Origin of the sequence: Ochrobactrum sp. P6BSIII, from assembly GCF_014138065.1 — a bacterium.
Taxonomy (GTDB): domain Bacteria; phylum Pseudomonadota; class Alphaproteobacteria; order Rhizobiales; family Rhizobiaceae; genus Brucella.
The window spans coordinates 1-42,639 of record NZ_JACGXB010000013.1; the positions used below are offsets into that span (position 1 = coordinate 1).

Consider the following 42,639-nt stretch of genomic DNA (forward strand, 5'->3'; position numbering starts at 1 on the left):
CCCCCGCAACCAAATCTTCTCACAACCATTCCATAAAGCCCGCTAACAAAGCGGGCTTTCGGCGTTTAAAGAGCGCGAAAAGACGCAGAGGGCTCTCAATGTAGCGTCCCCACACAAAACAATCCCCAGACTTGGAAATAAGCCAGAACACAACAAATACAGAAAAGCCACAGCGCATGAAAACTGGGGCTGGTGGAGTCTACTGTTGGCGATGACAGAGGAGGGCCCCACCCAGTGGTCAGGTCCCAGCCTCACGCCATACAGAATGCCCGTCGCCAAGCTCCATGTGCTCAAGATGCGGTGCCACATAATCAAGCGGCTTCACCGGGCTTGGAAGCTCGCCCTCATTCGCCACAAACAAACGACGCTCACGATCCGGATCTGCTATAGGAACTGCTGACATCAAACGACGCGTATAGTCATGCTGCGGGTTCTCAAACACCTGCGCACGCGTGCCAGTCTCAACAAAACGGCCTGCATACATCACCGCAACACGGTGGCTGATCTGCTCAACAACCGCCATGTCGTGGCTGATGAAGAGATACGACACGCCCGTCTCGTTCTGGATGTCCTGCAAAAGATCCAGAACCTGAGCCTGTATCGAAACGTCCAAAGCCGCTACGCTCTCGTCAGCAACAATCAGCTTCGGGGACAATGACAAGGCGCGCGCAATGCAGATACGTTGGCGCTGGCCGCCGGAGAACTCGTGCGGATAGCGCTTCATCTGATCCGCAGACATACCGACCCGGCGGAAGAGATACTCGACACGGTCTTTCAGTTCACTGCCCGATGCCAGACCATGGATCGTCAGTGGTTCGCCCACAAGGTCGCCAACCCGCATGCGCGGATCGAGCGAAGCATAGGGATCCTGAAAGATCATCTGAATGTCACGCAGCACCGGTCGCATGGTTGAACGGCTCAGACCCTTCGTGCTCTTGCCGTCGATGCGGATATCGCCGCTCCATGGAACCAGATTGAGCAGAGCTTTGCCGGTGGTGGACTTACCGCAGCCAGATTCACCGACAAGGGACAGTGTCTCACCGCGATTGACAGTAAAGGATACGCCCTCCACAGCATGAACGCGCCGGACAGGGCGCTGCAAGATACCGCCCTTTATGTCAAAACGAACAACCAGATTCTCGACTTCGAGAATGGGGCTGGATGGTGCAGGCGTTGGCTCGGCCTTTGGTTCGGCCGGCGCGCGCTTCGGCTTATCGGTGCCAGTCATTTCGCCCAGCCGCGGTACGGCAGCGAGCAATCGCTGCGTATATTCGTCACGGGGGTGATGGAAGACATCGCGAAGCGGGCCTTGCTCGACTTGTGTGCCCTTGTTCATCACGAGAACATGGTCTGCCATTTCGGCGACAACGCCCATATCATGGGTGATAAGAATAACCGAGATTCCGTTCTCTGCCTGCAGCTTGCGAATGAGCGCAAGTATCTGCGACTGGACAGTCACGTCGAGCGCGGTCGTCGGCTCGTCGGCGATGAGGATTTCTGGCTTCTGGGCAAGCGCCATGGCGATCATGACACGCTGGCGCATGCCGCCGGAGAGTTCGTATGGGTATTGCAGCAGACGGCGGCTGGAGTCGGAGATTTGCACCTGATCGAGCAAGTCCTTGCAGCGCTGTTTCAGCGCCGCACCGGACAGGCCGCCATTCGGGCCAGCTTCATTGGCGACTGCTTCCGCCAGTTGTCGCCCAACGGTCAGAACCGGGTTCAGCGAGGTCATGGGTTCCTGAAAGATCATCCCGATATGACGCCCGCGCACACTGCGCATCTGGTTTTCGTTGAGCTTGAGAATGTCGCGACCGTTCATCACGGCGGTGCCGCCGGTCACGCGTGCCAAGGACTTTGGCAAAAGCTGCATCAGCGAGAGCACGGTCATGGATTTGCCGGAACCGCTTTCGCCGGCAATGCATAAGGTCTCCCCGGATTGCAGATCAAAGGAAAGTCGGTCGACGACAGTGCGTGCACCGTCGGGTGTCGCAACCTGCGTCACCAGATCTCTTACCTGCAGAAGCGGAGAAGACGTGTTCATGTTTGTGCTCGCTGAGTGATGGAAGAGGGCGACCGGAGCCGCCCCCTTATGCCTTATTCGAAAACGGAACGCGGGAAGTAGAACGATACGACCCAGTTCGGCTGATCGACGATTTCGCTGATGCGCAGATCACCGCAGGCCGAGCAGAGCATATAGGCATCCACCGGATTGAGGTTCTGCGTCTGGCAAAGAAGATCGATCATGTTGGAGAGGGCGGCTTTCGCGCCTTCCCACAGATCGGACCCGATACCGGTGGTGACTTCGTAACCCTTGGTATCGAGGTGCCGCGTCACTGGCCCCGGCGTGGTGAACCGGGGCATCTTCAGTGGCGTATCCTTGATGAGATCCAGCGTCAGAGCGACATTCATCGCGCTTTCGATGGCGGTGCCGCAGACTTCGCCGTCGCCCTGTGCCGCATGGGTATCACCAATGGAGAACAGAGCACCTTCGACTTCGATCGGCAGATAAAGCGTGGTTCCGGCTGCAAGATCGCGAATGTCGAGATTGCCGCCGACACGACGCGGCGGCACGACCGAATGCAGGCCCATTTCCGCCGGTGCGACGCCGATGGTTCCGGCGAACGGCTTCAGCGGCACGCGCGCATGCTCTCCGAAAAGTGCTGGCTCCAGCGTTGTGGGATTGTAGTTCCACAAGGCCAGCGCCGGTTCCTTGAAGTCGTCGGCGAGAAGACCGAAGCCCGGAATATTTGCCGTCCAGCCGAAACCTGAAGGCTCGAACTGGTGGATGGTGATTTTCAGTACATCGCCCGGCTGGGCACCATCGACGAAAATGGGGCCAGTAACCGGATTGACCTTGGAAAAGTCCATCGTTGACACATCGGCGACTGTGCTGCCGCGATGATAATGCCCCGCGCCGCTGTCCAGACATTCGAATTTCAGGGTCGAGCCGGGCGCAACCGTTTCAGCTGGCTGGAACGAGTTGTCCCAGCCGAAATGATGATGCCGACCATGAATGGTGTAATGGCAATTATTGCACATCTTTTGCATAAACCTCGTCGTAATTGACCGGGATGTGGACAGGATCGACGAAGATCGCGTCGGGACCGCCCAGACGTTCGGAGCGCACCGAGAAGCGCTCCTCGTTGAAGATCGGTGCCCATGGCGCGTCGTCCATGATCTTCAGATAAATATCGCGCCACATGGCTTCGCGCTCTTCCTTGCGGGCCGGGTCAACGATGGCGTCAGCTTCCTGCGCCTTCTTGTCCAGCTCTGCATTGCAGTACCACGACCAGTTCCAGCCGCCCTGTACCGCACCGCTGCAGCCCAGGATCGGGCCGTAGAAGTTGGACGGATCCGGGAAGTCGGCAATCCAGCCCATGCCGCCGGACCAGACCATCGGCGCGCCGTCTGGCTCGCCGCCTGCTGCGATAACATTGGCCTGCGCCAGCGACTTGATGGAAGCCTTGATGCCAATGGCGGCCAGATCCTGCTGGATGGCCTGTGCAATGCGCGGCTGCGGATCGGTATTGGCGACGAACAACTCGGTTTCGAAACCATCTGCCACACCGGCTTCGGCAAGCAGCGCCTTTGCCTTTTCAGGGTCGTAAGGATAGCCCTTATAGTCCTTGGCATAGCCCGGCATCGACGGCGGCAGCGGCTGATTGGCCGGAACGGCGCGACCGTTGATGATGCGGACGATACGGTCCTTGTTGATGGCCATGTTGACGGCCTGACGCACCTTCACATTGTCGAAAGGCTTGATCTTGACGTTCATGGTCACATAGCCGGTGTGCAGCTGACCGCCCTGAATGATCAGGTCCTTGAACTTCGGATCTTTGGTGACTTCGATGAATTTCGCAGGCGGAATGCCGTCACCCGGAATGTCGACTTCACCGTTCTGCAAACGCAGAAGGGCAACGACCGGCTCCTGACCGACCTCGAAGGTGATCTGGTCGAGCTTCGGCAGCGACGGATTGTAATAATCCTTGAAACGCTCGAAGACGATGCGCTGGCCGAGCGTCCATTCGGTCATCTTGAAAGCGCCGGAACCGACCGGATGCTTGCCGAAATCTGCGCCGTATTTCTCGACTTCTTCCTTGGGCACGATATGGGCGAAATTCAGCGCCAGCACATGCAGGAAGGTTGCGTCCGGACGGCTCAGTTCGAACTTGATGGTGTAGGGATCAACCACGGTGATGCCGGAAAGCGCCTCGGCCTTGCCTGCGGATGCATCCTCAAAGCCGACGATGGAGCCGAAGAAGCCAGCGCCGGGGCTCTGGGTCTTCGGATTGACGACGCGTTCGATGGAATATTTGACGTCATCGGCGTTCAGTTCGCGACCGTTGTGGAACTTCACGCCCTTGCGCAGTTTGAAGGTGAAGGTCTTGCCGTCGTCGGAGATTGTGTAATCTTCCGCAATTTCCTTGCGCAGATTGGTGGTGCCCGGCTCGTAGTCCATCAGGCCGTCGAACAGCGACTTGATCATCGACCAGTTCTGCCAGTCGTAGCCGATGGCAGGATCGAGCGTCGAGACGTCATCCTTATAGGTGACGATCATCGAGCCACCCTGCTTGATGTCGGCGGCCTGCGCGCCGAATGAGATGGCGAGGCCGAGCGCCAGCGCCGATATGCCGGATAGAAAAGTCTTTTTCATTGGTGTCCCTTTCTCTGGAGTCTTTTGGTTTCACCGCAGCTTGATGCGCGGATCGATCAGTGGAGTGATGAGGTCGGCGATGAGATTGCCGAGAACAATGGCGAAAGCCGAAACGATCGTGACGCCCATGATGATGGGAATATCGACGCGCTGGATTGCCTGCCAGGCAAGCTGACCGATGCCGGGCCAGCCAAACACGCTTTCAACGACGACGATGCCCGACATGAACAGGCCGATGTCGATGCCGATCATCGCGATGATTGGCAGGATGGCGTTGGGCATGGCGTGACGCAGCAGGATCTTCCAGCGTGCCAGTCCCTTGGCGCGGGCGGTGCGGATATAATCCTGACGGAGAACATCGAGTAGCGAGGAACGCATCATGCGCGAATACCAGCCTGCGCCCAGAAGACCCAGCGTCAGGGAAGGCAGCACAAGATGCATGAACGTTCCGTAGCCGCCAATCGGGAACCAGCCGAGCTTAACCGCAAACACGTAGAGCATCAGAATGCCGATAACGAATTGCGGGGCCGAAACGCCGACGAATGAAAAGATCATCAAGGCATTGTCGGTGCGGCTGCCGCGCCGGGTGGCCGCGATGACGCCCATGGTGAGACCGATGGCGAGTTCCGAGAAGATGGCTCCGGCCATCAGCAGCAGGCTTGCGGGCAGGCGTGACCAGATCAGCGACGCCACTTCGGTTTTCTGAAGATAGGAGCGTCCGAGGTCGCCCTGAACAAGCCCCTTCAGATAGCGCAGATACTGCTCATAGAATGGCAGGTTGAGGCCAAGCTGTTCGCGAATATTCTCGACCGTTTGTGCTGTCGCGCTGCGCCCGGCAATCTGGCGTGCCGGATCGGCTGGCACCAGATAAAGCAGGATGAAGGTCACAAAGCTGATGCCGATCAGGATCATCACAGTCTGGATGAGGCGGCGGGCAATATAGGCGAGCATCAGTGGTGTCCCTGCTGGGTTGGGTCGAGCACATCGCGCAAGGCATCACCGACGAGGTTGAAGGCCAGCGCTAGCAACAGGATTGCCGCGCCCGGAATGAAGACGAGCCAGGGTGCGCTCGTGAAATAGGTCTGGTTTTCGAAGATGATATTGCCCCAGGAGGCCGTTGGCGGTTGCACGCCAATGCCGAGGAAGGACAGCGTCGCCTCCAGAAGAACGGTGGTGGCGATGCCAAGCGTGGCCCAGACGATCATCGTGGAAAAGAGATGCGGCAGGATATGCTTGAGGATAATGCGGGGTGCACCCGCACCCATCGCGCGCTCGGCCTCGATGAAGTCGCGTTCCGAGAGAGACCGGGTTTCCGTATAGAGCACGCGCGCAATCTGAACCCAGTTGACCATGGCGATCACCATCGCGACGATCCAGAGGCTCGGCTTGAAGATTGCGGCGAGCACAATGGCCAGCAGCAAAGCGGGGAAGGCCATCATCAGATCGGTAAACCGCATCAGCACGGTTTCCACCCAGCCACGGAAATATCCGGCGCAAATGCCGACAGTCGAGCCGATGAGCACCGCAATACCGTTGGCCACCACGCCGATGATCAGCGATGTCTGCGCGCCATAGATCAGGCGGGAGAACAGATCGCGCCCGACGAGATCGGTGCCGAACCAGAATTTCAGGTTGGGCGCGAGCGGTGCGCCTTCCAGCGTCAGGCCGTCGAAGAACTGTTCGTTGGGATCGAAGGGGACGATCCACGGCGCGAAGAGCGCGGCTGCGACAGTGACGACGATGACCACAAGGCCGAATGCGGCCAACGGTCGGCGGATGATGCGGCCAAGAACGCCGCGTTCGGCTTTTTTCTGGCCGACCGGAAGAGTGTCAAGCGCGCTCACGATCGTTCCCTGTCTGCTTTTCGTTCAGAAAGCGTCGGGCAAAGGCCTCGACACTGATGCGCTCCGCCATCGCGGCAAGGCGTAGTTTCTGATAGGCTTGTCTGGCGGAAATATTGTCTGCGAACATCAGGATCGCGGTTGCCTGTGCAATGGCTTCGCGCCCGGCAAGGCTTTCGCGCAGTTCGCCGATTTCAGTTGCCAGCGCGTGGCGACGCTGGAAATTATGCATGGCGATGACCAGAGCGCTATAAACGCCCGCATTGCCGATTGGCTTCAAAAGCTGTGCGTCCGCACCCTGATTGAGCGCCCAGCCGATCCGGCCCGGCGCTTCCGAGCCGATCAGGGCGACTGTGGGCACGGGGGCCTGCTGCGGTGGCCACGGAAACTGCTCGTCATATCCCATATCGACATCGAAGAAGACGACGTTGAACCGGGAGATGTCGGCGTGCTCAGGCAGGTCCGGCCAGCATTCCACGGCGTCAACGCCGATGCGGCGCAACTGCTGCACAATTGCATCGACATTGGTGTGGCGGCGATGGACGATCAGCGCGGTCCAGTTTTCGAATGCGCCCCAACTGGCGACGGTGAAGGCCGGGTCTGTCATGGTCATTTGACGAGCCTCAGAAAGCCGGGCTGCTGGCCCGGATTGGCGGATGTTTGAAGATGCGTTCGCGCCATGAACGGGTCCGGCTGAATGGCGACCTCGGCTTCATGCACGATTTCAAAGCTGCAATCTTGTCTGGCCCGTCCGATATGGGCGGGCAGGGCGATATGGTTTGTCCGCGGTTCGACCAGCACATCGCCGAGTGGCGTGCTGGTGGTGTGCGTCTGGACTGCGGCAAGCACTTTTTCGACATCGTCGGTGCCCGCCCGTTCGATACCGGCGGCGATCATCAGAACACTGGAATAGGCTTGGGCGAATATGGCCGAAAGGCTGCCGTCGAAGCCATTACTTCTGACGGCTTCCAGAAAGGCGCGATTGGTTTCGCCCGGCAGGGTGCGGAAATAGCAGCTTACGCTGTAATTCCCCTCGGCGGCATTACCGACATGCTCCAACTCGCTTTCATAGAGATTGCAGCTTAGAACGGGCCTGACATTGGTGCGGAAATCGCTGTTTCTGCGGCCCAGTTCCGCATAGGCGCGCAGGAACGTATAGGACGATTCACCGATCAGATTGTTGAGGATGAAGTCGGGCTTCTTGCTTTCGATTTCCCGGATGAGATGGTCGATATCCGTGTCGCCGATGGCAATGGCGCGCTCACCGAGAACTTCGCCGCCAGCTGCATTCAGCATTTCGCGGGCGAGTCGGTTGGTTTCCCAGCCCCAGATATAGTTCGAACCGAGCAATATGGCGCGATTACCAAAGCGGGGCACAATGAAGTCGATCAGCGGTACAAGATGCTGGTTGGCGCAGGCCGCCGCATAAACGACGCGGTCGCTCGCTTCGAAGCCTTCATAAACGCAGGGATACCAGAGCAGTGCATCGCGCTTTTCGACGACGGGAATAACTTCCTTGCGGCTCCAGGATGTGGTGCAACCGACGATGTGTTTAACGCCCTGTTGCGAAATCAGCTCTTCGCTCAGCGGCGCATAACGGTCGGGGTTGCCGCTCGGGTCGGCAATCAGCGGAACGAGATTGAACGGAAGGTCCCGATCATTGACGGCCTTGATCGCAGCCATAGCGCCGCAATAGCCCTCGTAGCCCAGTTTTTGATAGGGACCGGAGTGCGAAAACAGGACGCCGACAGGAATGTCTTTTTTGTTGCTTTGAGACATACGAAAAGCCAAACACAAAAACCCCTCCGGAATTTTCAGATTCCGAGAAGGGCCCAAATGCCAAATACGAATTTAGCCCGGAAATTACTGAATTCCGGGCATTTCCGTCAAGCTATTTCTTTTTGCTGTTATTTTGAGCAATATTATTATTTTTTATGCAAATGCATATGAAGGAATATTGTTTCTCGCAGGTTCATCCACCCGGTTCTCAGGCAAGGCTCTCACACACGCAGTTTTGCCTTGTTCGACCGGGGTGAACCGCGATAAGCCGCTAACAGATAAATAGCACCGTTTGACGGGACAGATACCATGACGACGCAGACCACCAACCAAGGCCTCAATGACCTTTCCTCACTCGTTCAGCAGCTCTCGGACAAGGTGGAACCGGATCTGATCGAGATCCGCCGTGATATTCATGCCCATCCTGAAACCGGCTTCGATGTGGAGCGGACGGCTGGCGTGGTGGCGCGCGAGCTGGATCGTCTCGGCATCGAGAATCAGACCGGCATTGGTCGCACCGGTGTTGTGGGGCTGATCAAGGGCGGGCGTCCGGGGCCGACGCTGGTTATCCGCGCTGACATGGACGCGCTGCCCATCGAGGAGCAGACCGGCCTGCCTTTTGCCAGCCTCCATCAGGGCAAGATGCATGCCTGCGGTCACGATCTCCACACGGCGACGCTGATCGGTATTGGCAGCGTGCTCAAGGAAATCGCACCGCGCCTGAGCGGCAATGTGAAGCTGATGTTTCAGCCCGCCGAGGAAACGCTGGAAAGCGGCGCTCGCGCCATGATTGCGGACGGTATTCTGGACGGTGTGGACTATGCGCTCGGCTTTCATAACCAGCCTGAAGAACCGACCGGCACTTTCACCTTTGTGGAAGGTGTTGCCAATGGTTCGTCGGACGAGTTCGACATCACCGTTCATGCGGCTTCCGGCCATGCGGCCCGTCCGCATCAGGCTGTTGATCCGATTGTCGCGACGGCGCAGTTGATCAACCAGTTGCAGACAGTTGTATCGCGCGAGGTCGACCCGATGCATACGGCCGTGCTCACCATCGGTTCGATCCATGGCGGTCACACCCATAATATCATCCCGGATGCGGTGACGCTGATGGGCACCGTCCGTTGTCAGGATGCGGCAACGCGCGATGTGGTCGAAGCTGCGGTGCGTCGCATCTGTGCCGGGCTTGAAGCGTCCATGCGGGTGCGCTGCGAAATCAATTATGTGCGCGGCGTGCCGTCAATGGTGTCCGATCCCTATCTGATCGAAACAACGGGTGCGGCCATTCGCGAGCACTACGGCGATGTCTATTTCAAGCGCGGCGGCAGCCTTGGCTCGGAAGACTTTGCTCTGGTGGCCGAGAAGGTGCCATCGTTCCAGCTGGGCGTCGGCGCATCGCAGGAAGGCCGCAACGACAAGCTGCACAATTCCGACTATCAGCCGGACGAACGCTCGATTGCAAATGGTGTCGTTGCGCTGTCGCTGGCGGCGATCCGCATTCTTTCCTGATATAAAAAGGCGGCTGAAAAGCCGCCTTTTTCTTTTGAACCTAGAGCATTTCCAGCAAAAGTGCGTAGCGGTTTTGCGTAGGGTAATGCGTAAAAACAAATAAATAGAGCGGTTCCACGATTCCGTTTTAACCGGAACCGCTCTAGACGCGAACTCATGCGCAGAGATATTTGCTCGACAATGCGTGGATGTGGTTGGTGCCGATGCCGCAGCAACCGCCGATAATGCCTGCGCCATTCTTCACCCAGCGCTGCGCCCAGACGCCATAGGCATCCGGATCGAGATCGGCGCGTACTTCCGTCACCGTGGCATTGGCTTCCTCGTCGCCCTGCTGCGACGGGAAGGCATTGGCATAAACGCCGACCGGAATATCCTTGCCAAGTTCGTTGAAAACTTTTTTGGCAGCCAGAATGGCGGCGTCCATGACCTCCGGCATGGCGCAATTGAACAGCAGCGCTTCCGCGCCGATTTCTGCGGCCAGACGTGCACCTTCGGCAACGGTTTCACCCGAACGAAGCTGGGCCTCGCCCATATCTTCCGGCGCAACATCGTCACGCAGCGTATAGGAAACCCATAGCGGCTTGCCGGTGCTGCGGGTGGCCTCATGGGCAGCTTTCACTTCGGCGAGGCTGCTTTGGGTTTCGGCCAGCCAGAGATCAACCGAAGGCGCAAGACCGTCAACCAGAACGCCGAGCAATTCGCCCGCACGGGCCGGATCGAACAGGTCTGGCTGGTAGGAACCGAAGACCGGCGGCAGCGAACCAGCGACCTTCACGTCGCGGTCGGACGCATCGGCGGCTTCGCGGGCAATGGTGCCGGAAAGGGCCGCAAGCTTGTGACCATCCGCGGCGAAGCGCTCTTCACCGATATGGAATGGCACGACCGCATAGCTGTTGGTGGTGATGACATCGGCACCGGCGGCAATATAGCCGTCATGCACTTCGCGCACGAATTGCGGGCCTTCCATCAGGGCAAGCGCCGACCATTCCGGCTGGCGGAACGGTGCGCCGACGCGCTCCAGTTCGCGGCCCATGCCGCCGTCGAGAATGATTGCCCCGGTGCGCGCGTTGTTGGTCATGAGGTCTTGTCCTTTCAGATATTGTCCTGTGCCGTGCTGGCGCGTGCGGCAATGATACCGTCGAGCCAGCCGGGTTCCATTTGCGGAACAGAAGCCAGAAGTTTGGCCGTATAGTCGTCGAAGGGCGGCGTCAGCACGCTGGCCTTTGGGCCATAGCGAACCACACGCCCGCGATGCATGACCGCGATACTGTCGGCGATGGCGCGCACAATGGCTAGATCGTGCGTCACAAAGAGATAGGATGTCCCGGTCTCGTTTTGCACCCTGCGCAGGAGATCGAGAATGCCTTCGGCCACCAGCGGATCGAGCGCCGAGGTGGGCTCGTCGCAAAGCAGCAGCTTTGGCCGTGCGGCAAGCGCACGCGCAATGCAGACGCGCTGCTTCTGGCCGCCGGAAAGTTCAGCCGGATAGCGCTCCAGCACGGTTTGCGGCAGCTCGATGCGATCCATCAGTTCGGCCACGGCCTTGCGCCGGTCTGCGCGACCCATGCCGAAATAGAACTGCAACGGGCGTCCGACGATATCGGCAATGGTGCGGCGGGGATTGAGCGCCAGATCGGGCAGCTGGCTGATCATCTGGATATTGCGCAGCGTTTCCTTCGACCGGCCTTCAAGGCGCGGCGACAGGTCGGCTCCGTCGAAGCGAATTTCACCGGTGGTCGGCGGCAAAAGCCCGCAAACCACGCGGGCCAGCGTCGATTTGCCGGAACCGGACTCGCCGACAATGGCAAGGGTGCGGCCCTTTTCCAGTTCAAGCGAAATGTCGCTCAGCACCGGATTGGCAGGGTCGTAAGCAGCGCTGATCTTGCTGACGGTCAGGAGCGGTTCGGCATCTTGTGGCTTACCTTCCACTTCCTTCTGGCGCACGGCAACGAGCTGGCGCGTATAATCTTCGCGCGGCGCATCGAATATCTGGCGAACGGGCCCCTGTTCGACCATGCGACCATGACGCAGCACCATGATGTCGTCGGCAATCTGGGCGACGACCGCGAGGTCGTGCGAGATATAAAGCGCTGCCGTGCCGGTGGTTTCGATGGCCTTCTTGATGGCGATCAGCACTTCGATTTGGGTGGTCACGTCAAGCGCGGTGGTCGGTTCGTCGAAGACCACGAGATCGGGCTTCGGGCACAGCGCCATGGCGGTCATGGCGCGCTGCAACTGACCGCCCGATACCTGATGCGGATAACGTTCGCCGAAATGCTCCGGATCCGGCAAGCCGAGCATGGCAAAGAGTTCTATCGCGCGCTTTTTGGCTTCCGCGCGCTTCATCAAACCGTGCCAGACGGTGGCTTCGATAACCTGATCGATCAGGCGATGGGCGGGGTTGAAGGCAGCCGCTGCGGATTGCGCCACATAGGCGACATGGCTGCCACGCATTGCCTGCATGTCCTTGCGCGACAGCGACAGGATGTTGTTGCCATCGAGCGTCACGGTCCCGCCGGTAATCTGCAAGCCGCCGCGTGCATGCCCAAGGGCTGCAAGACCGATGGTCGATTTGCCTGCGCCGGATTCGCCGATGAGGCCAAGCACACGACCTTTGGCAAGCGTCAGATCGACCTTGTCGACGACAATGCCGTCGTCGGAACGGATTTCCAGACCGGTGATTTTCAGCAAAGGGTCAGCCCCAGTCTCAACCATTGTCCTGCGCACCCCGCTTCAGGCTCGACGTGCGCTGCAAGACCCAATCGACGACGAAATTGACGCTGATCGCCAGAGCCGCAATGGTGCCGCCGGGAATAAGCGCGGCAAAGACGCCGAACATCAGCCCGTCCTTGTTGTCTTTCACCAGACTGCCCCAATCGGCCACTGGCGGCTGTACGCCAAGCCCGAGGAAAGACAGGGTGGAGAGAAACAGGATTGCAAAGACGAAGCGCAGTCCGAATTCGGCCAGCAGCGGCGACAATGCGTTGGGCAGGATTTCGTTGAAGATGATCCAGCCTTTGCTCTCGCCACGCAGGCGGGCGATCTCCACATAGTCCAGCACCACCACATCAGAAGCGATGGCGCGGCTGACGCGGAAAACGCGGGTTGCTTCCAGCACGGCCATGACGGCGATGAGCACGAACACGCTTTTCGGCAGAACGGCGAGCACAACCAGCGCGAAGATCAGCGTCGGAATCGCCATGAGCAGGTCATTGGTGCGCGACAAAAGCTGGTCCGGCCAGCCTTTAGAGAGCGCAGCAAGAAAGCCAAGCGGCACGCCAATTGCAAAAGCGGCGATGGTGGAGGCAGCGGCAATCGACAGCGTCAGCCGTGTGCCCCAGATGACGCGGGACAGAAGATCGCGACCGATATTGTCTGTGCCGAGAAGGGCTTGCGGCGAGGGGCCTTGCCACACGGCGCCCACCACTTCCGAAATCGGATGCGCCGCCAGAAAATCTGCGAAAATGGCAACAAACAGGAAGAAGGCGATACCGCCGAAACCGATGATCGCCAGCAGGGCTGAAGATTGCTTGCGCTTTTTCATCGCGGGTGCCTCAGCCGTGGATTGGTCAGGATCACAATGACATCGGCGATGATGTTGAGGCCGATATAGACGGCGGCAAAGATCAGCCCGCAAGCCTGCACCACTGGCACGTCACGCTTGGCGACGTGATCGACCATATATTGCCCCATGCCGGGATAAACGAAGATCACCTCAACCACCACGACGCCGACCACCAGATAGGCAAGATTCAGCGCAATCACATTGATGACCGGCGACAGCGCATTAGGCAAAGCGTGTTTCAAAAGGATGCGCCAGCGCGGCAGGCCTTTCAGCTGTGCAGTCTCGATATAGGGCGACGACATCACCGAAAGCAGCGAGGCGCGCGTCATCCGCACCATATGGCCGGTCACGGCGATCACCAGCGTCATGCAGGGCAGGGCGACAGCCGTCAGGCGCTGCCAGCCGCTCATTGACGACGTGACGAGCGCGCTCGATGGCAGTAGGCCGAGCGAAATCGCCAGATAGGCGATCAGAATATAGGCTACGAAGAATTCCGGCAGCGATATGGTGGCGAGCGTTGCCACGGCTATGCCCCGGTCTATCACCGTGCCGGCATAAAGAACGGAAATGATACCGAGCACAAGCGCCAGCGGTATGGCGAACAGCGCCGACATGGCGGCAAGATAGAGCGTGTTCGACAGGCGCGGCGCAATGCTTTTGGCGATGTCCTGCCGGTTGGAATAGCTGCGGCCAAGATCGCCTTGTACGGCATTGACCAGCCATTCGGAATAGCGCTGGATTGCCGGTCGCTCAAGGCCGAGTTCCTTGCGGATGCTTTCGACGGCCTGCGGGGTCGCCTGCTGGCCGAGCATGGCGGTTGCCACGTCGCCGGGCAAGATTTGTGTGCCTGCAAAAATGACCACTGATATCGCCCAGAGCAACACAATGCCAAGCAGAATGCGGCGCACGATCAACCCGAGAAGCGAGTTGCCGCGCAGAAAACCACGGGATCGTTTGCGTGAGGAAGGCCTATAGGCTCCCGCGACGGCGGCTTGCGCGTCGAAATCGGGTCGCTCTGTCGGCATGTCTGTCATTCGTGGCTCAGTGTTGGGGCGTCGATCTGCCCCGGAGAAAACCTTGCGGCAAAAGGGTTGCCCGGTTTGGGACCTGCAACGTGTTAATGGTTCGCCGCGCCGCTGCCAAGCCCTGTTTGGACCTCACATCGATTTTCTATAAGTTTGCTTCCAGTTCGGAATGCGTCTCAACGACGAGCAGGGAGATAAAAAGCAAAAATCCCGGACAGAGCCGGGATTTTGAAAAGGCCTGCTGGAAACTGGAGCGGGCGAAGGGATTCGAACCCTCGACCCCAACCTTGGCAAGGTTGTGCTCTACCCCTGAGCTACACCCGCTCGCGCCAGTTTCGACCTGAAAACGTTTCCGAAGGAAGTCGTTTCCGTCAGGCAGGCGGTATATGAACCAACGCATTGCAGATTGCAACAGGCAAAACGAGCCTTTCGATGGAAAATTTTTCATCGCTGTGGATGAACGAAATCATGCTCCCACACGACCGGCGCTGAGGCGTGAAAAGCTGATTACCGATGCAAACAGCGCAAAGCCCGAAGCGATGAAGAGTATATAGGGCGTGCCTTCCACGCCCCATTGCGACAGCAGGAAAGCCACAAAGGCTGCACCCAGCGACTGGCCGAGCAGGCGGGCCGTGCCGAGCATACCGCTTGCAGCGCCAGAACGGGCACGCGGTGTCGATGTGATCATCATGCGGTTGTTCGGCGCCTGAAACAGGCCGAAGCCAATGCCGCAAATGGCCATGCGCCAGCAAATATCGCCAATTGTTGGATGGGCGGGCAACATGCCGACCAGTGCCAGTCCGGCGGCAAAGGTGATGAGGCCGAGCAGGCCCAAAATCGCCGGGGAATGTTTGTCCGAAAGCTTGCCGGACAAAGGTGCAACCAATGCCAGCGCAATCGGCCATGGCATCATGAGAAATCCGACCTCGATCGGTTTGAAACCGAACACGGTCTGAAACAGGAATGGCAGCGAGATGAAGGCCATCATCTGCGCCAGGAACGACATGATCGACGTGCAGATCGAGAGCGTGAATACCGGAATGCGCAACAGATCGAGCGGCAAGAGCGGGTCTGAGGTGCGCAGCGAGCGTCGCGTCAGCAGGATGCCCGCTACGAGACAGGCCACGGCCTGAAGCACGACGACAGTTTTGCTGATTTCGTTGCCTGCACTGTCGATGGTCGTGATCAGAAGGCCGATGGTCAAAGCGCTGAGGATGGCGCTGACGACATCGAACTTGCGCGCCGAGCGCTCGTTCTCCGGCAGGGTCCGGATGCCCATCGCAACCGCTGCGATACCGAGCGGGATATTGATGACGAAGAGCCATGGCCAGGTCAGCGAGGACAGGATGACACCTGCAAGCGTCGGTCCGATGGTCGAGGAAACCGCGACAAAGAGGGCATTGAGGCCGATGGCCGTGCCGAATTTCGCCTGTGGAACAGTATAGCGTAACAGCGCAGTGTTGACGCTCATCAGCCCTGCCGCGCCCAATCCTTGCACGATACGCGCAAGGGTCAGCGTTTCGAGCGAGCGCGCGAAGACGCAAGCCACCGATGCGACGGTGAACAGCGAAACGCCCGCCAGATAGATGCGGCGATAGCCGTAGATTTCGCCAAGCGCTGCCAGCGGCAACAGGCTGATGACGATGGCGAGCTGGTAACCGTTGACGATCCAGATCGACGCGGCGGGACCGGCGGAAAAATCGGCGGCGATTGTCGGCAAGGCGACATTGGCAATGGTGCCGTCGATGACGGCAAGCGTCAAACCGACCATCAAGGTAGCCCATGCCCAATAGATTCTCGGCTTGGGCAATCCGTCCGGTGCGACGGACGTGCCTTGCTTGATGACGGTTTCGTGCTTCATGTCATTGACCAGTCTGAGGGATGGCGGCAACCTTAACCCGATTGGGAAGGTGAGCAAGCTATCTAACCCAAAAATGCCCGCCGAACAGCGTTTTTGCCCGATAAATTGATCGGGTAACGCTATTGTGTGCCGTTTGCGGGCGAAACGGGCAGGTTCATCACCCGGGCATAGTGGCGGGGATTGAAACTGAGATAGAGCGGACAGATCGCTGCGACCAGTCCGAGGTGCATGATCCAGCCCGCAGCAAAGCCGCCGGTGATGTTATGGAGCAGCGCGGTTGCGACAGGTCCAAGTGCTGCAATCAAAAAGCCGCCGCCCTGCATCATGGCGGCCAGCGCGCCTGCTTCATCGGGTTTCGGCAAATGATCGAGCGAGGTGATCATGGCCAGCGCGAAACTGCCGCCGAGACCGGCACCGCAGATCGCCGACCACAGAACGGGCGAGATATCGGGCGCGAAGGCAAGCCCGGCAAATCCGACAGCCTGCATCAACAGGCTGAACAGCAGCCACGGGCGGCGGTCGACGCTGCGTCTTGCGAGCATGGGCAGCGCAAAGGCGCTCAACGCCTGCGCAATCGCCATGGTGGCGACAAGGCTGCCCGTCGCCGAGGCCTCAAGCCTGAGCGTCTGATAATAAGGCGCAAGCCATGCGACCATTGAGGAATAACCGGCATTCACAAGGCCGAATGCGGCCATCAGCGCCCATGTGCGCGGACGCCGCAGCAGCGTGGCTGTGATGCCCGACTTTTGACGTGCTGCTTTCGTTGCGCTCGGGCCGTCTTTCAGGATCGGCACGGCGGCGATCAGCGCGAGCACGGCAGGAATAGCCAGCAAAGAGAGAGCGTAGCGCCAGTTATGGGCGGCACCGGCAAACCATGGCGCCAGCCGTGCGCCGAGCGCGCCGCCGCCCATGATGGTTGCGGAATAAAGTCCGGTGATCGTCGCGATGGACGACGGAAATCTGGCCTTGATGAGACCGGGCATAAGCGCCTGTATCATGGCAACGCCAGCGCCGCAGAGAATGGCCGTGATGATCAGCGACAGGCCGTCCGGCACGATGCCGCGCAGCGCCGATCCGGCCGCGAGGATTGCGAGTGCTGCGAACATGCTGCGGCGTGTGCCGAAGAGAGACTGGATACGCGGTGCAACAAATGCGCCAAGCCCCATCAGCAGCATTGGCAGAAAGGTCAGCAGCGAAAGCGCACCGAAACCCATGTCAGTATCGGCGGCAATATCTGACAGAACCGGTCCCGGTCCCGTCAGGAAAGACCGCAAATTGAGGCCGATCAGGGCGACGAGCGCGACAAGAGCAATGGGCGCGGTCTGGTTACCGCCGGTGGTGGCATGGTTGTTCTGCATGATGAGACTTTATTATGTGCCGCTGCGATCCTGCCATGTGCGAAGGAGGCGCTCGCCTTCTTCCGATGGACAATGTTCAAAGCGGATACCGGTCTGCGCGCTGACGGGCTTGACCAGTTCAGCGGCGATTTTGGCGGTGGACAGGCCGTAGGGTTCGGCCTGTTCGTTGGAATTGGCAAACAGGATCTTGTCGACACCCGCCATACGCATGGCGGCGAAGCACATGGGGCAGGGCTGGCCGCTGGCATAGACGGCGCAACCGTCGAGACGCGGCGATTGCAGGGCCTTGCCTGCTGCGCGCAGCGCCAGCAATTCGGCATGGGCGGTCGGGTCGCATTCGGCCTGCATGCGGTTGGCGCCGGTGGCAATGACGTCTCCGTCCTTGACCACCACAGCGCCGAACGGACGCCCGCCCTGTTCGATGTTGTCGAAGGCAAGCGCTACGGCCTGATCGAGAAAGGCGCGGTCGGTGCTCATTTCGCGCCTGCCTTTTCAAGAAGGGCGATCATGGGCGCAAAGCCGCGCTGGCGCGCATGCTGCAATGGCGTCACGCCGTCCTTGTCGGCAAGGTTCACATCGGCACCGGCATCGATCAACTGCCTGACGATTTCGACATGGCGTTCGCCGCCATCGCCCAGAATGACGGCTTCCAGCAAGGCGGTCCAGTGAAGCTTGTTGACGTGATCGACATTCACGCCCGCTGCAATCAGCGTGCGCACGGTCTCGACATGACCGCGCTCGGAAGCCGGGATCAGCGCCGTTCCGCCATAACGGTTGGTGCTTTTCAGGTCCGCGCCGTGGGACAGCGTCAGTTTCAGGATTTCGAGATGGCCGCGCGCACCCGCATAAAGATAGGGGCTGTCATTGATCGCGTCCTTGGCATTCACATTCGCGCCCGCCTCGATCAAGGCGCGTGCAACATCGATCTGATTGGCGTGGGTCGCGGCGAGCAGGGCCGTTTCGCCGTTCTTGCCGCGTGCTTCAAGATCGGCTCCGGCCTTGATGGCGGCATTCACGGCGGCGAGGTTACCGCTGCTGGCTGCTTCGATAAGGCCGGTTTCGGTTTGTGCGATGGCCTGATGGCCGGGCAAGGTGGGTTCGCTCATGACAATCGCTCCTGCAATCAATGCCAAGGCACTCAAGCTGAATAGTGTTCGGCGCATTGCGGCTCTCCTTGGTTGACCGTTTTCATACAGCCTGGCGGTTATATTTGAAAATTAAATGTTGAACTGATATTCAGTGGATTTATGAATACTATGTTCAATCTCGATTTGATGCGGGCCTTCGTCACGGTCGTCGACAGCCGAAGCTTCACGGTTGCGGCGCAGCAATTGCATTCGACGCAATCGACCATCAGCCAGAAAATATTGCGGCTGGAAGAGGCGGCAGGACAGGCCTTGCTGGAGCGGGCGCGCCGCGATGTGCGACCCACCGATGCAGGGGAAAAGCTGCTTGGCTATGCGCGGCGCATGCTGCACCTGCATGACGAGGCCGCTGCCGCCATGACTGGCAGCGCGCTTGCGACGGTGTTTCGTCTGGGGCTGCCGGAAGATTTCGCATCGCGGCTGGTCACACCTGCCTTGGCTGCATTCATGCGGGAACATCCGAATATCAAGCTGGAAGTGACAAGCGGTCTCAGCCGCGACTTGCAGAAAGGGTTCGAGACAGGTGATTTCGATCTCGTCATGGTCAAGCAGAAGCGCGGCGAGACGGTCGGCAAGATGCGTTGGCCGGAGCCTTTGACCTGGCTTGAGAGTGCGGATTTTCCGGTGTCGTCAATGTCGCGGCTTGAACCACTGCCGCTGGTCGCCTTTCCGCCGAACGGGCTTTATCGCAGCGACATGATGGAGGCGCTCGACCGGATCGGCAGGCCTTGGCATGTGGTGTTCACCAGTTCCAGTCTGGTGAGCATTCAAAGTGCCGTGGCGGAGGGTCTTGGCGTCAGCCTGTTGCCGACGCGCGTTATTTTGCCCGCCCACTGCGCCGTGCCGGAGCTTGCGGGCCTGCCTGCGGTCGAGCCGATGGAAATCGTCATCCGGCACATGGATCATGGCCCCGAACAGATCAGGCAATTGGCCGGGATACTGGCTGAAACAGTAGAAAATTAAGTGCCTGTTCCAAAAGTCACCATGCCGGTCTGCAAATGGCAATTTGAGATTTGTATGCGCGCAATCTGATCCGAAAAGTCTGCAACTTTTCAGGATTGTGCAAGGCTTCCCGTGCTTACGTACCCAAAAGTACGGCTCAAGCTCCGGTTCTCGAAATCGCCATTTTCGCCACGGCCTGCCGCCTTTTCGATTCAGACACGAAGCGTCCACCCATGTTTGGTGTGACTCTTTGCTTTGCAGGCGTGACTCCGCTTGACTCTTCGGAAGGCCGGGTGTTTTTGCCGGAAGTGCTTTATCGCTACAGAAATGCCGACAGGATAGCCTCACGCCATTACAATAAAGTCTCTTTCGCCCGCTGCGACAGCCAAGCGGCATGGCTTTTGCTTTAAGCAGACGGGAGATACTTTACGGGAATAAGACAATGTCCAACTCAACCACCATCCACAACGACGGAAATACACTGTTTCCGATCGTTCTTTCCATCGTTGCCGCTGCGGCAACCGGCGTTCTCTGGGCTTATGCCAATCCGATCCAGCTGGTTCCGGGCGTGATCCAGTGGCGCATTTTTGCTTTTCTGCCGCCGCTGGTCGGTATTCTGCTGGGCCGCAAGAGCGGTTTCATCTGCGGCTATCTCGGCACCATCATCTGGTCTCTGCTCGCTGGCACCTTCATTCCTGCGCATTCGCTGCTCATCGACGGCATCATGGTTGGCCTGACCGGCCTGATCCCCGGCATCCTGTTCGATCCGAAGACCACGACTTTCAATCGCGCCACGCTGATTAAAATTGCAGCGACCTGCCTGATTGTTGGCCTCTTGATGGTTGCCGCCGTTTCGGCAAGCCTTGCCTATCTCGGCATTTTCCCATTCTGGTGGGCTGTCATGTATCTCGGTCTTTCCGATATCGTTCCGATGCTGATCGGCACCCCGCTGTTGGTGGTTCCGGCCCTGAAGATTCTCAAGGGCGCGCATCCGTCCGGTTTCACGCGTTTCTGAGAGCGGGCCCGGAAAAGTGCTCCAACTGCAGAATGTTAAAGTGGGCTTTGGCGATTCCGTTCTGGCAATCGCCGAGGCCAGCCTCGATATCCGTGACGGCGAACGCCTTCTGGTCTGCGGCGCGGGCGGCAGTGGCAAGACCACGCTGCTCAACGCCGCATCCGGCATTGTGCCGCGTCTGATCACCCCGCTGGTTTTCGGCGGCGATGTGACGCTGAACGGCAAGTCCATCTCTTCCATGTCGAAGGATGAGCTGTTCAGCACGGTCGGTGTGGTTTCGCAGAATGTGGAAGACCAGCTCTGGGATCTCAGCGTCGAAGACCTGATTGCCTTTCCGCTGGAAAATCGCGGCCTTGCCAAAGACGCCGTCCGCACGCGGATTGACGATCTTCTCAACGAGCTTGAACTGAACACCTTGCGTGGCCGCCGCGTGCTGACCCTTTCGGGCGGCGAGCGGCGCATGGTGGCCATGGCCGCCGCACTGGCTGCCGAGCCGAAGCTCCTGATCCTCGACGAGCCGACCACGGGTCTTGATCCGGCGGCGCGCCAGCGTCTTGTGCGGGTTCTCAAAAAGCTCGGTGCGGAAATTCCGGCCCTGCTGATTGCCGAACAGGATCCTGCCTCCTTGCAGGCCGTCGTCACCGATGTCGGTCTGGTGAAGGAAGGCAAGCTTGCGCCCGTCGTGCCGCTTGCTTCCATCATCAATGATGCGGGAGCCTGGGAAGATGCGGGTGTTCTGCCGCCTGTGGCGGTGCGCAAGCGCCTTGCCGGTGGCAAAGCCGATGGTCAGGTGCTCGTTTCCGTGTCGGGCATCAAGACGCAGCTTCAGCGCCGCGACGGCAAGCCGGTTCTTGAAAACGTGAATTTCCAGATACGGGCGGGCGAGGTTGTCGGTCTGATTGGCAAGAACGGTGCGGGCAAGACCACGCTGTTCCAGTCCATTCTGGGCCTTCAGAAAATTGCGGCCGGTTCAATCACCATTGGCGGCGAGAATGCCGACAAATGGACTGCCGCAAAGCGCGCCCGTTCGGTTGCCTATCTGCCGCAGAACATGCGCCGGATTTTGTTCAACATGACGGTGCTGGAAGAGGTGGTCTTCGCCATCACAGCGGCAACCCGCGCGCCGAAGGATGACGCCATCACCGCCCGCGCAACGGCTTGCCTGCACAAATACGGTCTGGGCGGTCACGAGGAAACCAACCCGTTTGCGCTTTCCTCGCGGCAGCAGGCCTTGCTTGGTCTCGCCTGTGCGGAAGCGGCGGGCGCTTCGGTTGCCATTCTCGATGAGCCGCTTCTGGCGCGCGATCTCAACGGTCGCCGTATGCTGGAACTGTTCCTCGAAACCGCACTCAGCGAAAACCGTGCCGTGATGCTGATCTCGCACGATCTGGAACTGGTGGACGATGTGTCGTCCCGTGTCATGATCCTCGATAACGGCCATGTCACTTTCGATGGCGATGTGGATGCGTCCTGGGCTTCCGATGCCTATGGCGCACTGGGCTGGCCCAAGCCGCGTGTCGTTGAGACGGGAGAAGCCGCATGAAAATCTTCTACGATTTGAACTTCTTCGTGAAGCTCGTCGCGGCTTTTCTGGTCATGCTCGCAGCCTGGCTGGTGCCCGGCTGGCATTATGGCGTGCCGCTGGCGCTGGCGACGGTCGGCTTTCTGGTGCTGGTCAAAGTGCCGGGCCTGCGCGGCTATCTCAAGGGTGCGATGCTGTTGACGCTGCTCGTCATGGCGAGCTGGATTCTCAATCTTGTGCTGCAAGGCATGGCCTTCGTGGATACGCTGCCGATTGCCGCCGGTATGGCGGCGCGACTGGTGACGACTACGGCGGCCTTCTATTTTGTGATGGAAACCAGCACGCCGGGTTCCATTCTGGCAGCGGCAAGCGCTGCGCGTCTGCCGCCTATGGTAACGCTGGTGCTGTCGCTGACCTTCGGCATCATCCCGATGCTGCGCGAGGATTTCGAACGTATCGCGGATGCCCAGCGCGCCCGCGGCATGGAAATCGATGACGTATCCTTCCCGATGCGCCTGCGTTTTGCGCTGGCGCGCGGTGTTCCGCTTCTGGTGCAGGCAATCCGCATGGCGCATGCCATTTCGCTTTCGCTCGCCATTTATGGCTTCGACACCAAGCGCAAGCGCACCACTTGGCGCAATGTCGGCCTGCTGGTCGAATCACGGCTCAATACCAAGGACGTAAAACGATGACTGAAGACAGCACGAAACTATCCGGCAACGGACAGGTCTGGACCGTCGATGTGGCAGGCCGCAAGGTCGATCTGCCGATTGTGCCGATCAATCCGAACTTCGCCATTTCCCTGATGATGGTCATCGATCTGGGTGTTCGCTTTGGTGAACATGTGGGCAAGGCGCTGGCCGAAAAGCTGGCGCCGCTGAAGCCCGATGTGATCGTCGGCGCTGCAACGCTCGGCATTCCCGTGGCGATTGAAGTGTCGCGCGCACTTGGTCTCGACGATTATGTGGTGTTGCAGAAGTCGCCGAAAATCCATCTTGGCGACGCGCTGGTGCAGACGATTTCCTCGATCACCTCCAAGGGCGAGCAGCGTCTGCTTCTCGACCGTCAGGCAATCCCGCTTCTCAAGGGAAAGCGCGTGGTCGTGGTGGACGATGTCGTGGCATCCGGTTCGAGCCTCAAGGGCTCGGTCGAACTGGTGCGCAAGGCAGGCGGCGAGGTCGTCGGCATCGGCGTCATCCTCACCGAAGCCAAGGACTGGCAGGCAAAACTAGGCGACGATGTGAAGCTGCTTCACAGCCTCGGGCATATTCCGCAGTTCGACAATCAGGATGGCGAGTGGAAGCCCATCGCCGACAGTTTCTTGTAAAAACTGTCGCTAGCTCGCATTCACGCACTTTAAAAACGCCGCGCTTGTCGCGGCGTTTTTTATGCGCTTGGCACACTGTTTCGCGTGGGCCGCATTCTCCAGAATTATCGGTCGTCAACAGGCTTCCATCTTTTCAGAAAAGTCGTCGAAATTCGGATTGACCGATTTTGTATCCAGGATATAGTTTGAGAAAAGTTGGGAGACTTTTCGATTGTCGGCTTATGAATGGCGTAGTCAGACCCGGTTGCTGGACGAAGTGGCAGAGGCGCTTCGGGAGCGAATCTATGCGGGCGTTTATGCGCCGGGCGCGATCCTCCGGCAGGAGCATATAGCCACAGAATTCGGCATCAGCCGCACGCCTTTGCGGGAAGCTCTGCGCGTTCTGGAGCGCGACGGGCTGGTTATCCATCTGCCGGGCAGGGGGGTGCGTGTTGCCTCTGCCGATCTCACCCGCCTGATCGACGCCTATGCCGTGCGCGAAGTGCTCGACGGTGTCGCTGCGCGCTTTGCCGCCGAGCGGGCGAGTGATGCGGATATCGCCAGATTGCGCACGCATGTGGCGGGCCAGTCGGCAGTGGTCGATCCGTGGGATCCCAAAGCCTATACCCAGTCCAATGTCGATTTTCACATGGCGGTGATGAACACCGCAGGCAATGCCTCGCTGATCGCCTTCGTGCCGCTGTTGCGCATGACATCGCAGGTTTTCGCGCCGTCCTTTTCGCTGTCGGTAGACCGTGCGCGCGACGCCATCCGCGAACATGGCGCTATCGTTGAGGCCATTGCCGCGCGCGATGGTGAACAGGCTGAGCGGTTGGCGCGAGCCCATATCCGCGCCACCACGGCAAGATTGGAGGCGGAACAGCCTCTTCGGGAGAATGAAGATGAAGCATGAGAACCAGACGGGAGGAGCTGGCTTGCTCCGTTATGGCAATTTCATCGCAGGTCAGTGGCAGGATGCGGCTGGCGGCGAGCATATCACCGTCAAGAACCCTTCCGATGGCAGCGATCTGGCGCTGATCGCGCGAGGCACCAAGGCCGATATCGATCAGGCTGTGGCGGCCGCCCGTAAGGCGCTTTCCGGCGACTGGGGCAAGCTGACCGCAACCGAACGTGGCCGTGTGCTGCATCGCATTTCGGAAGAGGTGTTGAAGAACATCGATCTCCTGACCGATCTGGAATCGAAAGATGTCGGCAAGCCGGTCACGCAGGCTCGCGCCGATGTGGTGGCGCTGGCGCGTTATCTCGAATTCTATGGTGCATCCGCCGACAAGGTGCATGGCGACACGCTGCCCTATCAGAACGGCTTTACGGTTCTGTCGATCTATGAGCCGCATGGTGTCACGGGCCATATCATTCCGTGGAACTATCCGATGCAGATTTTGGGTCGCAGCCTCGGCGCAGCACTGGCCATGGGCAATGCAGCCGTGGTCAAGCCTGCGGAAGAAGCCTGCCTGACCATTCTCGAATTTGCGCGTATTGCCGAAAAGGCCGGTCTGCCGGTCGGCGCGCTCAATGTCGTTACCGGGCTTGGCGCGGAAGCAGGCGCGGCGCTTTCCGAGCATCCCGATGTCAACCACATCTCGTTTACGGGGTCGGTGCGCACGGGCGAAGCGGTGCAAGCCGCAGCTGCCAAAAACACTGTGCCTGTTACGCTGGAACTCGGCGGAAAATCGCCGCAGATCGTTTTCGCCGATGCCGATCTCGACCGCGCTTTGCCGTTTCTGGTCAATGCGGGTATTCAGAATGCCGGTCAGACCTGCTCGGCTTCGTCGCGCATTCTCGTTGAGCGCAGCATTTATGAAGATGTCGTCGCGCGCATGAGCGAACGCTACCGCGCATTGAAAGTCGGCCCGGCAAGTGCTGATCCGTCGGTCGGTCCGGTCGTATCGCAGCGCCAGAAGGCGATTGTCGAAAGCTATCTCGATCTGGCGAAGGAAAGCGGACTGGCCATTGCCGCGCAAGGTGTGCTGACCGAAGATGCGCCGGAAGGCGGGGCCTATGTGTTGCCGACGCTGATCCGCGACGTGCCTGCCGATCATCGTCTGGCGCAGGAGGAAATTTTTGGTCCGGTGCAGGTCATTCTGCCTTTCGACACCGAAGAAGAAGCCATCGCTATTGCCAATGGGACTTCATACGGCCTCGTCTGCGGCATCTGGACCAATGATGGTGGACGTCAGTTCCGCCTGGCGCGGGCCATCCATTCCGGGCAGGTCTTCATCAATAATTATGGTGCTGGCGGCGGTATCGAATTGCCGTTCGGCGGCGTGAAGAAATCCGGCCATGGCCGCGAAAAGGGTTTTGAGGCGCTGTACGGGTTTGCCTCGCTGAAGACCATCTCGGTCTGGCACGGATAAAACAGCATTTTCAGGGAAAGTGGGAACCGGTTTCCCGTCTGAAAATGTGATGAAAATAGCATTTGGGAGAATTGCAGTGTCGCTTGAAGGTAAGGTCGCGCTCATCACGGGAGCAGGTTCGGGGTTTGGCGAAGGCATGGCAAAGCGCTTTGCTGACGGCGGCGCAAAGGTCGTCATTGTTGACCGCGACAAGGCAGGCGCTGAGCGCGTCGCAGGCGAAATCGGCGATGCAGCGCTGGCCGTGGCTGCTGATATTTCCACGGAAGCTGATGTCGATGCGGCAGTAGAAGCTGCTTTGTCGAAATTCGGCAAGGTCGATATTCTGATCAACAATGCCGGCATCGGTCACAAGCCGCAAAATGCCGAACTGGTGGAGCCGGAAGAGTTCGACCGCATTCTCGGCGTCAATGTGCGTGGCGTCTATCTGATGACGCGCAAGCTCATTCCGCATTTCAAGGGCAATGGCGAAGGCGTCATTCTGAACGTCGCTTCGACCGGCGCTGGTCGCCCGCGTCCGAACCTTGCCTGGTACAACGCGACCAAGGGCTGGGTTGTTTCGGTGACGAAGGCGCTCGCCATTGAACTCGCACCATCCAAGATCCGCGTTGTGGCGCTGAACCCGGTTGCCGGTGAAACGCCGCTTCTCACCACATTCATGGGTGAGGACACCGAAGAAATCCGCAAGAAGTTCCGCGATTCCATCCCGATGGGCCGCCTGTTGAAACCTGATGATCTGGCTGAAGCGGCGGCTTTCCTTTGCTCGCCCGCTGCCTCTATGATTACGGGGGTTGCGCTCGACGTGGATGGCGGGCGCTCGATTTAATAGTTGGAGGGATAGGGGAACCCATGGGTAACTTACTGAAAGCCGGGCTTATAACGGCTGCGATGCTGGCATCGATCAACGGTGCCTTCGCGAAAGACACGCTGGTGGTCGGCGAAGTGCTGGAGCCGCCGGGTCTGGACCCGACCGCCAATGCCGCTGCCGGTATCCGGCAGGTTACCTATGCCAACCTTTATGAAGGTCTTGTGCGCATTGTCGAAGACGGCACGGTGAAGCCGCTTCTGGCCGAAAGCTGGACTGTCTCCGACGACAAGAAGACCTATACGTTCAAGCTGCGTCAGGGCGTGAAGTTTCACGACGGCACGCCGTTCGACTGCTCGGTGGTGAAGTTTTCCTATGAGCGCGCCGTCGCTCCGGATTCCACCAATGCGCAGAAGGGCCTGTTTGCGCCGATTGAAAGCACACAATGTCCTGACCCGGCGACGGCCGTTGTCACGCTGAAGCGCCCGACCTCGAACTTCCTGTTCAATATGGGCTGGGGCGACGCCGTGATGGTCGCGCCGAATGCGGCTGGCGAAAACAAGACCAAGCCGGTTGGCACGGGTCCGTTCAAGTTCAAGCGCTGGGTGCAGGGCGACCGCGTCGAACTGGAACGCAATGCGGATTATTGGGGTGAGCCTGCAAAGCTCTCCGCCGTCACGTTCCGTTTCGTCAGCGATCCATCGGCTGCCGCTGCAGCCATCCTTGCGGGTGACATTGACGTGTTCCCGATGTTCCAGGCCCCGGAGCTGATCAGCCGCTTCAAGAGCGACGACAAGCTACATGTCGAAGTGGGTGATACGGCAGGCAAGGTCATCCTGTCGCTGAACAACGCCAAAGCGCCTTTCGACAATGTGAAGGTGCGTCAGGCGCTGGCCCATGCTATCGACAGCAAGGCGTTGATAGAAGGCACTTATTCGGGCTTTGGTACGCCAATCGGTTCGCATTATTCGCCGGTTGATCCGGGCTATGTCGATCTCTCGCAGACCTATCCGTATGATCCGGCCAAAGCCAAGCAGCTTCTGGAAGAGGCTGGTGTTCCGGCAGGCACGTCGATCACCATCACGCTTCCGCCACCGGCCTATGCGCGTCGCGGCGGCGAGATCATTGCGGCGATGCTGGCCGAGGTCGGCATTCAGGTCAATCTCGTGCCGATCGAGTTTGCGCAGTGGCTGGATCAGGTGTTCAAGCGGTCGGATTTTGACGCGACGATCATCGCCCATACCGAAGCGCGCGATCTCGATATCTATGCCCGCGACAAATACTACTTCAACTATAACAACCCGGATTATAAGGCGCTCTACAAGTCTTATGCCGAGGCTGGCAGCGACGAGGAACAGCTGGAACTCGTCAAGAAGTTGCAGGAAAAGCTGGCCGCCGACGAACCGAATATCTTCCTCTATGCGCTGCCGAAAATCGGCGTCTGGAATAAGAACGTCAAGGGTCTGTGGAGGAACATGCCGATCCCGGCTGATGATCTGACCCAGGCTTACTGGGCCGAATAAAAGCCTCCGCCCCGGCGCTTTGGCAAAGGGGCGGAATTCAAGCGCATCTCCGATGCGCGTTGAAACAATGTGAATGGCCGTGCACCCCATAAATATAAGGGGAGGGCGTGCGGCGAGTTGGAGTGTGGAAAGCGGATATCCGTCTTTTCAAGGAGGTCGCTTTGCTGGCTTATATATCCGGGCGGTTGGTCTCGCTCTTGCTGACGACGCTTGCGGCTTCCGTCATCGTCTTTCTGCTGATGCAGGTGCTGCCGGGTGATCCGGCAGCTGTGATCCTTGGCATCAATGCGCAGCCTGAAACACTCGCTGCGCTCCATACCCAGCTTGGCCTCGACCAGCCGATCTGGTGGCGTTATCTCACATGGATCGGCGGCTTTCTCAAAGGCGACTTCGGCACGAGCTACACCTATTCCGTGCCGATCAGCGAACTGCTCGGTCCGCGCATCATGGTCACGCTGCCGCTGGCGCTTTTGTCCATGGTCCTGTCGGTCGCGGTTGCCATTCCGGTCGGCGTATATGCAGCGTCGAAGCGCGGCAAAACCGGCGATGTACTCTCCATGGGCGTGGCGCAGGTCGGCGTCGCCATCCCGAATTTCTGGCTTGGCCTGCTTTTGATCCTCCTGTTTGCCTTGCAGCTCGGCTGGTTTCCGGCCTCGGGCTTTGCGGGGTGGGAAGGCGGCTTCTGGAACGGTATCCGCTCGCTGTTCCTGCCAGCATTGGCGCTTGCGCTGCCGCTTGCCGCCATTCTGGCTCGCGTGACGCGCTCTGCCGTCATCGAAACATTGGGTGAGGATTTTGTGCGGACCGCGCGCGCCAAGGGCCTGACACGCAAGGCGGCACTTTGGCGTCATGCAGTGCCCAATGCGCTGATCCCGGTTGTCACCATCATCGGCCTGCAATTCTCCTTTCTGCTGGCGGGAACCATCATCATCGAAAACGTCTTCAATCTGCCCGGCCTGGGACGGCTGGTGTTTCAGGCCATCGCGCAGCGCGATCTCGTCACCGTGCAGTCGCTGGTGACGCTGCTTGCCGCTTCTGTGATCGCGGTCAATTTCATCGTCGATCTTGTCTATGGCTTCATCGATCCGCGCCTTTCGACGGGAGGCAGCCGATGAGCGACACGCAAATCCTGCCGAAGCCCGGCATTTTCCGAACGGTGCTTTTGAGCCGCAGCCTGACCATCGGCACGCTGATCACCGTTATCCTGGTTGCGATGGCGCTCATCTCCTTTTTGTGGACGCCCTATTCGCCGACGGCGATGAATTTCCGCGACAAGTTACAGGGGCCGAGCTTCAATCATCTGTTCGGCACGGATAATTTCGGTCGCGATGTGTTTTCCATGATCATGGTTGGTGCGCGCAATTCCATCGCCGTGTCGATCATCGCCGTGCTTGTCGGTGCCGGGATCGGCATTCCGCTGGGCGCTTTCGCGGCTGCACGCGGCGGCATGGTGGACGGGTTCGTCATGCGCATGACCGATCTGGCCTTCGCCTTTCCGGCGCTTCTGACGGCGGTGATCATCACGGCTGTTTTCGGTCCCGGTGCCGTGAATGCGATGATCGCCATCGGCATTTTCAACATTCCTGTGTTTGCGCGTGTCACACGCGGCGCATCGCTCGGGCTATGGAAGCGTGAATATGTGCAGGCAGCCCGTTGCGCAGGGCGTGGCGATGTGTCGATCACGCTTTTGCATGTGCTGCCCAATATCAACCATGTGCTGATCGTGCAGGCGACGATCCAGTTCGCGCTCGCCATTGTCGCCGAAGCGGGCCTTTCCTATGTCGGGCTTGGCACCCAGCCGCCGATGCCAAGCTGGGGCAAGATGCTCAACGACGCACAGACCTTTATTTATGACGCGCCATGGCTCGCCATTTTCCCCGGCCTCGCCATCACGTTTGCCGTGCTTGGCCTCAACATGCTGGGTGACGGATTGCGCGATGTGCTCGACCCGCGCGTCAGGAGGCAAAGATGATCGCACCCCTGTCCAAAACGCCTCTTCTTGAAATGGAAAACATGTCCGTCGAGCTGCCCTTCGGTGCTCGTTCGGCAGATATTGTCTCCGGCATCACGCTGACGCTGAACCGTGGCGAGCGCCTCGGCATCGTGGGCGAATCCGGCAGCGGCAAGTCGATCACCGCGCTTGCCGCCATGGGCTTGCTGCCTGAGCGCATGCAGGTGCGCGGTCGCTTGCGTTTTGACGGCGAGGATCTGGCGAACAAGCCGGAAGCGGAGCTGTGCAAGATGCGCGGACGGCGCATGGCGATGATTTTTCAGGAGCCGATGACGGCGCTCAATCCGGTCAAGTCCATCGGCGCGCAGATCGCTGAAGGCCGCCGTCTGCATTTGGGCGAAAGCCGGACCGATGCGGAGCGTGAAGCACGCCGCCTTCTGGATCGCGTGGGGCTGCCAGCACCGCGCTTCAATCTCGATCTTTATCCGCACCAGCTTTCTGGCGGGCAACGCCAGCGCGTGATGATCGCGATGGCAATTGCCTGTGAGCCGGACCTGCTGATTGCCGATGAGCCGACAACGGCGCTTGATGTGACCGTGCAGGCGCAGATTCTCGATCTGATGGACGAATTGATTGACGAAACCGGCACCGCCCTGATGCTGATTACGCATGATCTCGGCGTGGTTTCGGAAATGACCGACCGGATTGCCGTCATGTATGCGGGCCGCATTGTCGAGACGGGCCGCACGGAAGCTGTCTTTCAGCGCATGGCACATCCCTATGCCCGTGGCTTGTTTGCAGCCTCGCCCCATGGTGCGGCACTGGTGCGCAACCACGGCACGGGGCGTCAGCGCCTTGCCGCCATTCCGGGCGTTGTGCCGGACCCGCTGGCGCGCCCGCCACATTGCACCTTTGCCGACCGTTGCGCCTTTGTGCAGGACGATTGCCGACAGGCAATACCGGGTCTCGATTTCATCGCCGAGAATGACGGCATCGTGCATCGCGCCGCCTGCCTGCATCCGCGTGAAGGCGAGGTGGTTTCATGAGTAAGATGATTTTGCAGGTGCGCGATGTGGTGCGCGAATATCAGCTTCCGCGCGCATCTTTCTTTTCAAAGCCCAGCGCATTGCGCGTGCTGCATGGTGTGAATGTCGAGATCGAAGCAGGGCAAAGCCTTGGCATCGTCGGCGAAAGCGGTTCCGGCAAATCCACGCTGGCGCGTGCGGTGATGGGGCTGGAGCGTCCGCAATCGGGTCAGATTCTCATCAACGGTCAGGATATTTATGCGCTGGATCGCTCGGGCCTGCGTGAAGCGCGCAAAGGCTTTCAGGCGATCTTTCAGGACCCTTACGGTTCGCTCGATCCGCGCCATACGGTCAAGCGCATCATTTCCGAGCCGATCGTGTCGCTGGAAAGCGGCACCAGTTCCAAGGACCGCGACGACCGCGTTGCGGAAGTGCTGGAAGCGGTTGGCCTGCCCAAGGCATCTGCGGAAAAATATCCGCATGAATTTTCTGGCGGGCAGCGCCAGCGCATTGCCATTGCGCGCGCCCTGATCACCAAACCGGCGCTGATTGTCGCCGACGAGCCGGTCTCTGCGCTCGACGTTTCCATTCAGGCGCAGGTCTTGAACCTGATGATGGATTTGCAGGAAAAGTTTGGTCTGTCCTATCTTTTCATCAGCCATGACCTCGGCGTTGTGCGCGCGATTACCGACCGTGTTGCGGTGATCTATCGCGGCAATATTGTCGAGCAGGGGCCGACCAATGCGGTGTTCGACAATCCGCAGCATGACTATACGCGGGCGCTGGTCGACGCCGTGCCAAAGCCTTTCTCCGGTCGCCGCAAGCGAGCGCGGCGATCCGATTCCACACTGAAATTGCCTGAGTGATTTGAGGAAATATCCAATGTCGAATCTTGCCGATTTGTCAGCCGTCGAACTCGTGGCCGCCTATAAGGCGAAGTCGCTTTCGCCGGTCGAGGTCACCGAAGCTGTCATCACCCGCATCGAAGCCTATGAGCCGAAGCTGAATGCGCTTTGGGCTTACGATCCCGATGCAGCGCGGGTGGCGGCCAAGGCCTCTGAAGCGCGCTGGTCGAAGGGTGAGCCTGCCGGTCCCATCGATGGTGTGCCGCTGACGATCAAGGAAAATATCGCGACCGAAGGCACGGCGGTTCCGCTGGGTTGCGCGGCGCTGCCGCTGAAGCCAGCCGCCGCTGACGCACCGCCTGCGGCACGCACGCGCGAGGCCGGTGGCGTTCTGCTCGCCAAGACCACCATGCCCGATCTCGGCATGTTGTCGTCGGGCCTGTCGAGCTTCCACAAGCTTGCCCGCAACCCGTGGGACCTTAACACCAATCCGGGCGGTTCAAGCGCCGGTGCTGGCAGCGCCGGTGCCGCCGGTTATGGCCCGCTGCATGTTGGAACCGATATTGGCGGCTCCATCCGCCTGCCTGCCGGCTGGTGCGGTCTCGTCGGTTTGAAGCCGTCCTTCGGGCGTATTCCGATTGATCCGGCATTTCTCGGTCGCGTTGCCGGTCCGATGACCCGCACGGTTGCCGATAGCGCGCTTTACATGTCGGTGCTGTCGCGACCCGACCGCCGCGACGCCATGAGCTTGCCCTATCAGGACATTGACTGGATGAGCCTTGATATCGACGTCAAAGGTTTGAAAATCGGCCTGTGGCTCGATGCCGGCTTTGGTGAACCGACCGGCGATGAAACCCGCGCTGCGGTGGAAGCAGCGGCCAGGCTTTTTGCCGATGCGGGCGCGATAGTCGAGCCGGTTGCCCCATTCCTCAATCGCACCATGATCGATGGTCTCGACCGCTTCTGGCGTGCGCGCTCCTGGGCGGATGTGAAGAAGATGACGCCGGAAAACCGCGCGAAAATCCTGCCTTACATCTATCAGTGGACCGAAACGGCCGAAGGTCTGAACGGCGAGGAGGTCTATTCCGGCTTCGCGCAGATCGACGCGATGCGCCATGCAGCGCTCGGCGCGTCGAAGGATTTCGACTTCATTATTTCGCCGACCGCGCCGATGCCGACCTATCCGGCGGAATGGGCATCGCCGGTCAACGATCCGCAGCGTCCTTTCGAGCACATCGCCTTCACCGTTGCGATGAACATGTCGGAGCAACCGGCGATCTCGATCAATTGCGGTTATACGTCGACGGGACTGCCAATCGGCTTGCAGATTTTCGGCCAGCGTTTCGACGATCTGGGCGTGTTGCGGCTGGCACAGGCCTATGAAGTGATGCGGCCAGCGCAGCGCCCTTGGCCGGTTATCGCCTGATCGCCAAACCAGCACCCCTCATCCTGAGGAGGCGCGAAGCGCCGTCCCGAAGGGCGAGGGGGTATCCCGTCCTTGCTATTTACCGGGCCGGAGCGGTGCGCTCCTTATAGCGATCCACGGCGGTGAGCTTCTGGATCAGCGGCTCGGCATCGCGCCAGCCGTAAATCTCGGTGCGCAGATAGTCGAGTTCGGCGTCGAGTTCATCTTCACCGATCTCGGTCCACCATGATTTCGGGCGACCGTCGCTACCGTCCGACCAGCGATAGCGGCGCTCCTTCAGCTTGTCCTTCATCTCGAAGGGGCTGTTTTCGGCATAGATGCGCAGGCGCGATTTCTGGCTGGCTTGCAGCAGTTCGGCAAAGGGCGTGGTATCGCCCGACTGCTCCTTCAGCACGGCGAGCAGCGCCTGACAGTCATCCTCGGCGCGGTGTCCATTATGGAAATAGCCGCTCTGGCCGATCAGATAGCCAAGTTTGGTGCCTTCGAAGCCGCGCGCCGTCCAGTCGATTTCCTTGACCGAACAGGCCCATGGCTTGTTGGCAAAGACCGGTGAGAACCGTTCCAGAAACGGACGGTCGAAGCCGGCATTATGCGCAATGATCAGATCGGCATCGGCAATCAATGCTTCGAGCTCCGCCAGCGGAATTGTCTGGCCCTTCACCATTTCATCGGTGATGCCGGTGATGCGGGTAATGTCCGCCGGGATCGGCTTGGAAGGTTCCTGCAACGCACCGAAAGTGGCGCAGACATCGCCAATCGAGCCGTCATCCGCATAGCGAAACGCGACGGCGCCGATTTCGATGATTTCTTCCTGCGCGGCATTCAAGCCGGTGGTTTCCGTATCTACCACGACACCAAGACGCGGGAAGGCCTGTATGTCGGCATCGGGCACGACGGGCAGCGGGTCAAGGCGGCGCAGAATGCGATAGCGCCCGCTATCCTTCAGCTGACGTACCATTTCGGCTTCATCGATGACTGGGGCCTTCAGCGCCTGCGCGCCAACCGTCTCGCGCTTGGGCTTCGCGCGGGCAGGACGCAGCTCCGCCCGTTCTTCTCCTGCCTTCGCAGCGGGAGCAAAAAGGTCGAACTGGTGGCGCATCGAAATTCTCCGCGAGGACATTGCCAGCACACGTGTCGAGGGGCCTGGCGTTGGAAATGCAAAACAACAAATAGAGCGCAACCAGCCAGTTTTCCGGCTGGAACCGCTCGAATGGCATGGTTATAGGATCGCACTTCGCCTTTTCCAGACCAAGCCTTCATTCTCATTAGTAACAGGTAATAGTGGCCGGAAATGGCTTCAAGCGCCCAGCTTCTTTATCCGATGGGCAATATCTGGGGATAAACATCGTGCGCTTATTTAAGAATAAAAGTCAGGATTTCCATGGATGTCTTTGTTTATAATTTTTTATTAGCGTCTGCTTTATTTAAGAAAATAAATATATTGTTTTGGATGGTTTAATTTCTCTACAAAAGTTAATTTGACTGATATATGCAATTGCACATTCAGATTGGCCTCACTACTTATTGAATTTTAATTCAATCGATTACTGGTCTGGTTTCTCGTGAAGATTGTTCCCTCTCTGCTGATCATGCTGTTTGCGGTCGCGATGTCGAGCTTGTGGGTGCTCGACAGACGGCGAAAGCATATGCTGCTTTTCGGCCTGAGCTTCGCGGCATTTTCTCTTGGACATTTTGTGCAGGTGTCGCCGCCTCTGCCCGAGCTGCGGCAGACATTCCTTCTGGCGATCCTGCTGCAACTTGCAGCTGGCTGGCTGTTCTGTCAGGCGGTGATGGTACGGCTTGGGCGGGGCTTTCCCCCGATCACGGCGTCGCTGATCACGGTTTTAACGCTGGCTGCCGTCGGCCTGCTTGCCTGCCAGGGGGCGATCTACAGCTATCTGGTCGTTGCGGCCAATATAGGTCTTGGCACACTGGCTGCGGTTCTTTGCCTGCATGCCCGGCGTGTGCCGGGTGACCGGTGGATCGAAACGGCGCTGCGTCTGGTTCTGGCGCTGCTGGCGGCACATTTCTTCCTGCGCAGCATCTTCACGATTGTCATGCTGGATGATGTGGCCAGCTCCAGGGAGTTGCTGTCCTTGCCCTATTGGTCATGGGTAACGGTGGCAGCATCGATGGGCGGTGTTCTGCTCGGTCTCTTAATTTTGACCGTCGCCGCGCTCGATATCATCGACAAGTTGCGCAATGAACGCGATGCCGATCCGCTGACCGGTCTTCTCAACCGGCGTGGTATGGAACGCCACGCAAAGCGCAAACTGGCAAGTGCCGCGCAAGGCGCAACGCATGGCGTCATTATTGCGGATATTGATCATTTCAAGGCGATCAATGATGAGCTAGGCCATGCGACTGGCGACCGCGTGCTGGTGGAGTTTTCGCATCTGTTGCAGGCACTGGCCGGGCAGGATGTGATCGTCAGCCGTGTGGGCGGTGAAGAGTTCGTTCTGCTGGTTGCGGGCAGTGCCCAGCACTGCGAACGCTTTGCCAAGCGGCTTTGCAATCAGGTCGGTCGCCATGCATTTGCGGCGTTGCCGAAAGACCGCCATGTGACATGCAGTTTTGGCATCGCCATGCTGCGTCATGATGAAAAGTTATGGGAAACGGTGTCTCGCGCCGATCTTGCCTTGATGCGCGGCAAGCATCGCGGGCGCAATCGCACGGTGACCGAGGGCGATGAATTCCCTGAATTTTCGGGTGATGCGCCAGCTGCTTATCGCCTGACAGGCTGATGCAGCTTTCCTCTTTCGGAGAGGAATTATCAGTCACACGCCGTTCGTAAAGACTTTGGTTACCATAATTCGCCATTCTGGAAGCGACCAATGCGGTCACTGCTTCGCTTCGGCCACTGCTTTGCCATGTCCTCTTCGCTTTTTTGCCGAACTGACATGCGAGGCGAGGCCGGAAGTGGGGCCGCGAAGTCGAATTCCAGTCGGGTTAGTATCATGGCGTGTGTGACAGAAGTGTATGGCTATGCGGCTCCGCGTAGCGGCCGTATCGGCCTTCCGTTCAGTTTGCGTGGCTTTTTGCGCGTGACGGCATTTGCCGCGACAGGTCTTGTCGCCGGTGGCTGGATGCTGACCGCGCTCGGCACGCTTGAAACGGCCATTCCCGCATTTGCGCCTGTCGCTCCGGTCATGCGGCGCATTCCGGCAGCCATGCCGCAGGCGCTGGCCCTTGTCGACCAGACCCGCACCCCGACGCACAAAATGCGTGAAAGCTTCATCAAGGCCTATACGGCGGATGCTGCCTATTCCAACCTCGACTGGCGTCGCAACAAGATGACCGATGATCAGCCGATCATTGCCGATATCGGTCCGGATTCTGTAATCGAGCCAAAATCGGTTGATGTGGCTTCGTTGATCGAACCGCGCGCGGATCGCGTTCGGTTGCCTGAGCTGGTTGCAGTCGCCTCGGCTGATCCGGCAGCGGACAAGACGGGCAACAAGATTTCAGCTGACGCGGCTGCGAAAGCCGCCACCGCGGGCGCAGTCGCGCTTGGTTATGCCAGCGCGCCGCAGACGCCTGCCGCTCTGGTTGCGCTCGCCAAGATCCAGCCACAGAGCCAGTCCGGCATTTTGCCCCTGTCGCAGGCTGAAGAAGCCGACGCGGACGGCAGTGCCACACCCAATCTGCCAATCGGCAATGCAATACCGCTGCCGCAATCGGCGCCTGATCAGAAGACAGATATGGCGGCTGACGACGAAGCCGACCGCGACATGTTCGTGCCGGATGATGTGCCTTTGCCGGGTGCCAAGCCTGCATTGCGTACGTCGCGCATGCGCCCCAAGACACAGTTGGCCTATGCACCCGAAAGCGGCGCAACGGACACACCGGAGCCGGGCCTTTTCAGTCCGCTGATCAATCAGGCTGCCCGCAGCCGCGTCGCCATCTATGATATTTCCGCTGCAACCGTTTATCTGCCGAGTGGCGAGAAGCTCGAAGCTCATTCGGGCATCGGTCGCATGCGTGACAATCCCACCTATGTGAACCAGAAGAACCGTGGCCCCACGCCGCCGCACAGCTATAATCTGCGCATGCGTGAGGCGCTTTTCCACGGCGTTGAAGCGATCCGCCTGACGCCCGCCGATGGCAACAACCGCTACAATCGCGACGGACTTCTGGCGCATACATTCATGCTGGGTCGCAACGGCGATTCCAATGGCTGTGTGGTGTTCCGGGATTATCCGCGCTTCCTGCGCGCCTTCAAGCGCGGCGAGTTCAACAAGCTTGTCGTGGTGCCCCGGATGTCATCATCCAAGCCTGCGCGCATTGCTTCGCTTTTCTGATCGGGACGCTTCCGCGCAAAGAATTTCCGGCATCGGCTGAGTACACGAAAAATTGCCCCCAACAATATTGCAGGGGCTGCGGGAATTGATAGAAATCCCGCGTTGCAATTCTTCGGAGATATCCTCAGTGAAGCTCTATTACAAAGCCGGTGCCTGCTCGCTCGCACCGCATATCGTTCTCAGCGAAGCCGGCCTGCCTTACACATTTGAAGCCGTCGACCTGAAAACCAAGGTTACAGAAAGCGGTGCCGATTATCTGACGGTCAATCCGCGTGGCGCAGTTCCGGCTCTGGAACTCGAGCCGGGTCTGGTAATCACCCAGAACGCAGCCATCCTGCAATATATTGGCGACCATTCGGGTGTTGCGTCGTTCAAGCCAGCCTATGGCACGATGGAACGCGTGCGCTTGCAGGAAGCGCTCGGCTTTTGCGGCGATCTGCACACGGCCTTCGGCGGCTTGTTTGCGCCGAACCTGACCGAAGAAGCGAAGGTGGGCGTGCTTGCCAATATCAGCCGTCGCATGGGCCAGCTTGAGGCCATGCTGGTGGATGGTCGCAGCTATTGGCTGGGCGAAGAACTGTCGCAGGCCGATGTTTACGCGTCTGTCGTACTCGGCTGGGGCTTGGTGATGCAGGTTGATCTCGGCGCTTATCCGAAGGCGCTCGCCCTGCGTGAACGCGTCATGGCGCGTCCGGCAGCGCAGAAGGCGCTGAAGGAAGAAGGCCTGATCTAACCTTACGCAGCCGGAGCCGTTACGGCTCCGGCTGACTGACCGTCATGTTCTATGGCGCTGCGCTGTTGACGGGCGCACAGCATTGATCCGCCGTATCAGCCTCTCGCTTTATGGTCGGCCCGGCATCCGCGCCTCTTCCTTGCCATTCTCCAGGTTTCTCCGCATCGCCCTGCTTATCTGGCGGGACGATACGCTGTGCTTTTAAAAAAGAATCCAGTTCGTATTTATTAATTTAGTTAAGTTTAATTCTATAAATTAGAGTTTATATAATAGTAATATTGCATATATAGAGCGTTTGAAATCAAATATACGAGCATTAAATAGCGGTTTGATGCAAATAATTGTGTAATTCGTATTGTTCGAATCTTATTGTATTGGTATTTGTTCAATAGGATTTCTGTATTTCGCATTTTAATTGAGGTCTATCTAAATTCATTTGTTGAAATATTCGCCGTAGCCGAGGGGCTGAAGGGCGCGTTTAGGGGCAATGATGTCGGTCATCTCAAAAGATCTGATGCGGGTGCTGGGCTCAACAGCCGTAGCTCTCGTCCTGTCGAACACGTTGGCTGCCGCAACGAGTGTTGTGGTGAATGGAATAGCCTACCAGTATAATGGAGGCAGCACGGCGACCTTCAATGGCCTTGGCGCGACCTACGAAGTGGCGACCATCAATAATGGCCGCGCGTGGGGTGTTTTTGTCTCTGCCGGAGCGGGGGTGGCGTCGACGCTGAATGTTTCAAACATCAATGTCATCACGTCAGGGCCGAAGGCGCATGGTATCCAGGTTGGTGCGAAGGGTAGTGATGCGGACGGTACGGATCATTCAACCATTCATCTGCTCGGCGGTGTAGCTGTCACAACAGATGACGCGGATTCCTTCGCGTTACATGCGATCGATGGCGGCACGATTGATGGCGCCGTTCAGGTCACAACGACAGGCACCAACGGTTTCGGTGCTTTCGCGGAAAGCTGGTCATCAATCGTTTTGACCAACTCGACGATAAACACCGCCGGTCAGAATGCATTCGGCGTTATCGCAAATAATGACATGGGCACCGTCGCTGGCCGGATATCGGGCGACAATCTGAGCATCACGACCACCGGTTCCAATGCATCCGGCGCTTATGCCGACAATGGTGGTCAGGTCCTGCTGACGAACAGCAATATTGTCACCGGTGGAACCGCTGCTTACGGCGTCGAAGCGCTGTCGGGCGGTGTTGTTACACTGAACGGTGGCACGATCACGACGTCGGGCAACAGCGCCAGAGCCATACAGGCAGATGACGCGACGGTTGTCGCCAACGATGTGACGATTGTGACCAACAATGCGGCGCGTTTTTCCGAAGGTGTTCAATCGCAGAACAATGCGAGCGTGACGTTGAACGGCGGTTCGATCACGACCTATGGCCTGCGCAATTATGGTCTGATCGCCAGCAATGGCGGGTCGATTACGTCCAGCGCCGATATCAGCACTTATGGCAACAATGCCCATGCTGTACAGGCGGGTGCTTTCGGCACCAACCATCCGAATTACGCCTATGACGGAACCACGTCCGGTACGGTCTATCTGACGGGTGGTACGATCCGCACATATGGGGACAGTTTCGCTGTCGGCTTGCACGCCCTCGATGAAGGAGTGATCGACGCTCGCAATATCACAGTTGAAACCGTTGGCGCGTCGAGTTTTGGGGCTTTTGCTGAATCTGCTTCGACGATCAAGCTTTCCGCAGCCACCATTCGGACGACTGGAAGCCAGGCCTATGGGCTTCTGGCCAATAATGACGAGGGAACAGCAGGCGGCCTGATTGCGGCAACCAATACGGATATCGTCACTTCGGGTGCCGGTGCCGCCGGTGCCATGGCGCAGGCGGGTGGTTCAATTTCGATCACGGGCGGCAGCCTAACAGCACTGGGCGAAACGGCATCTGCTCTGGCAATTTCCGGTTCTGGTACGATTGAAGTCGAAGGCGCGGTTCTCAAAAGCGCGCAAGGGCCGACGATTGGCGTGGTTCTGACCAGTGCCGACGATGTGGCGCATATTCGCCTTGGCAGTGGAACAGTTGCGACCGAGAATAACGGCATCTTGCTGCAGGTGGATCGCTCCAACGGCGATGGATCTGGCGGGGTCGTCGACATAGAGCTGGATGCGGGTTCGGTCAGCAAAGGCAATATTATTGATTTGCAGGCGAAAACCGGGGCTGGCAACACCAATCTGGTTCTCCAGCAAGGCGCGCAATGGACGGGGTTTCTCCAGGGGATTACCCATATTCAGGGCATGCGCGGCAGCAGTCTGGTCTTTGAGCAACAATCGGTCATTGCTGGAAATCTCACTGGCGTCCAAAGCAGCTTTGACTTCGGCGATGAAGGCGATTCCATTGGCGGCAACGTAACGCTCACGGAGGGGTCCGTGACGCGGGGCGGCACGGTTGCAATACCTGTCCAAGTGGGCGGAAATGTCAGTGTTGACCAGACATCCATTCTTGGCGGCAACTGGCATATAGCGGGCAATCTGGTCAGCGCGGGCACGATCACACCCGGCAATTCCATCGGCATTGTGGCCGTTGACGGCGATCTGACGCTGGCTTCATCTTCGGTCTATGCGGCAGAGATCAACGCGAAAGGCGAAGCGGATCTGATCAAGGTTGGCGGAACCGCCAATCTGGCAGGTACGGTCACCGTGTCCACGCTTGGCGGCTATCAGCTTGATCGGCCTTACACGATCCTGACGGCGGGCAATCTTGCGGGCACCACATTCAGCAGTGTTTCCTGGGGCGGGTCGACCACCTTCATTGCGCCGAACCTGAGCTATGATGCGAACAGTGTTCTCTTGACCATCGGTCGTAATGACGTCGCGCTTTCAAGCGTCGCGCAGACCGACAATCAGCGGGCCGTCGCAGAAGCGGTCGACGGACTGGATCTCAGTAATTCTGTAGCGAACTCGGTCGTCTTTTTGGATGCGGCAGGGGCGAGGGCGGCTTTTGACCAATTGTCGGGTGACGCTTATGCCTCCACCAAGACGAGCCTGATTGAGACATCGCATCTGGTGGCGGATGCAATCAACAACCGTTTGCGCTCGGCCTTCGCTGGTGTTGAATCGAAAGATGTTCCGGTTCTCTCCTACGCGAAGACACAAGAACCATCGCGCGCGTCTGCTGCAATCGACGCGGTCAGCGATAATGCGCCTTCGGCGCAATATGGCTTCTGGGCGACGGGCTTCGGTTCCTGGGTGAAGCAGGACGGAAATGCCAATACTGGCGGGGTCTCGACATCGACAGGTGGTTTTATCTCCGGTCTCGAAGTAGGTTTGGCCGGGGGCTGGCGGCTTGGCTTCGCTGGCGGCTACAGCCAGTCGGACATCGATTTCAAGGGCAGAAACGCTGCTGCGACGAGCGACAGTTGGCATCTGGGCATTTATGGTGGCAACCAGTGGGGACAGCTCGGATTGCGAGCAGGTCTGATCCAGACGTGGCACAGTATTGATGCGTCGCGGTCAGTCTCATTTGCGGATCTCTCCAATACACTGGAGGCCGATTACGATGCTCGCACATTACAGGCGTTTGGTGAGATCGGCTATCGGCTTGATACTGCTGCAGCGTCGTTCGAACCTTTTGTCAATCTCTCGCATGTCCGGCTGCGTACCGACGGATTTACCGAAACCGGTGGGGCTGCGGCGCTGAATGTCGAAAGCGATAAGACAAATACCACCTTCACCACCCTTGGCTTGCGGGCGGAGGCTCCCCTGTCGCTCGGGTCGGCTGCGGTCAACTTGAAGGGCTCGCTGGGCTGGCGGCATGCTTATGGCGACATCATACCGGTCTCAACGCAGGCCCTTGCAGGCGGCGATGCCTTCACCGTGGCGGGTGCGCCGATTGCCAAGGATACGGCTTTGCTTGAAGCGGGGCTTGATTTCGATGTGACACCGGCTTCGACGCTTGGCGTCAGCTATGTTGGTCAGTATGGCAGCGGTGCCAAGCAAAACGGGTTCAAGGCTTCGTTCAATATCAAGTTCTGATCCTTCTTGATCCACGGAGAGAAACCGCGTGGCCAATCGTGACAACGTCCCCGGCGGCAATGCCAAGCGGGGACAGTTCCGGTTGATCGGGGTTGCATGCGATTTGCTTTTCGGTCAATCCAAG

35 protein-coding genes and 1 tRNA gene are annotated in these 42,639 nt (G+C 58.9%); 19 read left to right on the forward strand and 17 right to left on the reverse strand.

Annotated elements, in window-relative coordinates:
- Positions 1-238 precede the first annotated feature (238 nt).
- The 7 genes from FHW00_RS17650 to FHW00_RS17680 are packed head-to-tail and all read right to left on the reverse strand — an operon-like array spanning position 239 to position 8,274.
- The gene (locus tag FHW00_RS17650; RefSeq protein WP_078339856.1) at positions 239-2,041 is read right to left on the reverse strand and encodes an ABC transporter ATP-binding protein; all 1,803 of its coding nucleotides are present in this window, start codon (positions 2,039-2,041) and stop codon (positions 239-241) included.
- 53 nt (positions 2,042-2,094) lie between these two features.
- Positions 2,095-3,039, reverse strand: coding sequence for an acetamidase/formamidase family protein (locus FHW00_RS17655; protein ID WP_078339857.1), 945 nt, complete (start codon positions 3,037-3,039; stop codon positions 2,095-2,097).
- Entirely contained in the window at positions 3,029-4,654 is a 1,626-nt protein-coding gene (locus FHW00_RS17660; RefSeq protein ID WP_040129400.1) for an ABC transporter substrate-binding protein, read from the reverse strand. The genes FHW00_RS17655 and FHW00_RS17660 overlap by 11 nt, the downstream gene beginning before the upstream one ends.
- 30 nt (positions 4,655-4,684) lie before the next feature.
- A complete protein-coding gene (locus FHW00_RS17665; RefSeq protein ID WP_040129398.1) occupies positions 4,685-5,605 on the reverse strand; it encodes an ABC transporter permease in 921 nt (306 codons plus the stop codon).
- A complete protein-coding gene (locus tag FHW00_RS17670) occupies positions 5,605-6,435 on the reverse strand; it encodes an ABC transporter permease (protein ID WP_371830809.1) in 831 nt (276 codons plus the stop codon). The genes FHW00_RS17665 and FHW00_RS17670 overlap by 1 nt, the downstream gene beginning before the upstream one ends.
- Positions 6,436-6,484: 49 nt before the next feature.
- Positions 6,485-7,102 (reverse strand): ANTAR domain-containing response regulator, encoded by a 618-nt coding sequence (locus FHW00_RS17675; protein ID WP_078339954.1) that lies wholly within the window; start codon positions 7,100-7,102, stop codon positions 6,485-6,487.
- Between the two features lie 2 nt (positions 7,103-7,104).
- Positions 7,105-8,274: a transporter substrate-binding domain-containing protein gene (locus FHW00_RS17680; protein WP_078339859.1), complete on the reverse strand. Its 1,170-nt coding sequence runs from the start codon at positions 8,272-8,274 to the stop codon at positions 7,105-7,107.
- A gap of 309 nt (positions 8,275-8,583) precedes the next feature.
- On the opposite strand from FHW00_RS17680, the gene FHW00_RS17685 reads away from it, so the two are divergent.
- Positions 8,584-9,783, forward strand: a complete 1,200-nt coding sequence (locus FHW00_RS17685; RefSeq protein WP_078339860.1) for a M20 metallopeptidase family protein — start codon at positions 8,584-8,586, stop codon at positions 9,781-9,783.
- A 154-nt stretch (positions 9,784-9,937) separates the two neighbouring features.
- Here the strand turns inward: FHW00_RS17685 and FHW00_RS17690 are convergent, their stop codons facing one another.
- The 9 genes from FHW00_RS17690 to FHW00_RS17730 all read right to left on the reverse strand — a co-directional run bounded on the left by FHW00_RS17690 (position 9,938) and on the right by FHW00_RS17730 (position 18,698).
- A complete protein-coding gene (locus tag FHW00_RS17690) occupies positions 9,938-10,861 on the reverse strand; it encodes a homocysteine S-methyltransferase family protein (protein WP_078339861.1) in 924 nt (307 codons plus the stop codon).
- Between the two features lie 14 nt (positions 10,862-10,875).
- Positions 10,876-12,498 carry an ABC transporter ATP-binding protein gene (locus FHW00_RS17695; protein WP_078339862.1) on the reverse strand — a complete coding sequence of 541 codons (1,623 nt, stop codon included), beginning with the start codon at positions 12,496-12,498 and terminating at the stop codon, positions 10,876-10,878.
- A complete protein-coding gene (locus tag FHW00_RS17700) occupies positions 12,491-13,327 on the reverse strand; it encodes an ABC transporter permease (protein ID WP_078339863.1) in 837 nt (278 codons plus the stop codon). The genes FHW00_RS17695 and FHW00_RS17700 overlap by 8 nt, the downstream gene beginning before the upstream one ends.
- A complete protein-coding gene (locus FHW00_RS17705) occupies positions 13,324-14,373 on the reverse strand; it encodes an ABC transporter permease (RefSeq protein ID WP_078339955.1) in 1,050 nt (349 codons plus the stop codon). The genes FHW00_RS17700 and FHW00_RS17705 overlap by 4 nt, the downstream gene beginning before the upstream one ends.
- Positions 14,374-14,622: 249 nt before the next feature.
- A tRNA-Gly gene (locus FHW00_RS17710) sits at positions 14,623-14,697 on the reverse strand.
- Between the two features lie 142 nt (positions 14,698-14,839).
- Positions 14,840-16,234 carry an MFS transporter gene (locus FHW00_RS17715; RefSeq protein WP_078339864.1) on the reverse strand — a complete coding sequence of 465 codons (1,395 nt, stop codon included), beginning with the start codon at positions 16,232-16,234 and terminating at the stop codon, positions 14,840-14,842.
- Between the two features lie 119 nt (positions 16,235-16,353).
- Positions 16,354-17,592, reverse strand: coding sequence for a cyanate transporter (locus FHW00_RS17720; RefSeq protein WP_078339865.1), 1,239 nt, complete (start codon positions 17,590-17,592; stop codon positions 16,354-16,356).
- 12 nt (positions 17,593-17,604) lie between these two features.
- Positions 17,605-18,069 (reverse strand): nucleoside deaminase, encoded by a 465-nt coding sequence (locus FHW00_RS17725; RefSeq protein ID WP_078339866.1) that lies wholly within the window; start codon positions 18,067-18,069, stop codon positions 17,605-17,607.
- The gene (locus tag FHW00_RS17730) at positions 18,066-18,698 is read right to left on the reverse strand and encodes an ankyrin repeat domain-containing protein (protein WP_445557961.1); all 633 of its coding nucleotides are present in this window, start codon (positions 18,696-18,698) and stop codon (positions 18,066-18,068) included. The genes FHW00_RS17725 and FHW00_RS17730 overlap by 4 nt, the downstream gene beginning before the upstream one ends.
- A 150-nt stretch (positions 18,699-18,848) precedes the next feature.
- On the opposite strand from FHW00_RS17730, the gene FHW00_RS17735 reads away from it, so the two are divergent.
- The 14 genes from FHW00_RS17735 (at position 18,849) to FHW00_RS17800 (ending at position 33,469) form a co-directional block, all read left to right on the forward strand.
- A complete protein-coding gene (locus tag FHW00_RS17735) occupies positions 18,849-19,700 on the forward strand; it encodes a LysR family transcriptional regulator (protein ID WP_445557962.1) in 852 nt (283 codons plus the stop codon).
- 421 nt (positions 19,701-20,121) lie between these two features.
- Complete coding sequence (locus FHW00_RS17740; protein WP_021586547.1) at positions 20,122-20,694, forward strand: aminotriazole resistance protein; 573 nt, start codon at positions 20,122-20,124, stop codon at positions 20,692-20,694.
- 16 nt (positions 20,695-20,710) lie between these two features.
- The gene (locus FHW00_RS17745) at positions 20,711-22,237 is read left to right on the forward strand and encodes an ABC transporter ATP-binding protein (protein ID WP_078339870.1); all 1,527 of its coding nucleotides are present in this window, start codon (positions 20,711-20,713) and stop codon (positions 22,235-22,237) included.
- The gene (locus tag FHW00_RS17750; protein ID WP_078339871.1) at positions 22,234-22,908 is read left to right on the forward strand and encodes an energy-coupling factor transporter transmembrane component T; all 675 of its coding nucleotides are present in this window, start codon (positions 22,234-22,236) and stop codon (positions 22,906-22,908) included. The genes FHW00_RS17745 and FHW00_RS17750 overlap by 4 nt, the downstream gene beginning before the upstream one ends.
- Positions 22,905-23,543, forward strand: coding sequence for a phosphoribosyltransferase family protein (locus FHW00_RS17755; protein WP_078339872.1), 639 nt, complete (start codon positions 22,905-22,907; stop codon positions 23,541-23,543). Before FHW00_RS17750 ends, FHW00_RS17755 begins: the two co-directional genes overlap by 4 nt.
- A gap of 211 nt (positions 23,544-23,754) precedes the next feature.
- Positions 23,755-24,435, forward strand: a complete 681-nt coding sequence (locus FHW00_RS17760) for a GntR family transcriptional regulator (RefSeq protein WP_078339873.1) — start codon at positions 23,755-23,757, stop codon at positions 24,433-24,435.
- Positions 24,425-25,897 carry an aldehyde dehydrogenase family protein gene (locus tag FHW00_RS17765; RefSeq protein ID WP_078339874.1) on the forward strand — a complete coding sequence of 491 codons (1,473 nt, stop codon included), beginning with the start codon at positions 24,425-24,427 and terminating at the stop codon, positions 25,895-25,897. Before FHW00_RS17760 ends, FHW00_RS17765 begins: the two co-directional genes overlap by 11 nt.
- 76 nt (positions 25,898-25,973) lie before the next feature.
- On the forward strand, positions 25,974-26,720 hold the full coding sequence (locus FHW00_RS17770) for a glucose 1-dehydrogenase (protein ID WP_078339875.1): 747 nt from the start codon (positions 25,974-25,976) through the stop codon (positions 26,718-26,720).
- A gap of 23 nt (positions 26,721-26,743) precedes the next feature.
- Positions 26,744-28,222, forward strand: coding sequence for an ABC transporter substrate-binding protein (locus FHW00_RS17775; protein ID WP_078339876.1), 1,479 nt, complete (start codon positions 26,744-26,746; stop codon positions 28,220-28,222).
- Between the two features lie 161 nt (positions 28,223-28,383).
- Positions 28,384-29,337 (forward strand): ABC transporter permease, encoded by a 954-nt coding sequence (locus FHW00_RS17780; protein ID WP_078339956.1) that lies wholly within the window; start codon positions 28,384-28,386, stop codon positions 29,335-29,337.
- Positions 29,334-30,194: an ABC transporter permease gene (locus FHW00_RS17785; RefSeq protein WP_113534803.1), complete on the forward strand. Its 861-nt coding sequence runs from the start codon at positions 29,334-29,336 to the stop codon at positions 30,192-30,194. Before FHW00_RS17780 ends, FHW00_RS17785 begins: the two co-directional genes overlap by 4 nt.
- Positions 30,191-31,219, forward strand: coding sequence for an ABC transporter ATP-binding protein (locus FHW00_RS17790; RefSeq protein ID WP_078339877.1), 1,029 nt, complete (start codon positions 30,191-30,193; stop codon positions 31,217-31,219). Before FHW00_RS17785 ends, FHW00_RS17790 begins: the two co-directional genes overlap by 4 nt.
- Positions 31,216-32,064 carry an ATP-binding cassette domain-containing protein gene (locus tag FHW00_RS17795; RefSeq protein ID WP_078339878.1) on the forward strand — a complete coding sequence of 283 codons (849 nt, stop codon included), beginning with the start codon at positions 31,216-31,218 and terminating at the stop codon, positions 32,062-32,064. The genes FHW00_RS17790 and FHW00_RS17795 overlap by 4 nt, the downstream gene beginning before the upstream one ends.
- A 16-nt stretch (positions 32,065-32,080) precedes the next feature.
- Positions 32,081-33,469, forward strand: a complete 1,389-nt coding sequence (locus FHW00_RS17800) for an amidase (RefSeq protein ID WP_113534801.1) — start codon at positions 32,081-32,083, stop codon at positions 33,467-33,469.
- Positions 33,470-33,548: 79 nt separating this feature from the next.
- Here the strand turns inward: FHW00_RS17800 and FHW00_RS17805 are convergent, their stop codons facing one another.
- The gene (locus FHW00_RS17805) at positions 33,549-34,568 is read right to left on the reverse strand and encodes a 3'-5' exonuclease (protein ID WP_078339879.1); all 1,020 of its coding nucleotides are present in this window, start codon (positions 34,566-34,568) and stop codon (positions 33,549-33,551) included.
- A gap of 463 nt (positions 34,569-35,031) precedes the next feature.
- On the opposite strand from FHW00_RS17805, the gene FHW00_RS17810 reads away from it, so the two are divergent.
- The 4 genes from FHW00_RS17810 (at position 35,032) to FHW00_RS17825 (ending at position 42,515) form a co-directional block, all read left to right on the forward strand.
- A complete protein-coding gene (locus tag FHW00_RS17810) occupies positions 35,032-36,213 on the forward strand; it encodes a GGDEF domain-containing protein (RefSeq protein ID WP_445557963.1) in 1,182 nt (393 codons plus the stop codon).
- Between the two features lie 213 nt (positions 36,214-36,426).
- Positions 36,427-37,770: a DUF2778 domain-containing protein gene (locus FHW00_RS17815; protein ID WP_445557964.1), complete on the forward strand. Its 1,344-nt coding sequence runs from the start codon at positions 36,427-36,429 to the stop codon at positions 37,768-37,770.
- Between the two features lie 127 nt (positions 37,771-37,897).
- A complete protein-coding gene (locus FHW00_RS17820) occupies positions 37,898-38,503 on the forward strand; it encodes a glutathione S-transferase N-terminal domain-containing protein (RefSeq protein ID WP_078339880.1) in 606 nt (201 codons plus the stop codon).
- A gap of 487 nt (positions 38,504-38,990) precedes the next feature.
- Entirely contained in the window at positions 38,991-42,515 is a 3,525-nt protein-coding gene (locus FHW00_RS17825; protein WP_078339881.1) for an autotransporter domain-containing protein, read from the forward strand.
- Positions 42,516-42,639 lie beyond the last annotated feature (124 nt).

Coding starts and splice junctions, on each gene's coding strand:
- FHW00_RS17650 (WP_078339856.1), bottom strand. CDS start 2,041: ATGAACACGTCTTCTCCGCTTCTGCAGGTAAGAGATCTGGTGACGCAG.
- FHW00_RS17655 (WP_078339857.1), bottom strand. CDS start 3,039: ATGTGCAATAATTGCCATTACACCATTCATGGTCGGCATCATCATTTC.
- FHW00_RS17660 (WP_040129400.1), bottom strand. CDS start 4,654: ATGAAAAAGACTTTTCTATCCGGCATATCGGCGCTGGCGCTCGGCCTC.
- FHW00_RS17665 (WP_040129398.1), bottom strand. CDS start 5,605: ATGCTCGCCTATATTGCCCGCCGCCTCATCCAGACTGTGATGATCCTG.
- FHW00_RS17675 (WP_078339954.1), bottom strand. CDS start 7,102: ATGACAGACCCGGCCTTCACCGTCGCCAGTTGGGGCGCATTCGAAAAC.
- FHW00_RS17680 (WP_078339859.1), bottom strand. CDS start 8,274: ATGTCTCAAAGCAACAAAAAAGACATTCCTGTCGGCGTCCTGTTTTCG.
- FHW00_RS17685 (WP_078339860.1), top strand. CDS start 8,584: ATGACGACGCAGACCACCAACCAAGGCCTCAATGACCTTTCCTCACTC.
- FHW00_RS17690 (WP_078339861.1), bottom strand. CDS start 10,861: ATGACCAACAACGCGCGCACCGGGGCAATCATTCTCGACGGCGGCATG.
- FHW00_RS17695 (WP_078339862.1), bottom strand. CDS start 12,498: ATGGTTGAGACTGGGGCTGACCCTTTGCTGAAAATCACCGGTCTGGAA.
- FHW00_RS17700 (WP_078339863.1), bottom strand. CDS start 13,327: ATGAAAAAGCGCAAGCAATCTTCAGCCCTGCTGGCGATCATCGGTTTC.
- FHW00_RS17705 (WP_078339955.1), bottom strand. CDS start 14,373: ATGCCGACAGAGCGACCCGATTTCGACGCGCAAGCCGCCGTCGCGGGA.
- FHW00_RS17715 (WP_078339864.1), bottom strand. CDS start 16,234: ATGAAGCACGAAACCGTCATCAAGCAAGGCACGTCCGTCGCACCGGAC.
- FHW00_RS17720 (WP_078339865.1), bottom strand. CDS start 17,592: ATGCAGAACAACCATGCCACCACCGGCGGTAACCAGACCGCGCCCATT.
- FHW00_RS17725 (WP_078339866.1), bottom strand. CDS start 18,069: ATGAGCACCGACCGCGCCTTTCTCGATCAGGCCGTAGCGCTTGCCTTC.
- FHW00_RS17730 (WP_445557961.1), bottom strand. CDS start 18,698: ATGAGCGAACCCACCTTGCCCGGCCATCAGGCCATCGCACAAACCGAA.
- FHW00_RS17735 (WP_445557962.1), top strand. CDS start 18,849: ATGTTCAATCTCGATTTGATGCGGGCCTTCGTCACGGTCGTCGACAGC.
- FHW00_RS17740 (WP_021586547.1), top strand. CDS start 20,122: ATGTCCAACTCAACCACCATCCACAACGACGGAAATACACTGTTTCCG.
- FHW00_RS17750 (WP_078339871.1), top strand. CDS start 22,234: ATGAAAATCTTCTACGATTTGAACTTCTTCGTGAAGCTCGTCGCGGCT.
- FHW00_RS17755 (WP_078339872.1), top strand. CDS start 22,905: ATGACTGAAGACAGCACGAAACTATCCGGCAACGGACAGGTCTGGACC.
- FHW00_RS17765 (WP_078339874.1), top strand. CDS start 24,425: ATGAAGCATGAGAACCAGACGGGAGGAGCTGGCTTGCTCCGTTATGGC.
- FHW00_RS17775 (WP_078339876.1), top strand. CDS start 26,744: ATGGGTAACTTACTGAAAGCCGGGCTTATAACGGCTGCGATGCTGGCA.
- FHW00_RS17785 (WP_113534803.1), top strand. CDS start 29,334: ATGAGCGACACGCAAATCCTGCCGAAGCCCGGCATTTTCCGAACGGTG.
- FHW00_RS17790 (WP_078339877.1), top strand. CDS start 30,191: ATGATCGCACCCCTGTCCAAAACGCCTCTTCTTGAAATGGAAAACATG.
- FHW00_RS17795 (WP_078339878.1), top strand. CDS start 31,216: ATGAGTAAGATGATTTTGCAGGTGCGCGATGTGGTGCGCGAATATCAG.
- FHW00_RS17800 (WP_113534801.1), top strand. CDS start 32,081: ATGTCGAATCTTGCCGATTTGTCAGCCGTCGAACTCGTGGCCGCCTAT.
- FHW00_RS17805 (WP_078339879.1), bottom strand. CDS start 34,568: ATGCGCCACCAGTTCGACCTTTTTGCTCCCGCTGCGAAGGCAGGAGAA.
- FHW00_RS17815 (WP_445557964.1), top strand. CDS start 36,427: ATGGCGTGTGTGACAGAAGTGTATGGCTATGCGGCTCCGCGTAGCGGC.
- FHW00_RS17825 (WP_078339881.1), top strand. CDS start 38,991: ATGATGTCGGTCATCTCAAAAGATCTGATGCGGGTGCTGGGCTCAACA.